This is a genomic window from Enterobacter genomosp. S, from assembly GCF_001631805.1.
Lineage (GTDB): Bacteria > Pseudomonadota > Gammaproteobacteria > Enterobacterales > Enterobacteriaceae > Enterobacter > Enterobacter quasihormaechei.
In genome coordinates this window covers 57,672-113,497 of record NZ_LVVA01000003.1, presented here as the reverse complement: position 1 = coordinate 113,497, position 55,826 = coordinate 57,672, and the positions used below count along the sequence as shown (strand labels likewise).

The 55,826-nt window shown below is 55.0% G+C and carries 61 protein-coding genes and 1 pseudogene (2 of these 62 cut by a window edge); 37 read left to right on the top strand and 25 right to left on the bottom strand.

Going from position 1 to position 55,826, the window contains the following annotated elements; genetic code table 11:
• From A3466_RS04910 to A3466_RS23410, 15 genes are all read left to right on the top strand, one after another.
• Positions 1-314: the 3' portion of a hypothetical protein gene (locus tag A3466_RS04910; RefSeq protein WP_063449649.1), read on the top strand. The gene continues 241 nt to the left of window position 1, outside the view; the window shows 314 of its 555 coding nt (coding positions 242-555); the start codon falls outside the window, past its left edge; the stop codon is at positions 312-314.
• Positions 307-930 carry a phage baseplate assembly protein V gene (locus A3466_RS04905; protein ID WP_063449648.1) on the top strand — a complete coding sequence of 208 codons (624 nt, stop codon included), beginning with the start codon at positions 307-309 and terminating at the stop codon, positions 928-930. The genes A3466_RS04910 and A3466_RS04905 overlap by 8 nt, the downstream gene beginning before the upstream one ends.
• A gap of 38 nt (positions 931-968) precedes the next feature.
• Entirely contained in the window at positions 969-2,438 is a 1,470-nt protein-coding gene (locus A3466_RS04900) for a phage tail sheath family protein (protein ID WP_063449647.1), read from the top strand.
• Positions 2,435-2,941, top strand: coding sequence for a phage major tail tube protein (locus A3466_RS04895; RefSeq protein WP_023299868.1), 507 nt, complete (start codon positions 2,435-2,437; stop codon positions 2,939-2,941). Before A3466_RS04900 ends, A3466_RS04895 begins: the two co-directional genes overlap by 4 nt.
• Before the next feature lie 51 nt (positions 2,942-2,992).
• Positions 2,993-3,280 carry a phage tail assembly protein gene (locus A3466_RS04890; RefSeq protein WP_023299869.1) on the top strand — a complete coding sequence of 96 codons (288 nt, stop codon included), beginning with the start codon at positions 2,993-2,995 and terminating at the stop codon, positions 3,278-3,280.
• A gap of 114 nt (positions 3,281-3,394) precedes the next feature.
• Entirely contained in the window at positions 3,395-5,329 is a 1,935-nt protein-coding gene (locus A3466_RS04885; RefSeq protein WP_063449646.1) for a hypothetical protein, read from the top strand.
• Between the two features lie 5 nt (positions 5,330-5,334).
• Positions 5,335-5,796 (top strand): phage tail protein, encoded by a 462-nt coding sequence (locus A3466_RS04880; RefSeq protein ID WP_432416594.1) that lies wholly within the window; start codon positions 5,335-5,337, stop codon positions 5,794-5,796.
• Positions 5,771-5,986: a tail protein X gene (locus tag A3466_RS04875; protein ID WP_082830912.1), complete on the top strand. Its 216-nt coding sequence runs from the start codon at positions 5,771-5,773 to the stop codon at positions 5,984-5,986. The genes A3466_RS04880 and A3466_RS04875 overlap by 26 nt, the downstream gene beginning before the upstream one ends.
• Positions 5,987-5,988: 2 nt before the next feature.
• Positions 5,989-7,107 (top strand): contractile injection system protein, VgrG/Pvc8 family, encoded by a 1,119-nt coding sequence (locus A3466_RS04870; protein ID WP_063449643.1) that lies wholly within the window; start codon positions 5,989-5,991, stop codon positions 7,105-7,107.
• 38 nt (positions 7,108-7,145) lie between these two features.
• The gene (locus tag A3466_RS04865) at positions 7,146-7,499 is read left to right on the top strand and encodes a GPW/gp25 family protein (RefSeq protein ID WP_063449642.1); all 354 of its coding nucleotides are present in this window, start codon (positions 7,146-7,148) and stop codon (positions 7,497-7,499) included.
• Complete coding sequence (locus tag A3466_RS04860) at positions 7,483-8,397, top strand: baseplate assembly protein (protein WP_063449641.1); 915 nt, start codon at positions 7,483-7,485, stop codon at positions 8,395-8,397. The genes A3466_RS04865 and A3466_RS04860 overlap by 17 nt, the downstream gene beginning before the upstream one ends.
• Positions 8,390-8,941 (top strand): phage tail protein I, encoded by a 552-nt coding sequence (locus A3466_RS04855; RefSeq protein ID WP_063449640.1) that lies wholly within the window; start codon positions 8,390-8,392, stop codon positions 8,939-8,941. Before A3466_RS04860 ends, A3466_RS04855 begins: the two co-directional genes overlap by 8 nt.
• A 2-nt stretch (positions 8,942-8,943) precedes the next feature.
• Positions 8,944-10,695 (top strand): phage tail protein, encoded by a 1,752-nt coding sequence (locus A3466_RS04850; RefSeq protein ID WP_074160935.1) that lies wholly within the window; start codon positions 8,944-8,946, stop codon positions 10,693-10,695.
• Between the two features lies 1 nt (position 10,696).
• Positions 10,697-11,119 carry a tail fiber assembly protein gene (locus A3466_RS04845; protein WP_063449639.1) on the top strand — a complete coding sequence of 141 codons (423 nt, stop codon included), beginning with the start codon at positions 10,697-10,699 and terminating at the stop codon, positions 11,117-11,119.
• Positions 11,120-11,222: 103 nt separating this feature from the next.
• Positions 11,223-11,372, top strand: a complete 150-nt coding sequence (locus A3466_RS23410) for a hypothetical protein (protein WP_165602743.1) — start codon at positions 11,223-11,225, stop codon at positions 11,370-11,372.
• Positions 11,373-11,437: 65 nt separating this feature from the next.
• On the opposite strand, the gene A3466_RS04840 is transcribed toward A3466_RS23410, so the two are convergent.
• The 4 genes from A3466_RS04840 to A3466_RS04825 all read right to left on the bottom strand — a co-directional run bounded on the left by A3466_RS04840 (position 11,438) and on the right by A3466_RS04825 (position 14,561).
• Positions 11,438-11,749 carry a DUF1493 family protein gene (locus A3466_RS04840; RefSeq protein ID WP_063449638.1) on the bottom strand — a complete coding sequence of 104 codons (312 nt, stop codon included), beginning with the start codon at positions 11,747-11,749 and terminating at the stop codon, positions 11,438-11,440.
• Positions 11,749-12,195: an STM2901 family protein gene (locus tag A3466_RS04835; protein WP_063449637.1), complete on the bottom strand. Its 447-nt coding sequence runs from the start codon at positions 12,193-12,195 to the stop codon at positions 11,749-11,751. The genes A3466_RS04840 and A3466_RS04835 overlap by 1 nt, the downstream gene beginning before the upstream one ends.
• Before the next feature lie 215 nt (positions 12,196-12,410).
• Entirely contained in the window at positions 12,411-12,992 is a 582-nt protein-coding gene (locus A3466_RS04830) for an antA/AntB antirepressor family protein (protein WP_063449636.1), read from the bottom strand.
• 588 nt (positions 12,993-13,580) lie between these two features.
• Entirely contained in the window at positions 13,581-14,561 is a 981-nt protein-coding gene (locus tag A3466_RS04825; RefSeq protein WP_063449635.1) for a VirK/YbjX family protein, read from the bottom strand.
• Between the two features lie 159 nt (positions 14,562-14,720).
• On the opposite strand from A3466_RS04825, the gene pphA reads away from it, so the two are divergent.
• A complete protein-coding gene (gene pphA, locus A3466_RS04820; protein ID WP_063449634.1) occupies positions 14,721-15,365 on the top strand; it encodes a protein-serine/threonine phosphatase in 645 nt (214 codons plus the stop codon).
• Between the two features lie 34 nt (positions 15,366-15,399).
• Here pphA and A3466_RS04815 read toward each other — a convergent pair whose 3' ends face one another.
• The 4 genes from A3466_RS04815 to yebS form a co-directional block, all read right to left on the bottom strand.
• Positions 15,400-15,639: a YebV family protein gene (locus A3466_RS04815; RefSeq protein ID WP_063449633.1), complete on the bottom strand. Its 240-nt coding sequence runs from the start codon at positions 15,637-15,639 to the stop codon at positions 15,400-15,402.
• A 105-nt stretch (positions 15,640-15,744) separates the two neighbouring features.
• Entirely contained in the window at positions 15,745-17,187 is a 1,443-nt protein-coding gene (gene rsmF / locus A3466_RS04810) for a 16S rRNA (cytosine(1407)-C(5))-methyltransferase RsmF (protein WP_074160936.1), read from the bottom strand.
• A gap of 77 nt (positions 17,188-17,264) precedes the next feature.
• On the bottom strand, positions 17,265-19,898 hold the full coding sequence (locus tag A3466_RS04805; protein WP_063449631.1) for a PqiB family protein: 2,634 nt from the start codon (positions 19,896-19,898) through the stop codon (positions 17,265-17,267).
• A complete protein-coding gene (gene yebS, locus A3466_RS04800) occupies positions 19,867-21,150 on the bottom strand; it encodes a membrane integrity lipid transport subunit YebS (RefSeq protein WP_063449630.1) in 1,284 nt (427 codons plus the stop codon). Before yebS ends, A3466_RS04805 begins: the two co-directional genes overlap by 32 nt.
• A gap of 132 nt (positions 21,151-21,282) precedes the next feature.
• Here yebS and A3466_RS04795 point away from each other — a divergent pair, with 132 nt between their 5' ends.
• From A3466_RS04795 to htpX, 4 genes are all read left to right on the top strand, one after another.
• Positions 21,283-21,780: a GAF domain-containing protein gene (locus A3466_RS04795; protein ID WP_063449629.1), complete on the top strand. Its 498-nt coding sequence runs from the start codon at positions 21,283-21,285 to the stop codon at positions 21,778-21,780.
• 96 nt (positions 21,781-21,876) lie between these two features.
• On the top strand, positions 21,877-22,563 hold the full coding sequence (proQ, locus tag A3466_RS04790) for an RNA chaperone ProQ (protein ID WP_006811005.1): 687 nt from the start codon (positions 21,877-21,879) through the stop codon (positions 22,561-22,563).
• 19 nt (positions 22,564-22,582) lie between these two features.
• Positions 22,583-24,631, top strand: coding sequence for a carboxy terminal-processing peptidase (gene prc / locus A3466_RS04785; RefSeq protein WP_063449628.1), 2,049 nt, complete (start codon positions 22,583-22,585; stop codon positions 24,629-24,631).
• A gap of 193 nt (positions 24,632-24,824) precedes the next feature.
• Positions 24,825-25,706 carry a protease HtpX gene (htpX, locus tag A3466_RS04780; protein ID WP_063449627.1) on the top strand — a complete coding sequence of 294 codons (882 nt, stop codon included), beginning with the start codon at positions 24,825-24,827 and terminating at the stop codon, positions 25,704-25,706.
• Positions 25,707-25,758: 52 nt separating this feature from the next.
• Here htpX and A3466_RS04775 read toward each other — a convergent pair whose 3' ends face one another.
• On the bottom strand, positions 25,759-27,132 hold the full coding sequence (locus A3466_RS04775) for an MFS transporter (RefSeq protein ID WP_063449626.1): 1,374 nt from the start codon (positions 27,130-27,132) through the stop codon (positions 25,759-25,761).
• A 178-nt stretch (positions 27,133-27,310) separates the two neighbouring features.
• On the opposite strand from A3466_RS04775, the gene kdgR reads away from it, so the two are divergent.
• Entirely contained in the window at positions 27,311-28,102 is a 792-nt protein-coding gene (kdgR, locus tag A3466_RS04770) for a DNA-binding transcriptional regulator KdgR (RefSeq protein ID WP_063449625.1), read from the top strand.
• A gap of 64 nt (positions 28,103-28,166) precedes the next feature.
• Here kdgR and A3466_RS04765 read toward each other — a convergent pair whose 3' ends face one another.
• The gene (locus tag A3466_RS04765) at positions 28,167-28,406 is read right to left on the bottom strand and encodes a YobH family protein (protein WP_063449624.1); all 240 of its coding nucleotides are present in this window, start codon (positions 28,404-28,406) and stop codon (positions 28,167-28,169) included.
• A 160-nt stretch (positions 28,407-28,566) separates the two neighbouring features.
• On the opposite strand from A3466_RS04765, the gene mgrB reads away from it, so the two are divergent.
• From mgrB to rlmA, 6 genes and pseudogenes are all read left to right on the top strand, one after another.
• Entirely contained in the window at positions 28,567-28,710 is a 144-nt protein-coding gene (mgrB, locus tag A3466_RS04760; protein WP_003859906.1) for a PhoP/PhoQ regulator MgrB, read from the top strand.
• Positions 28,711-28,784: 74 nt separating this feature from the next.
• The gene (locus tag A3466_RS04755) at positions 28,785-29,072 is read left to right on the top strand and encodes a YebO family protein (protein ID WP_063449623.1); all 288 of its coding nucleotides are present in this window, start codon (positions 28,785-28,787) and stop codon (positions 29,070-29,072) included.
• Positions 29,073-29,741: 669 nt separating this feature from the next.
• Positions 29,742-29,886, top strand: a pseudogene (locus tag A3466_RS04750) (DUF2627 domain-containing protein).
• A gap of 12 nt (positions 29,887-29,898) precedes the next feature.
• Positions 29,899-30,108: a transcription antiterminator/RNA stability regulator CspE gene (gene cspE / locus A3466_RS04745; protein WP_001062678.1), complete on the top strand. Its 210-nt coding sequence runs from the start codon at positions 29,899-29,901 to the stop codon at positions 30,106-30,108.
• A 216-nt stretch (positions 30,109-30,324) separates the two neighbouring features.
• Entirely contained in the window at positions 30,325-32,070 is a 1,746-nt protein-coding gene (ftsI, locus tag A3466_RS04740) for a peptidoglycan glycosyltransferase FtsI (RefSeq protein ID WP_063449622.1), read from the top strand.
• Positions 32,071-32,109: 39 nt separating this feature from the next.
• A complete protein-coding gene (gene rlmA / locus A3466_RS04735) occupies positions 32,110-32,925 on the top strand; it encodes a 23S rRNA (guanine(745)-N(1))-methyltransferase (protein ID WP_063449621.1) in 816 nt (271 codons plus the stop codon).
• Here rlmA and mntP read toward each other — a convergent pair.
• The 5 genes from mntP to manX all read right to left on the bottom strand — a co-directional run bounded on the left by mntP (position 32,922) and on the right by manX (position 37,072).
• Positions 32,922-33,488 carry a manganese efflux pump MntP gene (gene mntP, locus A3466_RS04730; protein WP_063449661.1) on the bottom strand — a complete coding sequence of 189 codons (567 nt, stop codon included), beginning with the start codon at positions 33,486-33,488 and terminating at the stop codon, positions 32,922-32,924. The two genes, rlmA and mntP, sit on opposite strands and share 4 nt — an antisense overlap.
• Positions 33,489-33,884: 396 nt before the next feature.
• Positions 33,885-34,343 (bottom strand): DUF986 family protein, encoded by a 459-nt coding sequence (locus tag A3466_RS04725; RefSeq protein ID WP_063449620.1) that lies wholly within the window; start codon positions 34,341-34,343, stop codon positions 33,885-33,887.
• Positions 34,344-34,397: 54 nt separating this feature from the next.
• The gene (locus A3466_RS04720; RefSeq protein ID WP_006810994.1) at positions 34,398-35,249 is read right to left on the bottom strand and encodes a PTS mannose transporter subunit IID; all 852 of its coding nucleotides are present in this window, start codon (positions 35,247-35,249) and stop codon (positions 34,398-34,400) included.
• Between the two features lie 12 nt (positions 35,250-35,261).
• Positions 35,262-36,062, bottom strand: a complete 801-nt coding sequence (manY, locus tag A3466_RS04715) for a PTS mannose transporter subunit IIC (RefSeq protein WP_063449619.1) — start codon at positions 36,060-36,062, stop codon at positions 35,262-35,264.
• A 47-nt stretch (positions 36,063-36,109) separates the two neighbouring features.
• Positions 36,110-37,072, bottom strand: coding sequence for a PTS mannose transporter subunit IIAB (manX, locus tag A3466_RS04710; protein ID WP_063449618.1), 963 nt, complete (start codon positions 37,070-37,072; stop codon positions 36,110-36,112).
• 463 nt (positions 37,073-37,535) lie between these two features.
• On the opposite strand from manX, the gene yoaE reads away from it, so the two are divergent.
• Entirely contained in the window at positions 37,536-39,095 is a 1,560-nt protein-coding gene (gene yoaE / locus A3466_RS04705; RefSeq protein ID WP_063449617.1) for a CNNM family cation transport protein YoaE, read from the top strand.
• A 6-nt stretch (positions 39,096-39,101) separates the two neighbouring features.
• Here the strand turns inward: yoaE and A3466_RS04700 are convergent, their stop codons facing one another.
• From A3466_RS04700 to pabB, 4 genes are all read right to left on the bottom strand, one after another.
• On the bottom strand, positions 39,102-40,700 hold the full coding sequence (locus tag A3466_RS04700) for an EAL domain-containing protein (protein ID WP_063449616.1): 1,599 nt from the start codon (positions 40,698-40,700) through the stop codon (positions 39,102-39,104).
• 129 nt (positions 40,701-40,829) lie between these two features.
• Positions 40,830-42,194 (bottom strand): L-serine ammonia-lyase, encoded by a 1,365-nt coding sequence (gene sdaA, locus A3466_RS04695; protein WP_047354210.1) that lies wholly within the window; start codon positions 42,192-42,194, stop codon positions 40,830-40,832.
• Between the two features lie 184 nt (positions 42,195-42,378).
• The gene (locus tag A3466_RS04690) at positions 42,379-42,957 is read right to left on the bottom strand and encodes a CoA pyrophosphatase (RefSeq protein ID WP_063449615.1); all 579 of its coding nucleotides are present in this window, start codon (positions 42,955-42,957) and stop codon (positions 42,379-42,381) included.
• Positions 42,954-44,288, bottom strand: a complete 1,335-nt coding sequence (gene pabB / locus A3466_RS04685; protein WP_063449614.1) for an aminodeoxychorismate synthase component 1 — start codon at positions 44,286-44,288, stop codon at positions 42,954-42,956. Before pabB ends, A3466_RS04690 begins: the two co-directional genes overlap by 4 nt.
• A gap of 61 nt (positions 44,289-44,349) precedes the next feature.
• On the opposite strand from pabB, the gene A3466_RS04680 reads away from it, so the two are divergent.
• A complete protein-coding gene (locus A3466_RS04680) occupies positions 44,350-44,532 on the top strand; it encodes a YoaH family protein (protein ID WP_003859925.1) in 183 nt (60 codons plus the stop codon).
• Between the two features lie 5 nt (positions 44,533-44,537).
• Here the strand turns inward: A3466_RS04680 and A3466_RS04675 are convergent, their stop codons facing one another.
• The gene (locus A3466_RS04675) at positions 44,538-44,882 is read right to left on the bottom strand and encodes a RidA family protein (RefSeq protein ID WP_063449613.1); all 345 of its coding nucleotides are present in this window, start codon (positions 44,880-44,882) and stop codon (positions 44,538-44,540) included.
• A gap of 133 nt (positions 44,883-45,015) precedes the next feature.
• Here A3466_RS04675 and A3466_RS04670 point away from each other — a divergent pair, with 133 nt between their 5' ends.
• The 5 genes from A3466_RS04670 to rnd all read left to right on the top strand — a co-directional run bounded on the left by A3466_RS04670 (position 45,016) and on the right by rnd (position 51,395).
• Positions 45,016-46,926, top strand: coding sequence for an ATP-dependent DNA helicase (locus tag A3466_RS04670; RefSeq protein ID WP_023303884.1), 1,911 nt, complete (start codon positions 45,016-45,018; stop codon positions 46,924-46,926).
• A gap of 66 nt (positions 46,927-46,992) precedes the next feature.
• The gene (tsaB, locus tag A3466_RS04665) at positions 46,993-47,688 is read left to right on the top strand and encodes a tRNA (adenosine(37)-N6)-threonylcarbamoyltransferase complex dimerization subunit type 1 TsaB (protein ID WP_063449612.1); all 696 of its coding nucleotides are present in this window, start codon (positions 46,993-46,995) and stop codon (positions 47,686-47,688) included.
• A gap of 37 nt (positions 47,689-47,725) precedes the next feature.
• The gene (locus A3466_RS04660; RefSeq protein ID WP_063449611.1) at positions 47,726-48,307 is read left to right on the top strand and encodes a Slp family lipoprotein; all 582 of its coding nucleotides are present in this window, start codon (positions 47,726-47,728) and stop codon (positions 48,305-48,307) included.
• A gap of 203 nt (positions 48,308-48,510) precedes the next feature.
• Positions 48,511-50,196 carry a long-chain-fatty-acid--CoA ligase FadD gene (gene fadD / locus A3466_RS04655; RefSeq protein ID WP_074160934.1) on the top strand — a complete coding sequence of 562 codons (1,686 nt, stop codon included), beginning with the start codon at positions 48,511-48,513 and terminating at the stop codon, positions 50,194-50,196.
• An 83-nt stretch (positions 50,197-50,279) separates the two neighbouring features.
• Positions 50,280-51,395 (top strand): ribonuclease D, encoded by a 1,116-nt coding sequence (gene rnd, locus A3466_RS04650; protein WP_131797701.1) that lies wholly within the window; start codon positions 50,280-50,282, stop codon positions 51,393-51,395.
• Between the two features lie 94 nt (positions 51,396-51,489).
• On the opposite strand, the gene minE is transcribed toward rnd, so the two are convergent.
• From minE to minC, 3 genes are read right to left on the bottom strand one after another with little or no spacing between them, the layout of a single operon-like run.
• A complete protein-coding gene (gene minE / locus A3466_RS04645; RefSeq protein WP_003859937.1) occupies positions 51,490-51,756 on the bottom strand; it encodes a cell division topological specificity factor MinE in 267 nt (88 codons plus the stop codon).
• Positions 51,757-51,759: 3 nt separating this feature from the next.
• A complete protein-coding gene (minD, locus tag A3466_RS04640) occupies positions 51,760-52,572 on the bottom strand; it encodes a septum site-determining protein MinD (protein WP_063449608.1) in 813 nt (270 codons plus the stop codon).
• A gap of 22 nt (positions 52,573-52,594) precedes the next feature.
• Positions 52,595-53,302, bottom strand: a complete 708-nt coding sequence (gene minC, locus A3466_RS04635; protein WP_063449607.1) for a septum site-determining protein MinC — start codon at positions 53,300-53,302, stop codon at positions 52,595-52,597.
• A gap of 123 nt (positions 53,303-53,425) precedes the next feature.
• Here minC and A3466_RS04630 point away from each other — a divergent pair, with 123 nt between their 5' ends.
• The 3 genes from A3466_RS04630 (at position 53,426) to A3466_RS04620 (ending at position 54,942) form a co-directional block, all read left to right on the top strand.
• Positions 53,426-53,701 carry a YcgL domain-containing protein gene (locus A3466_RS04630; protein WP_063449606.1) on the top strand — a complete coding sequence of 92 codons (276 nt, stop codon included), beginning with the start codon at positions 53,426-53,428 and terminating at the stop codon, positions 53,699-53,701.
• Between the two features lie 47 nt (positions 53,702-53,748).
• Positions 53,749-54,408, top strand: coding sequence for a fumarylacetoacetate hydrolase family protein (locus A3466_RS04625; RefSeq protein WP_063449605.1), 660 nt, complete (start codon positions 53,749-53,751; stop codon positions 54,406-54,408).
• A gap of 93 nt (positions 54,409-54,501) precedes the next feature.
• Positions 54,502-54,942, top strand: a complete 441-nt coding sequence (locus A3466_RS04620) for a YcgN family cysteine cluster protein (protein WP_063449604.1) — start codon at positions 54,502-54,504, stop codon at positions 54,940-54,942.
• Between the two features lie 116 nt (positions 54,943-55,058).
• Here A3466_RS04620 and dsbB read toward each other — a convergent pair whose 3' ends face one another.
• Positions 55,059-55,589 carry a disulfide bond formation protein DsbB gene (gene dsbB, locus A3466_RS04615; RefSeq protein WP_063449603.1) on the bottom strand — a complete coding sequence of 177 codons (531 nt, stop codon included), beginning with the start codon at positions 55,587-55,589 and terminating at the stop codon, positions 55,059-55,061.
• A gap of 46 nt (positions 55,590-55,635) precedes the next feature.
• Positions 55,636-55,826, bottom strand: partial view of a Na(+)/H(+) antiporter NhaB gene (nhaB, locus tag A3466_RS04610; protein ID WP_063449602.1) — the 3' portion only. 1,348 nt of this gene lie beyond the right edge of the window; the window shows 191 of its 1,539 coding nt (coding positions 1,349-1,539); the start codon falls outside the window, past its right edge; the stop codon is at positions 55,636-55,638.

The window sequence follows — 55,826 nt, the reverse complement described above, 5'->3', positions numbered from 1 at the left end:
GCGTCAGCCGACCCGAAATTTTCCTGCGCACGGCGGCGGCGGATATCACTCAGTGGATTGACGGCCAGCAGTTCGGCCTGGCCAGTCTTGAGCCAGCCGTCTTTATCGATGCGTCACGCGATGAGTTTGATCCGCGTATGGATGATTACCTGGTCTGGCGGATCTCCTTCACACAATCAGCAGCCTTTGGTGCGGATCCGTTTGCGCAGATTAATTCTCCGCTGAACGGCGTCTGGCTTGGTAAGGCTCCGGATATCGGGCGCGCGCATGTGGACGATTATCAGCTGATTTACGAGGCGAAACCCGATGAGTGATATCGAGGGCGATTTACAGCGTCGCCTGGCGAATATTGTGCGGCGCGGGGTTATTCATTCCGTTAAGCATGACGGTATACCGAAGTGCCGGGTGGATCTGGGCGACATCACCACTACCTGGCTGCCGCTTTGCCAGGGCTTTTCCGGGGCAAACCGGGCTGACTCCAATCCGTATGCGGTCGGGGATGCGGTCACGGTGCTGTCGGAGGCGGGCGAGCTGAATAATGGCCGGGTGTTTCCCGGCTGGAATACCGGCGGTCTGCCGGTACCGGAGGGCAGCGACAGCGAACATATCACCCGCTACGGTGACGGTACCGAGATCCGGTATGACCGTGCCGCGCATGCCCTGACCATCACGCTGGCGGAGGGCGGGACCTACAAAATTATCGGAAAGGGAACGCTCGATGGTCCGGTGGAAATCACCGACACCCTCACAGTTCAGGGCGTTACGCAAATCAATTCCGACACGAAAGTGAAGGGAAACATCGATGCAACACAGGAAATTTCGGACGGTACCGGGAAAATGAGCGGGATCCGCGAAACCTACAACGACCATGACCATAAAGAAAATGGTGATGGCGGCGGAACCACGAATCCCTCCAATCAAAAAATGTGACCTGCCGCGGCAGGTTTTTTTATGCCTGGAGAAAATAAATGGCGAATTTACATGGTGTGGAAACGATCGAACTGACATCCGGTACGGTCGCGGTCACGACGATCCAGACGGCCATTATCGGCCTGGTGGGTACTGCGCCTGATGCCTCTGCCGGAACGCCGGCCAGTGCCAGCACAGGAACCCCGATTCTGGATAACGTTGTGGATTTTGCCGCGACAGTTGCAGGCAGGGCAGGAAACGTGGTGGTGGTTGAGGCTGTAGCCAGTATCCCTGATGAAGAAAATCCCGCAGCGATTGAGACTTCTGCCGTCTGGAATGCGGAGGCATTAACGCTGACTATCACGCTTGGCTGCGATGAAACCGGCAAGCTGACGGCAACCCCTTCAGCCGTGGCCACTGCCGTGGGCGCGGTGGATGATGTGAAAGTCACCGCAACGGGAAGCGGGAGTGGCGTGGTCACACCGTTCCGGTTGCAGCTGGCAGGCGGCGAAGATGAACCTTTCCCGCTGAATACCCCTGTCGCGATTGTCGGAACCTCGATGCTTTCCCGGCTCGGTGAAAAAGGCACGCTGAAACAGGCCCTGATGGAAATCAATGACCAGCGAAATGCCCTGACGGTGGTGGTACGCGTGTCTGAAGAAGCCGATGCAGCGAAACAGCGTGCGGCGGTGCTGACAGGGATCGGCGCGCTGTCATCTGCACGATCCGTGACGACGTACCAGCCCCGTATCGTGATTGCGCCGGGGTTCAGTGAGGATGATGCCGTGGGCAAGGCTCTGGAAACCGTTGCCGGCAAGCTGCGGGCGGTGGCGTATGTTGACTGTGCCGCTGGCGCTAAGCTGCAAGAAGTGGTCCAGCGCCGACAGTCCTATGGTACCCGCACCGAGCTGCTGCGCCCGCGCGTACAGGTCAGCAATGCCGACGGCCAGCTGGTCTATCGTCCTTACTCTGCGTTTGCGGCGGGGTTGCGTGCCCGAATCGACTTTGAGAAGGGCTGGTGGTGGAGTAAATCCAACCAGGACATCAATAACATCCTCGGGGTGGAACAGATCGACGAGTTCATTCTCGGCGATGAAAACTGCGACGCAAACCTGCTCAACATGCAGAACGTCTCAACCATCATCCGCCGGGCAGGGTTTAAGCACTGGGGCAACCGTCTGTGCGGTACCGATCCACAGTGGCGCTTCGAATCGGTTCGCCGAACCGCAGACGTCATCGAGGACAGTATTCAGGAAACGATGCTGGAATACGTTGACCGTCCGCTGGACCGGGAGAATGCCGACGACATTATCGGCACCATCAACGCCTATATGCGCCAGCTGGTCGGCCTCGGAGCCATTTTCGGTGGTCGCGCCTGGCTGGATGAAGAACTTAACACCGCTGAGAGCATGGCGGCTGGCGTGCTGTACATCAACTATGACTTTGGTCCGAAATCGCCGACTGAGCTTATCAGCCTGCGCGTCCGGGTGAATAACAACTATGCGCTTGAGGAGATGCTGGCAGCATGAGCGAAAAAAACACATTACGCGTCTGGACCTTCTTCCGGCAGGGGATCCGCATACAGGGGGCGCATGAATTTACTCCGCCGGCATTGTCCATTGTCAAAACGGATTTGCGTACCGGCGCACAGGATGCACCGTCCCCCGTTGATGACGGTATGGAGGCACTCACCTGTCAGCTGAAGTTTTACGGTGTGGACGTGGATATGCTGACCGCTTTCGGTTTTGTCAGCGGCAGCCGGCCGCGCTTTACGGCCTATCAGGGCTATCTGGCTAACGGTACCGCGCTGGGTACGATCGAGGAGATCGAAGGCTTTGTGCAGACCGTCACTCCCGACGCGCGTGGCAAGGACAGCCTGTCCGAAAATGCCGTCACGGTGGAAATCGCCGTGAGCTATTACCGTCAGACCAAGGACGGTCGCGAGCTCTTTGAGATTGATACTGAGCGCTTCTCGCGCCGGGTGAATGGCGTGGATGTTCTGTCCGGTCTGGCGGCAAAAGTACGGCTTTAAACTCAAACAATCTTACAACGGCCTGCGGGCCGTTTTTTTATGGAGATCAACATGTCTTTTCCTGGTGAAACCCGCGTTATCAAACTGTATTCCCCTGTTTCTTTTGAGAACGGTGGCCTGCTCGAACAGGTGACGCTGCGCGAGCCGCTGGTCCGTGACCGCATTGCCTTTTCCAAAGACCGCGGCAGTGAAGAAGAAAAAGAGGCGCGCATGATTGCGCTGCTGTGCAACCTCAGCGAACAGGATATCTGGCAGCTGACTGCGGCAGATTATGCCCAGCTGCTGGACGCGTTTAATGTTTTTATGCTCCCGCCCGAGAAGCGACCGAAAGAGGGCTGATGCGGGCGATACGTTTTCTGGGACGGCGCCTGCATTTTCCCATGACGGAATATCTGGATATGCCGTTCAGTGTGTTTTCTGATTTTCTCACCGACGAAGTGGAGGCGGTTAATCGTGGCCGGATTAAGCCAGAACCTTAAGGCCGTCATTACCTTTGGCGGCAGTATCGACAGCTCCTGGAGCCGTTCAGCGAACAGCCTGCAAAAAAGCCTGAAGGACGTCGGAAAGCAGTCAGAAAAACTGACGAAAGACCAGGCTAAGCTGGCAGCAGAGATTAAGCGTGCGAAGCTGGCCGGGCAAAGTCTTGGCGATCTTAAACGGCGCTACAGCGACGTCTCCCGTGAAATCCGCAAAACGGAGGCCGAACAGCAGAAGCTGAATCAGCAGATGCAGAAGGCACAACGGCTGGCAGCCTTCAAGGGGGCAGGGAAAGGGCTGTTTCGCCGTGGCCTTGGTATGGCCGGACAGCTGGGCGGGATGGTTGCTCCCGGGCTGGCGATCGGCGGCGGTGGCGTGGTGGCTTCCGCCCTGGGTACCCTGATTGCCCCTGCGGCCACCAACGCGGAGACGGCCCGACGGGCCGGCGTGGCGAAAAGTTATGGCGTCGATATCCCGACGTTTGATGCCTGGGACACGCTCGCGAAGCAGTACGACATGAACGGGGAGAACATCGGCGACCTGTTCGAGGAGTATCTTCACAAGGCAGGAGAGTACAAGCAGAACGGCAAGCAGGGTTCCCTTCAGGATGCGTTTGAAACGCTGGGATTTAAGGCGGGGGATTTTGCGGGCCTCAGCGATATGGCGCAGTTCGAAAAAATCGTCGAGCGTGCGCTCAGCATGCAGGACGAGTCGAAAGCGTCGTTTGCACTGGATTCGCTGTTTGGCGGCGAGGCCAGCAAACTGCTGATGTTGCTGAAGCAGTCCGGCAAAAGCTACCGTGACCTGATGGACGAGCAGCGGCGTTATAACCTCGTCACGAAAGAGGGGGCTGAAGGGGCGATGGAGGGCAACCGCGCCATCACCAGCCTGCGCACGGTCTTCTCCTCCGCTGTAGCGGAAATCTCAGGGCAGCTGGGAAACGAGCTGGCACCAGATATCCGCCGGCTGACGGATGATATGGCGGAGTGGTTTAAGGGGGGCGGGATCAAACGCATTGTCAGTTTCCTGCGTAATGATCTTTACCCCGGCGTGCTGACGTTCGGTCAGGGCATTGTGTTCGTCGGGAAAGTGGCCTACGCGCTGGCAAAAAAACTGTCCTGGCTTTTACCGGATGAGAGAAGCGATCAGCAGGACGTGCTCAAATCGCTGGCCATGACCGGCTCGGTTGATATGGCGCGCATGACGGCGCAACGCAATGGTCAGGGCGAATGGTTTGAGCAGCAGCTGAAGGAAAAGCCGGACCTGCCTGATGATGTGAAAAAATCGTACCGGGACACCCGGGGATTTTTCCGCGACGACGATGACACCTTCAACAGTACGCTCGATAAATACGTGACGCCGGAAAGCAGCGGCGCGCCGTTCTCCTGGGATTCAGCACTGAACCAGAACCAGGAGACGTCTGTGCAACCGGGACATGAAACATCCGACAGCACTGCCGGTGCCTGGAATAACTACAGACTTCCTTCATTTCCCACGTTTGAAAAAAGTAGCGTCTGGCCCGCAGCGGAAAAAGCGAAAGGATCCGGAGAGTCGCGTAATCCCTTTTTTGATATTGAACGCCACCGGGATAACAGCGCAGATTTTCTGCTTTATCAGCCTGAAGTTTCCTTGCCCCTGTCTCCGGCCCCGGAGCCTGCCTCGCCAGCAGGCCTGTCAGACGAAGAGGGGGGCAGCTACTGGGAAACATTACTACAGAAGCTGGATAGTGCGGACAAAGCGCCGCCTCCCCGACAACTGACCGACAACCGTCGTTTCGAATTTCATTATGAAATACATGGTGCACCTGGTCAGGACGAAAGGGCGATCGGGGATGAAGTTGTCGCGGTGACTAAAACCAGTCCGGTATTTAATGGTGACAGCAGCATGCTGGACGGAGGACAAATCTGGTGAGTGAAATCATTCCTGTCTTTGAAGACTTCGGGCAGCTTCAGTCAAGCGCTGTTCGGGGGGCTCAGGCCGCCCGGGTGATGATGATGCTGGGCGATTTTGCCTTTTCGATCAACACCACGGCATACAACCAGCTGACCCGAGAGGCCAGCTGGCGATGGAGCGAACAGGAGCGGATCGGGAAGCAGGATTTATTGCAGTATACCGGCAAGCCCGGGCGAACCGTCCGGCTTGAAGGGGAATCGCATGCTTTCTTTCGTAAGGGGGTGGATGCTGTTAACGATCTCTTCGACCTGGCAGACCAGAATAAGCCTCAACAGCTGGTCAGCGGTGAAGGAGATGTCCTGGGTTGGTGGGTGGTGATCGACTTCTCAGATACGACCAGCCGATTCCTGCCTGGCGGCGGCCACCGAAACAAAAACTGGACGATGACGCTGAAACATTATGCCGATGACATATCAAACCCGTGACGGTGATGTGCTGGATGCGATCTGCGCGACGCATTACGGCACGGAGAACCTCTCTTATAGTGTGACGCAGGTTCTTGAAGCGAATCCTGGACTGGCTGACCGTGGGGCCGTTTATCCGTCAGGTCTGTATATCACTTTACCGGATCTGGCTCCGCCGGTTCAGGCTTCCGCTTACAGCCTGTGGGATTAAAAATGGCAGATCAGATTGTTAAACCGGAATATGCTCCCGCTTTCAGCGTCAGCGCTGAAGGAAAAGATATTACCCGTGCGCTGCAACAATGCCTGGCAGAGCTGACGCTGACTGATTACGGCGGCGCTACGGCAAAAGCGGATGAGCTGAAAATCACCCTGCTGTCAGAAACGCTTCCCTTACCGACAAAAGGCGCACGGCTACGTCTGGCGCTGGGCTTTAACGACCAGCTGGTGGATAAGGGCTGGTTCGTGGTGTCCGGGGTTGGCAGCGGCGGCCCGCCCCGTCGTATCGAGATTTATGCCACCGCTGCGCCAATGAACGCACAGAAACAGCCCGGTGATGTGCTTAGCCAGAAAACCCGCAGCTGGGATAATCTGCGACTGGCGGATTTGGTTAAAACGGTAGCGACTGAAAACGGACTGGTACCAAAAGTGGCCGCAGAGCTGGCCGATATCCATATCGACCACGTTGACCAGGTGGCAGAATCGGACGCCAATCTGCTGACGCGCCTGGCCCGAACATGGAATGCTGTCAGTAAACCGTCGGGCGGATACTGGCTGTTTCTGCGTCAGGGAGCCACGGCAAATGCATCCGGCGAACAGTCCGCAGCTCTGATTATCACACCAGAAGAGGTGTCAAACTGGTCTTACAGCGAAGGAGAGCGGGGCAGTTCGACAGGGAAGGCCACCGCCAGCAGTGGTAAGTCCTCAGGCAAAATCGGCGTACGTTATTACGATGAGGCTGACGGGAAGACCAAAACCACCACGGTTGATCATGATGGCCCCTCAATGGCTAACCCGTATACCCAGCCTGTAAAAGCTACTGCCGATCAGCAGGCCAAAGCGAAAAAAACGCAGGCCCGCCGCAATGAACAAAAAATGACAGTAACGGGGCCTTGCCGACCCAGGCACGTTCCCCTCACGGCAGAATCTGGCGTATCCACGTCCGGATTTGGCGAGCGGGAAGACCGCGCCTGGGTTGTTGAGTCACTGGTGTTTTCCCTGACGCCCGCCGGGTTCAGTTACACATACAACCTGGTGGTTGATATTCGCAAGCCTGCGAAATCCTCAAAAAAATCCGGCAGTTCGGATAAAACTGGCCCGAATTACTTCGGCTAACACGCCGCCGCCCGGCGACCCTGATACGGAAAAAAATTATGAACGGTGTAAACAGCCGGACCGGGAAACGCCTGTCCGGTAGCGACCATTTGCGCCAGTCCGTCAGCGATATTCTCTCCACGCCTGTCGGCAGCCGCGTGCTGGTTCGTGATTATGGCAGCGACCTGTTTTCGCTGGTGGACAATCCGCGTGATGACCTGACCAGGCTTCGCATTATCGCCGCGACCGCCTCGGCGCTGGCGCGCTGGGAACCCCGGCTTAAGGTCACTCGCGTTGTCGTTTCTTTCCCGGCTGACGAAACGGGGTGTGTGGTGGATATCGAAGGGATTAACAAAGAGAACAATCTTCCTGTCAGCACCGGAGGCATATCGATTTATGGCAAGCAGCTATGACGTGATTAACCTGTCCGCCCTGGCGGTGCCGGATGCCATCGTGGTACCGGATGCCGCCGACATTTTTACCCGCTGGCTGGCGCGCCTGCGTGAACTGGACCCGGAATTTGATGCGCTGGTGGAATCTGACCCGGCGTATAAACAGGGTGAAATCAACGCCTACCAGCTCACCCTGGCGTTCCAGCGGGTTAACGACGCAGTACGCGCAGTTTTCCTTTCCAGTGCCAGAGGGGCCGATCTCGACCAACTGGGCGCGGCCTTTAACGTTTCCCGTCTGGTAATTAATCCCGGTGATCCGGATGCGGTTCCACCTGTCGATCCTGGTTATGAAGACGACGACGCTTTCCGGGAACGTATACAGCTTTCGTGGGCGCAGCTGAATACGGCCGGCGCGCGTAACGCTTATCGCTTTCATGCCAAATCGGCGGATAACGATGTGCTGGATGCGGACGCCTACGGGCCCGAAACCCATAACCGGCCCGGCGAGGTGGATGTGTACGTGCTCTCGCGAACCGGCAACGGCGAGGCCGGGGGTAACCTTATCGAAAAAGTGATGAATAAACTGAGCGCGGATGAAGTCAGGCCGCTCACCGATTTTGTCAGTGTGAAGAGTGCCAGTATCGCCAGCTATACCGTTAAGGCTGAACTTGAAATACCAGACGGTCCGGATGCACAGACGGTACTGGAAAACGCGATAAATACGCTGACGAGCTACACACAGCTTTCCCATCGCATTAATGCCATCGTACCGCTTTCCGCAATTTACTCAGCACTTCAGCAGCCCGGCGTATCCAGAGTTAAGTTGCTCAGCCCGACGGCTGATCTGGAAGCGGCAGCAGGACAGGCCCCGTGGTGCAGCGCGATAAACGTCACCCGTAAAGGAGGAGTGAGTGGATAAATTTCGATCTCTGCTTCCGCCTTCAGCTATTCACCCGGAACGGGCGCAGGAACAGGCAAGCACAGAGCTGATCACGGCGCTGGATACTGACATGGTACGTAAGGTGAAAAATCCTGATTCCTGTCCCGCACATTTGCTGCCATGGCTGGCCTGGGAATTCGCGGTGGATTCATGGGAGGAGGCCTGGACCGAGGAAGAAAAAAGGCAGGTGATCAGGGATGCCGCTTATGTCCATCAGCACCGGGGCACCGCTGGTGCTGTCAGACGATCGCTGAGCGCCGTTAGCCTGCCTACTACGGTGGTGGAGTGGTGGGAGGATACACCGCGCAAGGATCCTTATACCTTCAGGGTGGAAGTTTACAGCATTCAGCCCATCGGCGAGGCGCTTTACCAGCGCATACGGCGCCAGGTCGATAAAGCCAAAAACCTTCGCAGCCTGCTGACAACCATCGATGTGATCGCCGATCTGGGTGCGAAGGGAACTTATTATGCCGGCGGTGCTGTTACCGCCTGGATTGACGTTGTTATTGAGGCAGGAGTTTAACCATGGCTGAGAAGTATTACAGCATTCTGACAAACCGGGGCAAGGAGCTGGAGACGCAATCCTCTGCAACCGGGAAACCCGTCATCATCAAAGAGTTTGTTGTGGGTGACGGGAACGGGCAGGCCGTTAAACCGGATCCTGCGCAGACGAAGCTGGTGCGTGAGGTCTATCGCAGCGCAATTTCTGCACTACAAGTTTCGCCGGATCAGGCGAACCAGTTTATTGCTCAGCTGGTCCTTCCGGTTAACGTTGGTGGATTCGTAGTCAGGGAAGTTGGCCTGCTGACAGATGCTGGCGAACTGTATTCTGTTGCGAACTGTGCCGCTATTGAAAAGCCTGAAAACGGTGTCAGCGTTAATCTGCAATACCGACTTGCGGTATCAGAGACGGCGGCAGTTGAATTAAAAGTGGCTACGGGCGATGGTCTTTTTCTGCGGCTCGACCGAAATCTCGGGGAGATCGCTGAGAATGGCCCAGGTGCACAAAAAAGCGCACGAGAAGCGATAGACGTCGTTGATGCGACCACATCTCGTAAGGGGCTGGTGCAGCTCAGTAATGCGACCGACAGTAAGTCGGAGGGGCTGGCGGCCACACCAAAGGCAGTTAAGGATGCCTATGATCTTGCAAAAGGAAAATATACTGCCCAGAACGCCACCACGGCGCAGGAGGGGATTGTCCAGCTCAGTAGCGCAACTGACAGTGACAGTGAATTGCTGGCGGCTACGCCGAAAGCTGTCAAAGCAGCTAATGATAATGCTAATGGGCGTGTACCGACAGGACGTAAGATAAATGGTCACGCACTGACAGAAGATACCAGCGTAACTTCGCAGGATATCTTCAACGACCAGGCTATCGGGCTTTCTACCGAGGATCTGGATACATTAAAAACGCCGGGCATTTATTATCAACCACTGAATGCCAATACCTCAGCCGCGAGACATTATCCAGAAAACAACGCAGGAACACTGCTGGTTTACAAAAATGCGGGCGTGACACAGGTCTATCGGGTTTACAACAGTTCGCGTACTTACACTCGTAGTCAGTATTCCACTGGAGCATGGACAGCCTGGGCCAAACAATATGACACTGCTAATAAACCAACATCGAGTGACGTTGGGGCTCTATCATCTACGGGAGGGACTCTAACTGGAGGCCTGACCGTACAAGGAACAACTCAGATAGGCTCCGTAGGATCTGCTGTTTTAAACATTGGTGATAATGACTCAGGGCTTCGCAGTTCAAAGGATGGTCAGGTTGACCTTTGGTCTAATAGCAAGAATGTAGGTTACTGGAATGGTACTACCCTTTATTTCAGCGGTCAGATAGTACCAAACAATTTTACTAACTTTGATGCACGTTATTACACCAAAACTGATAGTGATGCCCGTTTCCAGCCGAAAGGAAGTTATACCCCTGCGGGTCAGGCTTATACGAAGGCGGAAAGCGATTCGCGGTATAACCTAAAAAATACCGCAACCAAATCAGCCAATTCCATGACGCATAAAGATGCTTCAACAGGTGTTATGGAAGTCGTTATGAGTAATATCACCGTTGGACCCAATGCTAACGTTAGTGTCACATTTAGTACCGCGTTTCCGTCAGTCTGTGTCGGTGTTGTAATAACTTATGACGGGTCTGGTCATGGCTCTGATGATGACTCTTCAATAGCCTGCGTGTCATATTCGCGCACAGGCTGCGTGCTGCGCGCAAATAACGCTCAGGGCAAATTCATGCTTATTGCAAAGGGGTATTAAGATGACGGTCTACTTTAGCGCTTCTGAAAATGGCTTTTATGATGACGCTTATAGGGCTGACTACATAGCCGCTGGCACGTGGCCTGACGATGCCGCAGCAATATCAGATCAATGGTATCAGCATCTTCTCAACGGGCAAGCTCTCGGTCGGGTTGTGACGGTTAATGAATACGGTCAGCCTGTGCTTGCTGACCCGCCAGCCCCTACCAGAGAGCAACTTATTGCCGAAGCTGATGCACGTAAAGCTGCTCTCATAACTGCTGCAAGCGAAACAATTTCCATCCTGAATGATGCTGTTGATTTAGGTAAGGCAACAAAGGAAGAGGAGGCCCGCCTGCTGGCATGGCGAGAGTATCGTATTCGGTTAATGCGGGTCGATACGTCGCTTGCACCAGATATCGAGTGGCCTGCTGCGCCTGATTGATCGTTGTTAACGATCGATATCAGACAATTGATCTATAATACCTATTTGAAAGGTATGGGTATTAGCAGAACACTATACCCCTGGCTTTATAAGGGGTGTAGCAGTGGAATTAACAGAGCGTGAACGCGAAGTTTTAACCTGGTTTATCGGTGAAAACTGGCAGGAATTTGCCGAACAGGCAGAAGAGTTTTTAGGGGCGAACGGCCTGCATCGGCTTGCAGAAAAGCTAAAGCTCGATTCTAAGGCAGCATGACGAATTTTCCCCGGTTTAGTGCCGGGGTAATTTTTTGTACTGGTTACTTCAAGAACTCTGTTAGTTTAATACAACCAGCGTCCAGCCTCGGCAGAAGTAATCAACATACTAATGGTGAGGGGGGCTGGCTGATGGTGGTCGGTTTTGAGGTATTTGGGGAGAATTGCGTTAGGAAGAAAGCGAATCCCTTCATTCGGGAAATAGCGACGAAAATCAAATGTAGCCATATCGACTGACAGTTGATCCGCATACACTTCGAGAAAGTCACTGGCTTCCTCGGGTAATACACTTTTTTTTCCAGTGCTCAGTGATGCCTCGTCAGGCATAACCCAAAAATACTTTCTAACCAGCGCTCTAACATCGTCAGCTTTGCTCATTACTGCTCCCCCGCTGAAAGTATCAATTTATAACGGTGTATTACATTTCGGGTTACCATTGCCAGATCGTATGCGGTTAACGTCGCACCCAGCCACGGCACCCAGCGGCCAATATATGCACCTATGCTGGTTGTATATGCCCATTCCCCACGCAGCATTTTTGCCCAGGTTATTGTTTTATGCGGTGTCTTGAATCTCTGGCGGATGAGGCTTCGGCTTGCAAGTGATAATGGGCTGGTGCCTCTTGTTGCCATATTGGCGTTCAGTTTGCCTCTAACTGGTATAACTGGCAGGCTAACAAGCATTGATGCAATAGCCATAATGTCGGTAATGTCGCTAAACTGCTTCTGAAACTCGTCAAGAATTAACCACAGTAGCAGCTCATCCCTGTCAACACTCATCCCATCAAAAAAGAACTTCCCGCCCAGTTGCTCTGTTGTGTCCATAGTTAGCTCCAGCACTTCCGTTTTGTACAGATGATGATTTTATCGTCAAGTTTCGTGCTTGTCTCACGTTGATTTCACGTCCGCATAAAATGCTGGAAAGTCGACAGTTGCATTTGAAGCTGTTACAAAATGATTTCACGTTTTGTGTGGTGACCTTAAATAGTCAGGGATAAAATCGCAGCCCGCCGTATGCAAGAACGGGCTGCCCTGTGTGGTTAAGGTTGCAGCCAGCGATCACGTGCTTGTCGCGCGATAGTGATCATTTTCTGTATCTCACCGAGAGAGAATTTTTCAGCTTCATCGCATGGCATTACTACATAGCCGGAACGGATCACATGCTCCAGGCATGAATCGGGGTTCATAACAACTTCGCCAGGCATAAGAGGGTGGCACGCCACTGGCAGGCCGTTTTCAAAGTAGGTGATTACCGAGTAATTACCCTGACGAGTGGGGCTGGAGGCTTGCTGTTTTAACTTTCTTTCGCACTCGATGAAGTAGCGGCGAATCTGTCTGCCTTTATCGTTTCGCTCTACCATAGCCAGTTCTTTGGCGGTGTCGAGTGTAAGGTGGTAATCCTTACGATTGTGTCCTCCCCGACCTGAATTTTGCTTTCCAGTATTGGAAAGCAAAATGTAATCTTGATTTTCAATGAAGCCATAATCGGTAATGCGATCTTTTATCCAAGCTGCAAAAATCTTACCAACCGATAGAAACGCGTGTAAATCACGCGCGTCACAGAGAATGTTTGTTTCATTGCAAATCTTGCCGCTAAAGAGAGGGATAAGTTGAGTGGTCATAGTGACGTTCTCATGTGGTTTCAGGAATAACCACCACCTCTGATGCCAATCAGTTGGATGGTGAACTGTGCAGGGTTGGCGTAACCGGAGAAACCAACCGGCGCGGATTGCTCTGCCCCCACACAGCCCACCATAATGCGAAGATGTGACTATGCAAACGACAATAAAAAACACGCTCGCGGCGTGTTGTAGTCGCGGTCTCTATCCGGGACGCCAATCCCGACACCAGAATTTGCTGGTGCAGGGCGAGTAGGGGAAAAATCATTTTTAAGTCAATGTAAGCGAAAAAAATGTGTCCGAACCTCGTCCGAACATGTCCGAAATTTTGTGTAACTATATGATTTTTAGTGCCTGAAAACGCACCATCAAATGTGTATATTTTAATCTGATTGGTGCGTATCGGTTTGATTATGAAGAAAATATTAATTCGCGGGTATAAACAGGAATCGTATTCGGTCTCTTTTTATCTGCTTCATAGTAAACGCTAAAATCCGGTTTTCGTCTCAGCAGAAGGTTCACTTCCTGTGCGCCTGCTTAAAACATACCACAACCCGGCAGGCGTAAGTCCAGTCCTTTTTGGCTGTTTTGTTAAATTTCTGTTTGTTTTTCGCCTGAGGTCGACAAGGGCTCAATCCGCGCATTGACGGAAGCCGCAATATTATCAAGAAGCGCAAAGCGGCGGCGGTATTCTGCGCGTTTCTTGCTGGCGATCTCATCCAGCGATTTGCGCTCCATCCGCAGCGGCAGCTGCCAGCAAAGAGGTGAGAGCTGTTTTCCGTTCAGGCTTTCCCAGAACTCGTCGTAGCTGGCGTGGAAATGTCGGCCTTTGCTCAGCCGGTAGCGCAGGGCGCGAAATACGTGTCCCTCATCGCTGACGGCAAAGATAGCGCTGAGGTTCGAGTGTGAGGCGAGCTGGAAGATCACCTCCATCAGCACGCGCTTCGGGAACAGCCCGTGGCAGGCACGTGTGGCCTGCTTGATAACGTCCCGCGAGACGCTGCGGCGCGGCCCCTGAAGGCCGCCAATCACCAGCACCGGGCGCCCGTTGCTGCGCGCAACGCAAAACGTCAGGCTGGCGAGGAGGGTATCTTCATGGTCGTGCAGCCACAGCGTGCTTTCGCCCTCGCGTTCGGCCTTGCCTGCGGAGGAAGCTGTAACGGTATAGATTACCCCGTTTTTTGCCTCAAACTGCGCCACGGGCAGCTCCTGGGGGCTCGCGAGGGCGTGAGCGAGCACCCGGTCTTTCAGGCTGTCAATCCAGTGGTAGTGGCTGACGATGGCGTCGGCTCTGTCATTGGCGTTGAGGCCGCGCATCAGGTACTGACGGTGGGTTTTGCTCGGCAGCGTAATTTGCGCCGCCAGTAATCTGTCAAAATCATCGCGTCCGGATAGCGCCTCCAGCATACGATGGGTGGAAGACCAGAATAAAAGCGAGCGCAAAAGAAACTTCAGACGGTATTCACGTTTTTGCCAGATAGGCCCTGGAACGCGCTTTCCCTTAATCAGTTCCGAAATAATATTTGTGCGATGCGGATAAAAAACATCATTTTGCAGGTGTAAGTTCGACACGTAAAAATCCCTCGTTTTATTGCGCTCTATTTTAGGGGGCCGGTAATAAAGGATTAATAGCGCGGCGGGGTTTATTTCTGGCTGGTTGAGGGTTTGTTGGGGTTTGTAATATCTGACGAGACATTTTCTGCTGCGGCTATACTTCAGAATGGAGGGCTTATGTATCAGAAAATAGAGGGTAAAGACTGGCGCCATGTCTGGGTTGTCAGCGATATTCATGGTTGCTATCAGCAGCTTTTGGATGTGCTGAAACGTCGGCATTTTAATCCTGATACGGATCTGCTGATCTCCGTGGGAGATATTATCGATCGCGGGCCTGACAGCGTAAAATGTTTACAGCTGATGCAGGAAAACTGGTTTTATGCAGTGCGCGGCAATCACGAGCAAATGGCATTAGATGCGCTGGAAAATAATGATTTTAGCCTGTGGTCGATAAATGGCGGTATTTGGTTTAGCGCGCTTGAGGATGAGCAACAAAAACAGGCGCGAACGTTACTTAACGCCTGCCGGACCTTACCGCACGTCATTGAAATAACCTGTACAAATGGCCTGAACGTTGTGGCTCATGCGGATTATCCCTTCGCCGAATATGTCAGGCATAAGCCGGTTGATGCCAGGCGCGTGCTGTGGGATCGCGAACGTTTAATGGGCTTTATGGTGGGTAAAGGGCAGGGCATTAATGGCGCGGATCACTTCTGGTTCGGACATACGCCTGTGGACAAACGCTACGATTTTAACAATCTGCACTACATCGATACGGGGGCGGTGTTTGGGGGCTTCCTGACGCTGGTGCAGCTTCAGTAATAAATAACCCGCCTTCGGGCGGGTTCTCTTTGGGTCAGGCAAGACGCAGGACCCAGGCATCGGTTTTACTGTCGTAATGCTCACGGTACAGAACGGAATGTTCCCCATCAAGGATCGCCGGGACGCTGATGTCTGCATCCCAGGCGTCCAGTTGCATGCACAAATCCGGATCGGATTTGCAGGGAATACTTAACGTTCGATCGCCTTGTGCTTCGCCGCGCAGTTCAGCGTCGTCGATTTCAAAAGCGCCAATGCGTACGCTGGTTTTCGTCATAATGCTCTCCGGTTTGTTGCCCAAAATCTGGTATGACCAGTGCGGTCACCCATTTTTGATCCTAGACAAGGAGAGCGAAATCGCCAGTTAAAAAATGCGTTTTTTTCAGGCGGTGCGGCTGTTACCGGTAAACAGACGGCCATCGCGAACCAGTTCGCGCGGATAACTGTTTTTCAGCCGCGAGCCGACTTTTTTCGCCAGACCCAGCGGAAAGCCCTGATACGTCACGATCGTTTCATCCTGCGCCGGACCGTTTTCCGGATAAACGTCACGACCGCGATACCACTCTTCCGCTTCCTGATGCGTCAGGGCGAAGGTGTTTTCATGACCCGCCAGCGCAATGACCGCTTCATGCTGCCAGCGATAGCCCTTGTTGTGGATCTCCGCCAGGCGAATACCGAGGCGGGAGAAACGCACTTTACCCATCAGCGGTTCGATATGGGTCGGGAACAGCCACAGTTCTTTGTCACGCATCCAGAGGTGCAGGCTCTCATCCCAGCGCAGACCCACTTTGTTTGCCGCCGCCTCCACCTGTGCCGCTTCACGGCCTTTAACCGGCGTGAAAGGGAATTTACCAACCTTAAACGTCGGCGCGGGCAGGGGCTCCACGGCGCCAGTTTTACGCAGGCGCGCGACAAAGAAACCTTCGCAATCGTAAATCTGCGGGAAGACATGCAGGAAGCCTTCAGGCGTGGCGGCTTCACTGGCCGAGTCAAACAGCGTATCCAGCGGTAAAAACTCGACGGCGTCCGGATAGCGCGCCTTCAGCCACAGGCAGACGTCCTCGTTTTCATCGCGGTTCAGCGTGCAGGTGGAGTAAACCAGCGTCCCGCCGGGGCGCAGGGCATGGAACGCGCTGTCGATCAGTTCACGCTGCGTGGCGGCGATCTCAAGGTTGCTTTCAACGGACCAGTTTTTTAATGCATCAGGATCTTTTCGCACCACGCCTTCGCCGGAGCAGGGCGCATCAAGCAGGATGGCATCAAAGGCTTCCGGCAGGGCAGCCCCAAAAACGCGACCGTCAAAGTGCGTTAACGCGACGTTGTGGATCCCGCAGCGGCTGATATTGGCGTGGAGAACCTTCACGCGGCTGGCGGAAAATTCATTGGCGAGGATCGCGCCGCGGTTGTTCATCCGGGCGGCAATCTGCGTGGTTTTAGAGCCCGGCGCCGCGGCGACATCCATCACCCGTTCAGGCTGGTTATCATCGGCAAACAGCGCGGCAACCGGCAGCATGGAGCTGGCTTCCTGAATATAAAACAGCCCGCTCAGGTGCTCGGCGGTGCTGCCGAGGGGCAAACTTTCCTCGTCATCCCGCTCGATCCAGAACCCTTCTTCACACCACGGCACCGGCGTCAGCTGCCAGCCGTAGGGGGAGACGAGATCCAGAAATGCTCCGACGCTGATTTTCAGCGTATTGACGCGAATACTCCGGCGCAAAGGGCGCTGGCAGGCGGAGACAAAATCGTCGAAAGAGAGATGAGCAGGAAGCGCCTCGCGCATCTGCGCGAGGAATTGTTCGGGAAGAAATACGGAGTTTTGAGCCACGGGCACACCACAGGGAAACATTCAGGTGCGCAGTGTAACATAAAGGCTCCGGCGCGTTGACACCGGAGCCTGCGAGATTAACGCGGCAGCGCCGTGCCCCATTCGCGCCACTCTTTCGGTTCACTTTCCAGCAGCAGGAAGTGTTTACCTGCCTGCGCTTTAGGTGCCAGAGGCGTGCCCGGCGGGGTCGCGAAGGCAATGCCGCCGCGAATGAACTGGTTAAAGGTACCGGTTTTCACCACGCCGCCGGTCAGGCCGAAGTCGAGGGAGTATCCTGAAGCCAGCCAGAACACCGAATTGTTGCGGACCAGATGCTGATATCGCTGGCTGATGCGCAGGCCGACCATCACGCGATCGGACAGATTACCCAGCGTCAGGCTGGTTACCGTGCCTACCTCAATGCCGCGGAACAGCACCGGCGTGCCGATGCCCAGTGAACCGGCTTCCGGCACTTCAACCACGATGCTCAGACCGTCCAGATAGCGGGAATCGGTGATGGTCGCCTCCTGCAACTCAAACTCACGACGCGCGTTGCCGCGACCCGGTTCAACGTTAATGTACGGCTGAAGTATAGTGTCGAGGTGCTCAACCCCTGCGGCAGAAATTTGCGGCGTAACTACCGAGAAGCGCGAGCCAGCGCGGGCAAACGTCTGCACATATTCCGGATAAAGCACGGCGGTGGCCTGGACTTCATTGCGCGCGGTAATGAGCTTCAGCTTCTGGACCTGCCCGATATCAATGCCGAGATAGCGGATAGGCATCCCTTCCGCCAGTTTACCGGCGTCAAAGGTGTGTAGCGTAATCTGCCCCCCGACGGCGCGCGCTGCGGTTTCAGACGGGAAGAGGATCCGCTTGTCACCTTTACGCATGTTGCCGCCCGCGCCGCTCAGGTTGTCAAAGCTGATCGCACCGCGCAGGGCACGGGAGAGGGGAGACGCCTGTACGGTCAGGCCACTGCCGTTAAGCTGGACCTTCGCGCCGCCTTCCGCCCAGAACACGCTGTTTGGCGTGAGCAGCTTGCGGTACTCCGGCTTGATGTGCAGTTCGATATCAAACGCGTCCGCGCGAGGACGAACGGTGATCACTTCCCCGACCTCAAACTTGCGGTAGAGCACCACGGAGCCCGCCTGGACATCCGGCAGCGTTTCAGCACTTAAGGTCAGCGTGGTGGTCGGCAGGTCGCCCATGCTGTTTTCAATGGCTTTGTCCAGGTTTGCGAATAGCGGATAGCTCTCGCGCAGCGCACCTTTGCTGCCCGGCAGAATGCGGATCCCGCCGTTAACCCACTCGCTGGCGCTGGCGCCGAGGAACTCAACGCCGTCCAGGCCCACCTTCACGTCGACCCGGCTGTTGACCACAAATTTACTGTCGCCGTGGACCAGATTGCTGTACTGCGGATCGATGGCGGCGGAGAAGGAGACCCCTTTTTCTGTCAGCTTACGTTCGAGAACCTGGCCTACCTGCACACCGTGCAGGATCAGCGGCTGTCCGGCTTCGATGCCATAGCTCTCCGGTGCGTTCAGGGTAATCGTCTGCACGCCCGGCTTTTGCAGCAGCGCTTTATCCGCCGGGGCGATAACAAAGGTTTTATTCGGCTGGCCTTCTCCCGGGATCAGTTCGAAGGTACTGCCGGTCAGCAGCGAGCTGATGCTGGCGTCGCTGAGCGACAGCTTCGGATTACGCAGCTCAATACGCGTCTTCTCACGCAGGAGATCGACCACGCTTGGATCCACGGTCATCTCGCCGGTGACGGAGCCGCCCGCATTGAGGGTTAATTTCGTCAGCTGGCCGACCTCTAATCCCTGGTACATCAGCGGGGTCGAGCCGGCTTTCAGTCCTTTAGCATCGGGCAGGGTCAGCTTGACGATGACGCCGCGCTGGCTGTGCGCCAGGTCAGCATACAGGCCAAACGTATCTTCAGCGGCGGCAGGGCTTGAGCCTTCCGGGGAATCGAAGGCGATAGCGCCATTCACCAGCGCCGCCAGGCTCTCAAGCTTCACTTTCGCACCGCTTAAGCTCAGATCGGCATCGACGCCGGAGACGTTCCAGAAACGGCTACCTTTTTTCACCAGGTTGGTAAAGCGCCGTTCGATCAGCACGTCGATGGTCACGCCATCTTTGTTCGGGTTAATGGCGTAATCGTATACGCGGCCAACCGGAATTTTGCGGAAATAGACCAGAGAACCGCTGTTCAGCGATCCTAAATCCGGCGCGCGGAGATGGATCATCAAATCGCCGTTATTCAGCCGGTATTTAGGCTGCGTATCCAGCGCAACGAAGTGATCCTGCGGCTCACCTTTACCGGGCATCATGCCGATATAGTTACCGCCCACGAGCGCATCCAGCCCGGAAACGCCGGCCAGCGAGGCTTTTGGCGTTACCAGCCAGAACTGCGTTTCGGCGCGCAGCGCGTCCTGCATATCGGACTTAATGCTCGCCCGCACCTGGATTTTGTTCAGCCCTTTGCCGAGAGAGATATCCTGCACTGTCCCCACTTCCACCCCCTGGAAGCGAACGGGGGTACGTCCGGCGACAATGCCGTCCGCAGACTGGAAATCAATCGTGATGGTACTTCCGCGATCTTCATAGCTCGTCCAGATAAGCCAGCCTGCGATCATCAGCGCGATGACAGGCAGCAGCCAGAATGGCGAAATGCGGCGTTTAGTTTTAATTCTCGCTTCAGTCGGCGAAGCGGGCGTTTCCTGACTCATGTGCGTCCCAAAGTAAGCGGCTGTCCAGCCATTCCACTGCAAGAATAGTCAATATCACCGCAGAGCCGAAATAAAAAGCTGCGGGTCCCATGGTAAAAGCAAGTAACTGATCGCGATTGATGAGCGACATCATCAGCGAAATCACGAACAGATCCAACATCGACCAGCGACCGATCCAGGTCACGAATCGCAGAAGCAGGATGCGGGTGCGGAGTCCTTGTTCGCATTTAAAGTGAATGCTGATAAGTAGCGTAAACATCACCACCACTTTGGTAAAGGGCACCAGAATACTGGCGATAAAAACAATCGCGGCGACCCCCACGTTACTGTGCGCCAGAGAAATGATCCCGGAGAGGATCGTATCTTCCTGGCGGGCGCCGTTCACGTAAATCACCGAGATGGGCAGCATGTTGGCCGGGAACAAAAATACCAGCGAGGCGATGAGCGCCGCCCAGCATTTTTGCAGGCTATTGTTGCGCCGCAATCTTAGCGGAATATGGCAGCGCGGGCACCTGCCGCGTTTATCCGGAAAACCGGTGTAGTGACATCCAAGGCAGACGCGCAGGTTTTCATCGGGCCGTGTCGCGGGGCGCTGAGGGTAAAAGCGCTCCCAGAGCTGTTCAACGTTCAGATGGATCATGGTCAAAATACTCAGCAGGACCAGCGATATGAACGCAAAAAGGCCAATACCGGGCTGTAAAAACGCGTAGTCCTGCACCTTGATGGAGGCCACGCCGACGCCCACCAGATAGATATCCAGCATGACCCACTCTTTGAGCTTATCCAGCATAAGCAGCACCGGGCGCAGGTTCATCCCCAGAATATTGCCAAACCACAGGTAGGCAATCGCCGCGACCAGCACCAGCGGCGCGCCGACGACGCAGAAGAGCACCATCGCGCCGGTGAGCGGATCGCCCTCGCGCGTCATCTGCCAGATCCCCTGAAATACGTTGGCGTCGATGCGCACGCCCAGAAGATAGAGCTTCAGCAGCGGTTCGGTCCAGGCAAACGGCATCAGCAGCAGCATGGTGACCGCCATTGCGGCCAGACGCGTAAGCGACCAGTCTCGTCCATCGCGAATTTTGGCATCGCAGCGAGGACAAAAGGCGCTTTGGTGCGATTTCATCTTCGGCAACATAAAAAGCGTATCGCACTGGGGGCAACGCTGATAATGTGCACGAGGCAAAGCTTCGCTTACCGTATGGATAACGATCTTTCCTGTCGGCGTAATTTTGGGTGTTTTTATGGCCATGAGTCGCGCGCGGTTTAGTATTGTTGAAAGTTATAATAACTCATGTACGGATTCATCTTGAGCATGAGCGCATTTAATGCTTATTTTAATAGGCTATGCGGTAAATTTGTAAGTTAACTAAGTGATTGAAGAATGAACAAAACAGAATTCTACGCGGATCTGAATCGCGATCTTAAAGCATTAATGGCAGGGGAAACCAGTTTCTTAGCCACTCTGGCAAATACCAGCGCGTTACTCTTCGAGCGCCTCTCTGACGTGAACTGGGCCGGCTTTTATCTGCTGGAAGACGACACGCTGGTGCTTGGGCCGTTTCAAGGCAAGCTGGCCTGCGTTCGCATTCCGGTAGGGCGTGGCGTGTGCGGTACCGCCGTGGCAACGCGTGAGGTTCAGCGCGTTGAAGACGTCCACGCGTTTGACGGCCATATTGCCTGCGACGCCGCAAGCAACGCTGAAATCGTACTGCCTCTGGTGGTAAAAAATCAGATTATTGGCGTTCTGGATATCGACAGCACGGTCTTCAGCCGCTTCACTGCCGAGGACGAACAGGGGCTGCGCACGCTTGCGGTGAACCTGGAAAATGTTCTTGCAGAGACCGATTATCATAAATTCTTTGCGAGCGTCGCAGGATAATCAACGGATAACGTAGCATTTACTGATAGCGTCATTATAATGTCGCCTGTTCATGCCTGCGCTTGTTGGCAACGTCCGTTGTAATCAGGAAATTTCATGGAAAATCAACCTAAGTTGAATAGCAGTAAAGAAGTTATCGCATTTCTGGCCGAGCGTTTCCCGCAGTGCTTCAGCGCTGAAGGTGAAGCGCGTCCTCTGAAAGTCGGTATCTTTCAGGATCTGGTCGCGCGCGTTGAGGGGGAGATGAACCTCAGCAAAACGCAGCTTCGCTCTGCATTACGCCTTTATACCTCGAGCTGGCGTTACCTGTACGGTATCAAGCCGGGTGCGACCCGTGTCGACCTTGACGGCAACCCGTGCGGTGAGCTGGACGAACAGCACGTAGAACATGCGCGTAAGCAGCTTGAAGAAGCCAAAGCTCGCGTGCAGGCACAGCGTGCGGAACAGCAGGCGAAAAAACGCGAAGCCGCAGCGGCAAACGGTCAGGAAGACGCCCCTCGTCGCGAGCGTAAACCGCGCCCGGCACCGCGTCGTGCAGAAAATAACGATCGCAAACCGCGTGCTGACAAACCAGCAGCTAAAGCCCCACGTGCGCCGCGCGAAGAGCCGCGCCACACCCCGGTTTCTGACATCAATGCGCTGAGCGTAGGTCAGTCTCTGAAGGTGAAAGCGGGTAACAACGCGATGGACGCCACCGTACTGGAAATCACCAAAGATGGCGTTCGTGTACAGCTGACTTCTGGTATGTCAATGATTGTACGCGCAGAACACTTGTTGTTCTGAAACGGAGGCCGAGCCTGGCATGAACACTTTTTTTAAGCTCACCGCGCTGGCTGGCCTGTTTGCTATAACAGGTCACGCTTTCGCTGTGGACGATATTACGCGTGTCGATCAAATTCCGGTTCTCAAGGAAGAGACTCAGCACGCGACGGTGAGTGAGCGCGTGACGTCGCGCTTTACTCGTTCGCACTATCGTCAGTTCGATCTCGATCAGGCCTTTTCGGCCAAAATCTTTGACCGTTATCTGAACTTGCTGGATTACAGCCATAACGTACTGCTGGCCAGCGATGTCGAACAGTTCGCGAAACGCAAATCCGAAGTGGGTGATGAGCTGCGCTCCGGAAAGCTGGATCTGTTTTACGATCTCTACAACTTATCGCAAAAGCGCCGTTTTGAACGTTATCAATACGCGCTCAAAGTGCTGGAACGTCCAATGGACTTCACCGGCAACGACACCTTTAATCTGGACCGCAGCAAAGCGCCATGGCCGAAAGACGAGGCTGAGCTGAATGCGCTGTGGGACGGAAAAGTCAAATATGACGAACTGAGCCTCAAGCTCACCGGCAAAGACGAGAAAGAGATCCGTGAGACGTTAAACCGTCGCTACAAGTTCGCTATTCGTCGTCTGGCGCAGACCAACAGTGAAGACGTTTTTTCACTGGCGATGACCGCGTTTGCGCATGAAATTGACCCGCACACCAACTATCTCTCTCCACGTAACACCGAACAGTTCAACACCGAAATGAGCCTGTCTCTGGAAGGTATTGGTGCGGTGCTTCAGATGGACGATGACTACACCGTTATCAACTCCATGGTGGCCGGTGGCCCTGCGTCTAAAAGCAAAGCGATCAGCGTAGGCGACCGCATTGTGGGTGTTGGTCAGACCGGAAAGAGCATGGTGGACGTAATTGGCTGGCGTCTTGATGACGTTGTTGCGCTGATCAAAGGGCCGAAGGGCAGCAAAGTGCGCCTGGAGATCCTGCCAGCCGGTAAGGGCACCAAAACCCGCATCATTACCCTGACCCGTGAGCGTATCCGTCTGGAAGATCGCGCGGTGAAAATGTCGGTGAAAACCGTGGGTAAAGAGAAGGTTGGCGTACTGGATATCCCGGGCTTCTACGTTGGCCTGACCGATGACGTGAAAGTGCAGCTACAGAAGCTTGAGAAGCAGAATGTCAGCAGCGTGATCATTGACCTGCGCAGCAACGGCGGCGGGGCACTGACCGAAGCCGTCTCGCTGTCCGGGCTGTTTATCCCGTCTGGCCCGGTGGTGCAGGTGCGCGATAACAACGGTAAAGTGCGTGAAGATGCCGATACCGATGGCGTGGTCTACTATAAGGGGCCGCTGGTGGTCCTGGTCGATCGCTTCAGTGCCTCTGCATCGGAAATCTTTGCTGCCGCCATGCAGGATTATGGCCGGGCGTTAATTGTCGGCGAACCGACGTTTGGCAAGGGCACCGTTCAGCAGTATCGCTCTCTGAACCGTATTTATGACCAGATGCTGCGCCCTGAATGGCCGGCGTTGGGTTCAGTACAGTACACCATTCAGAAGTTTTACCGCGTCAACGGCGGCAGTACGCAGCGTAAGGGCGTCACGCCGGACATCATGATGCCGACAGGTACTGAAGAGACGGAAACCGGCGAGAAGTTTGAAGATAACGCGTTGCCGTGGGATAGCATCGATGCCGCGACATTCGTGAAATCGGGTGATATGAAGCAGTTCGGACCGGAACTGTTGAAAAATCACAACGATCGCATCGGGAAGGATCCTGAATTCCAGTACATCATGAAGGACATTGCGCGTTTCAACGCGCTGAAAGCGAAACGGAACATTGTGTCTCTGAACTACGCCCAGCGTGAGAAAGAGAACAATGAAGATGACGCGACGCGTCTGGCGCGTATCAACGATCGCTTCAAGCGCGAAGGTAAGCCTCTGCTCAAAAACCTGGACGATCTGCCTAAGGATTACCAGGAGCCCGATCCGTACCTGGACGAGACGGTGCATATCGCGCTTGATCTCGCGAAGCTGGAAAAAGATAAACCTGCCGTGCAACCTGCTCCGGCAAAATAACTCCCCAACAGGCACAAGAGATTGTGCCTGTTTCTTTTTGTTCTACATCCTTCCGTCAGGCAGATTTCCAATTGTGTAAAGTTGTGTCTTTCTGGTGACTTACGCCGTCTGGATGCTTGAAAATACCCGCAATACCCATACGATGTGGGTAATCGCATAGTGCGTTTTGTTAAACTGAGGTTAAAAGAATATTATGATGCGAATCGCGCTCTTCCTGCTCACCAACCTGGCGGTTATGGTGGTATTCGGGCTGGTGCTAAGCCTGACGGGAATTCAGTCGAGCAGCGTTCAGGGTCTGTTGATTATGGCGCTGCTGTTTGGTTTCGGTGGCTCTTTCATTTCACTGCTGATGTCGAAGTGGATGGCACTGAAATCCGTGGGCGGTGAAGTTATCGAGCAGCCGCGTAACGATATGGAACAGTGGCTGATGAGCACGGTTGCTCAGCAGTCAAAGCAGGCGGGCATTGCCATGCCGCAGGTGGCGATTTACCACGCGCCGGATATTAACGCATTTGCTACCGGTGCGCGTCGTGATGCGTCCCTGGTGGCCGTCAGTACCGGTCTGCTGCAAAACATGAGCCGTGACGAAGCGGAAGCGGTTATTGCCCACGAGATCAGCCACATCGCCAACGGCGATATGGTCACCATGACCCTGATTCAGGGCGTGGTGAACACCTTCGTTATCTTTATTTCCCGTATTCTTGCGCAAATCGCTGCCGGGTTTATGGGCGGCAACCGTGATGAGGGTGAAGAGAGCAACGGCAACCCGCTGATCTATTTTGCTGTTTCGATGGTGCTGGAGCTGGTGTTCGGTATCCTGGCAAGCATCATTACCATGTGGTTCTCCCGTCACCGTGAGTTCCATGCGGATGCCGGTTCAGCGAAACTGGTGGGTCGTGAGAAGATGATTGCAGCGCTGCAACGTCTGAAAACCAGCTACGAGCCGCAGGAAGCGAACAGCATGATGGCCTTCTGCATCAACGGTAAATCTAAGTCGCTGAGCGAGCTGTTTATGTCTCACCCACCGCTGGATAAACGTATTGAAGCGCTGCGTAACGGCGAATACCTGAAGTAATACCAGCCGCATGAATAAAAACCGGGCAGGAGACCCTCTCCGCCCGGTTTTTTTATGCCTGCGCCTTCGGCTGGGTGATACGTAGCCCGCTGACGACAGCCGCGAGGGTTGCCAGCGTCCCAGCGGCGATCAGCGCAACGTGTGTCGCATTCTGCCCGGCAAGGTTAAACATCAACGCCACCAGTGCGGCCCCGGTACTTTGCCCTAATAGCCGTGCCGTCCCCAGCATTCCGCTGGCGCCACCGCTGCGATGGCGTGGGGCAGAGGTGATAATTGTGTGGTTGTTCGGTGACTGGAACAGACCAAAACCCGCACCGCAGAGGATCATACGCCAGATAATATCCAGGTCCCCCGGCGAGGAGGGCAGTAGCGCCAGCGCAAACAGTCCCACTGCCATGACTACCAGCCCGATAGCCCCCAGCAGTCCGGCGTGAACTCGCTCAATAAGATACCCGGCCAGCGGGGCCATCACCATGGTTGCCAGAGGCCAGGGCGTGAGCAGCAAGCCCGTTTCCACTTCTGAACGACCGATCACGCTCTGTAAAAAGAACGGCAGCGCAACCAGCGCCAGCATCTGGGCGCAAAACGAGCAAATTGAGGTGCAAATGGAGAGCGAAAACAGCGGTATACGCAGCAAATCTACCGGCAGTAACGGCACGGGGAGCGCCAGCTGGCGTCGTACAAAGAAAAAGCCGATAACAAGCAGGGCAACGATTTCTGCGGCTATGAGCGTTAGCGACTGCCCCTGCGCAAATCCGCTCAGCGCGGTAATCAGCAGGCCAAAGGTCAGCGCGTTCATCACGGCGCTGGGCAGGTCGAAGCGTGGCGTGGTGTTTTTCGGACCATTTTCCGGTAGATAGCGCAGGGCGAAGAAGATAGCCACGATGCCAAGGGGCACGTTGATGGCAAACAGCCACTGCCACGAGGCGACAGACAGAATGGCAGCGGCAATCGTCGGCCCGGCGGCAGACGACACGGCCACAATAAAGGAGTTAATGCCCATGCCGCGTCCAAGGTGGCGATGAGGATAGATGAGCCGAATCAGGGCCGTATTCACGCTCATCAGCGCCGCGCCCCCAAAGCCCTGAGCGATACGCGCCAGGGTGAGGGTGTGCAGTGAATCGGAAAGGGCACAGAAGAGCGAGGTGAGGGTAAAGACCACCAGCCCGCACTGGTAAACCCGGCGATAGCCAAACATATCGCCCAGGAAAGAGAGTGACAGGAGGGAAATCACAATCGCGATTTGGTACGCATTCACAATCCAGATGGAGCTTGCAGGAGACGCATTGAGATCTGTTGCAATGGTAGGAAGAGCAACGTTGGCAATCGCACCGTCAAGGACGGCCATCGAAATGCCGATGACAATAGTGGCAATTGCCCCGTACCGCTGCGGTAAGGGCAGGCCATCAGAAACGTTTTTTTGCATGGGAAAAGAATGACTCAGCGTGAAATTATTTTCAGGGTAACTATTTTAGCACCGTTATTTCGGTTTTATGTCGCAGATTTGTAACGAAGTAAAGCCAGATAGATTGCAGCACGCATCACACGAATTTATAATAAAAACCGGTTCTGATTTTTATAAAACACTCTCCATGAGGTGATAAATGGCAATCGCAGATTTGGATAAACAGCCAGATTCTGTTTCTTCCGTGCTGAAGGTGTTTGGCATCTTGCAGGCGCTCGGAGAAGAGCGTGAAATTGGTATTACAGAGTTGTCTCAGCGTGTGATGATGTCGAAAAGCACCGTTTATCGCTTTTTGCAGACGATGAAATCATTGGGTTATGTCGCGCAGGAAGGAGAATCAGAAAAATATTCTCTGACCCTGAAGCTGTTTGAACTGGGCGCTCGTGCCTTGCAAAACGTGGATCTGATCCGCAGCGCGGACATTCAGATGCGTGAACTTTCACGGCTGACGAAAGAGACAATTCACCTCGGCGCACTGGATGAAGACAGCATTGTTTACATCCACAAAATCGATTCCATGTACAACCTGCGCATGTATTCACGCATCGGTCGCCGTAACCCGCTCTACAGTACCGCAATTGGTAAAGTGCTGCTGGCCTGGCGCGATCGCGAAGAGGTGAAGCAAATCCTTGACGGCGTGGAATACAAGCGTAGTACCGACCGCACTATCACCAGTACGGATGAACTGCTGAGCGTGCTGGATAGCGTACGCGAGCAGGGCTACGGGGAAGATAACGAAGAGCAGGAAGAAGGGCTGCGCTGCATCGGTGTGCCGGTGTTTGACCGCTTCGGCGTTGTCATTGCGGGCCTGAGCATCTCGTTCCCGACGCTGCGTTTTTCCGAAGAGCGTCTTCATGAGTATGTGGCAATTCTGCATACCGCAGCGCGCAAAATTTCAGAGCAGATGGGCTATAACGACTACCCGTTCTGATCGATGCCGCCAGTAAAAAACGCCGCATTTTTGCGGCGTTTTTGCAGAGTGAGTTCAGCGCTGATTAGCCGTTATCAACCACGACAGAGGACTTACGCAGTACGGGACAGTTGCTTAGCCCGATGATCCCGCTGTCTGAATGGATGTACTGCGCCGTGCTTACCCCCTGGGCGGTGAGATATTTACACTGAATACCCAAACCCGCGGCATTTTCTTTGCTTCCCATTAATACGCCATACCCACTTAACAGCAGGCCGATCCACACAAGTGCCAGTACAATTACCGTACGAACGAGTAAACGCATCGATGCCTCTTTTTTCTTTGTTGTCATGGAGTAAGCGTAACGGGTTTACGCAGTGAAACAAGTGCACGATTCCGAAAAGAGTCAGTTGAAGGTACAGTTAGCCCCTGTTTAAGATAGCCGTGATAACCTGGCTACATCAGGTCATAAGACGGAGTGTGGAGTGAAAAAAATACGCTGGGTAATTCTGATTATAGTGTTGATAGCATGCGTGGTGCTGTGGACGCAGACTATCAATGTGATGTGCGATCAGGATGTACAGTTCTTTAGCGGCATTTGTTCAATCAATAAGTTTATCCCCTGGTAGACGTCATTTTTACGCTGAGCGATGTTCTTACGTGGCGGCAGTGGTAAAATAGCGGTTTTTACTGAGGTGGTGAAATGGGTGAGTTACTGAATTCGGGGCTGCTGAGCATTGCATCCCTGGTAATGGCGTTGGTTGTGCTGGCTGTTGGCCTGGTGCTGTGGTTCTTCGTTAACCGCGCCAGTTCCCGCACAAACGAGCAAATTGAGCTGCTGGAAGCGTTGCTTGATCAGCAGAAACGGCAGAATGCGTTGCTGCGTCGTTTGTGTGAAGCCAACGAACCGGAAGAGAAAGCGATACCGAAGGACGCTACTGCTTCGCAACAAGATGAGGAAGACTTCATTCGCCTGGTAGCCGAAAGATAGTCTGCCCAGATCGGGGAGGTGGCCTGAGCGTACGGCGTAAATCTCCTCCCTTATCACGTTTTTCCCGCAACATCCCCGCAAAGAATTAAGCAGTAGTTAACTTTTGTTTCAGTACACTGAAAACTGGCGAATATTTATCCTTATTTAACAAATACCGTTTCGTTGAATAAATAGTCTGCTTTAACTCGCCAAAAGTGTTTTATTTTTATCGAAACGTTTTGCTTGCCTTCTTTTGAGGCAGAGTCATAAAAATTTCATTATTTTGGTGCATAATAACACTTATTAAACGGTGGATTTTAATACAGTTAGCAATAGCTGATTAACTTTTTTATTTACTGTCACACGTTGGTGCTTTGCAATGTTTTCAGCATAACTTTTCACAAAAAGTTCTAACTCAGTCATTCCTTTAAAGAAAAGTAGGGTTTGGGATGGACGCTTTGAAATGATTGAGCTATGTTTAAAAAGTCTTTGATTACAGGGCGCGTCAAGGCGCTCTGTAGGCCGGTAGATCAGGTGGCGCTTCATTTGACAATACGCATAACCGCGCAGATTGTTCTGGAGTAACACGTGAATTTGTGCGGCGGATCGAGACACGTTTAAAAATGGCTTGCCATATTAAACGTTGTGTGTGATAACACGTTTTGGGTCAAACGAGGTACAGTTCTGTTTATGTGTGGCATTTTCAGTAAAGAAGTCCTGAGTAAACACGTTGTCGTTGAATACCGCTTCTCTGCCGAACCTTATATTAGTGCCTCAAGCAGTAATGTCTCAGTTTTATCTATGTCAAAGCCTGCGGGCTAAGAAAACACTCTAAGGAATTTTGCAAATGGCAAAGATTAAAGGTCAAGTTAAGTGGTTCAACGAATCTAAAGGTTTTGGTTTCATTACTCCTGCTGACGGCAGCAAAGACGTGTTCGTACACTTCTCTGCAATCCAGGGTAACGGCTTCAAAACTCTGGCTGAAGGCCAGAACGTTGAGTTCGAAATTCAGGACGGCCAGAAAGGCCCAGCTGCGGTTAACGTAACTGCTATCTGATCGAATCACTGCTGACTGAAGCGCCAGGCGCTTCGCTCTCAGACATAAGCCTCGCCGATGCGGGGCTTTTTTATTCGCTTATTTTTCAAAATATTACGTAATCCCCCTCTGTTAGTATCTTGTTGCAAACCCGTGAGGTTATTAGCATTCTTTTCCCGACTTATTATCCGTTTTTCTCGTTAAATCAGGGCGTTGATCAGTAGCCCTGGGGTTAAGGTGAAAAAAAAGACAATAACGACCACCGGAAACTTTACGCCGGCACGTTTTGCACTTCTGTGTCTCGCCATCTTTTGTAGTCTCGCGTTTCTGCTGGGCCGCGTGGCGTGGCTACAAATTATCAAACCGGATAATCTGGTGAAGCAGGAGGATATGCGCTCCCTGCGCGAAGTGGCGATAGACGCCCCGCGTGGGATGATTGTTGATCGTGAAGGGCGTCCCCTTGCGGTAAGCGTACCCGTCCAGGCCGTCTGGGCCGATCCCAAAACCGTGCTGGAAAAAGGGGGCGTCGGGTTTGATTCGCGCTGGCAGGCTCTGGCAAATGCCTTACACCTTTCTCTGAGCACGCTCGCATCCCGGATAAACAGCAACCCGCACGGGCGATTCATTTATCTTGCCCGTCAGGTTGATCCCTCCCAGGCAAAGTGGATCGACAAGCTGCGTCTTCCCGGTATTAACCTTCGCGATGAGTCCCGCCGCTTTTATCCCGCCGGACACGTGGCGGCGAACCTGATTGGCTTCACGAACATTGATGATCAGGGTATTGAGGGCGTCGAGAAAAGTTTCAACACGCAGCTTACCGGGAAGGCAGGCGTGCGGCTGGTCAGGAAAGATCGCTATGGACATGTGGTGGAGAACCTCACTGAGGTGGCCCCCGTTCCTGCACACAATATCCAGCTTAGTATCGATGAACGCCTGCAAACCATCACCGAAGACGCGCTGGATAATGCCGTGGCGTGGAACAAAGCCGAGTCAGGCGCGTCGGTACTGATTAATATCCAGACGGGCGAAATACTGGCGATGGCCAGCTTCCCGGACTTCAACCCCAACAATCGGGAAGGGGCAACGCTGGATGATTTTCGCAATCGCGCGATCAGTGACACCTTTGAACCTGGCTCGACCGTTAAGCCTCTGGTGTTGATGACGGCGCTACAGCAGGGGCTGGTTCAGCCTGACAGCGTGATTGACACGCATCCCTACATTATAGATGGGCATCGTATTCGCGACGTAGGCTACTATCCGGAACTGACGATGACCGGGATACTGCAAAAGTCCAGCGACACGGGCGTATCCCGTCTTTCGCTGGCGATGCCCGTGCAACGGTTACTCGATACCTATAAGCACTTTGGTTTTGGCGAGAGTACCGGGCTTGGCTTAACGGGGGAAAGCTCAGGCTTACTGCCACAGCGAAAATTCTGGAGCCAGTTAGACCGGGCGACCTTTGCATTCGGCTATGGCCTGATGGTCACCCCCCTCCAGCTGGCGCATGTGTATGCCACCATCGGCAGCTATGGCATTGAACGGCCTCTGTCCATTACCCGTATCGATCCGCCGGTGATTGGCAAACGGGTGATGCCCGAGGAAATTGTTCACGAGGTGGAACACATGATGGAGAGCGTCGCGTTACCCGGCGGGGGCGGGATCAAAGCAGCGGTGCGTAACTATCGCGTGGCGATTAAAACCGGTACGGCCAAAAAAATCGATGAACACGGTAAGTATGTGGATAAATACGTCGCCTACACTGCGGGCGTTGCGCCCGCCAGCGATCCCCGTTTTGCACTGGTGGTGGTGATCAACGACCCTAAAAACGGCGCCTACTACGGCGGGGCCGTTTCTGCGCCCGTTTTCAGCGAAATTATGGGGAACGTTCTGCGTCTGGAAAACGTAAAGCCTGACGGGCTGCCGGCAGATTCTGACCATCTGATTGTGATGCGTCACCCAGCCGTTTATAACCCTGGCGAATAGCGGTACACTTCGCCTTTTGGTTTACGCCCTGGAGTTGTCATGTCTTTCAGCTGTCCCCTTTGCCACGCGCCGCTGATGCGCGCGGAGAAAACGTTTATCTGTCCACAGGGACATCAGTTTGACAGGGCGAAAGAGGGCTATGTGAATCTTCTGCCTGTACAGCACAAGCGCTCCCGGGATCCGGGTGACAGCGCGGAGATGATGCAGGCCCGCCGGGCGTTTCTCGATGCCGGGCACTATCAACCGCTCAGGGATTCTGTCGTCGACTTACTCGGTAACTGTCTGACAGAAGGCGCATCCGCCATGCTGGATATCGGCTGTGGCGAAGGCTACTACACCGCAACGTTTGCAGACGTGGCGGCTGAGAAGGGCGCCGAAACGTACGGCCTGGACGTATCGAAAGTGGCAATCCGTGCGGCAGCAAAACGCTATTCCGCGGTGACGTTCTGCGTGGCCTCCAGCCACCGTTTGCCGTTTGAGGAGGCGAGCATGGACGCCGTGGTGCGTATCTACGCGCCGTGCAAGGCAGAGGAGCTGGCGCGCGTGGTTAAGCCCGGCGGGTGGGTTATCACCGTTACGCCAGGGCCCCGTCATCTGCTGGAGCTGAAAGGGCTGATCTATGATGAAGTGCACCTGCATGCGCCTCACTCAGAACAGCTGGCGGGCTTTGCGTTAAAGCAGGAGCTGTCGGTGGCGTATGAAATGACGTTACAGGGAAGTGAAGCCGTGGCGTTACTGCAAATGACGCCGTTTGCGTGGCGGGCAAAACCCGCGGTGTGGGAAACGCTGGCAGCGCAGACAGAATTTCGCTGCCAGACGGATTTCAGCATCCATTGCTGGCAGCGCGAAGATTAACCCGCAAAGTGTGCCCAGAGGATTTGGGCACCAATCCCGATCAACACGATACCGCCCAAAATTTCGGCTCGTTTACCCAGCAGCGGGCCAATGAACCGGCCAACCATCATCCCCAGCGTTGACATGATAAGCGTCGCGCAGCCAATCGCCAGCGCGGTGGCGATAATATTGACCTGCAAAAACGCCAGACCGACACCGACGGCCATGGCGTCCAGGCTGGTTGCGATAGCGGTGGTCACAAGAAGCCAGAAGCCGTGGCGGTGCAGCGGCGCGTCATCTTCATCGCTGTTGCCCCGCAGACCTTCAATCACCATCCGGCCGCCGAGAAAGACCAGCAGCACGAAGGCAATCCAGTGGTTCCACTCCAGCACAAACTGGCTGGCGAGCATCCCCAGACCCCACCCGATAAGCGGCGTCAGCGTTTCGATAGCGCCAAAGATAAGACCGGTACGCAGGGCTTCGGAAAATTTAGGTTTATGGAGGGTGGCACCTTTACCGATAGAGGCGGCAAATGCGTCCATTGACATGCCAAAGGCCAGGAGGATCGTAGCGGAGATATTCATAAGCGCGTCCAGACCGGGGATATCCATATGACACATCACTGCCCCCAGTAAACAGCAGTTGATGTATCTATGGTCTCGCCTGATCCCTTTGGCACAGTAAGTGCTGAAAGCGATCCGTACGCGCCACGTTTTTCAACGAGTATGTTGACACGTACATTTCCTGAAGGCAGGAAATCGGCTACTCCCCAACGACGGGCGCAACCTTAACATATTTTGAGAATATAAAACAACACTCAGAAAGGCTTAATTCAGGCACTGCGTTGATAACGATTTTCATTTAGATTTATGCGTGAAAATATCGTTAAGAAATATAAGTTAATTAACAGGGAAGATATAGCATCGGCTATATTGCGAACAAAAAATTACGCAATATATAGCCGAAGCTATAATTTTAACTCATTGAGTTTTAACAAGTAATCTGTAGATCTTTTCCAGGTCATCAATATTTTTAACCCGGATGAGCAGGCGGCGTTGTTCTAATTGCATCACCAGCACCCCGTCCTCGGATAAATTCATCTCTTTAATACGGTTATATTCTATCCAGACATTGGCGAAGAAGAATCCCTGTTTTTTAAAAATGAGTTTTGGCGAGCGGATCCAGAACAGGTAAATCGCCATTAATGCCAGCGCACATAATAACCATGTGGTTAATATTGCACCGTGGCTGGTCACGTTATTGTAAATCAGAATGACCACCAGCCCGGCGAAGATGAATGCATCAATGCGTCCACGGCGTAAGAGGGGAAGGGTTAGCAGCGTCTCGCCGTGGCGGCGAGGCATAATGAACTCGTCATAGATCGCGTAAGCCAGAAGGGCAACAATAAATAAAACCAGTACGGTGTCCGTGACAGTCATTCATCCTCCAGATAAAAAGACCGGGGGCAAGCCCCCGGTCGGTAACGCGTTTTATTACAGACCCAGCAGGCCGACGGCGTAGCCCGCGATACCGATGACGAAGAAGCCAACGATGATCCACAGCGGGTTTACTTTCTTACGCAGCAGCCACATGCAGGCGAAGGTTAACAGCAGCGGTACCAGGCCCGGCATCAGCTGGTCCAGAATGGTCTGCACGGTGGTAACGCGCGTCTGACCATCCTGACCGGTGATGGTCGATACCACCAGCGGGATGTTCACGTGCGTCCACTTGTTTACCAGCGCCCCCATCACAAACAGGCCGAGGATTGACGCCCCCTCAGTCAGTTTTTGCAGGAAGCCGCCGCCCATATCCTTAACGATATCCACCCCTTTACGGTAGCCGTACGCTACGCCGTAGTAACGGGTCAGCAGACGCACCGCGTTAAACAGGATGAAAAACAGCAGCGGACCGAGCAGGCTGCCGCTCATGGCAATACCGGCACCCAGCGCCGCAAACACCGGACGCACGGTTCCCCAGAAGATAGGGTCGCCCACGCCTGCCAGCGGTCCCATCAGACCGACTTTGATACCGTTGATGGCACCATCGTCAATCTCAGCCCCGTTCGCACGCTGCTCTTCCATCGCCAGCGTTACGCCCAGAACAGGCGCCGCGACGTAGGGATGGGTGTTGAAGAATTCCAGGTGACGCTTAATTGCCTGACGGCGCGCTTCGTTGTTTTCCGGATACAGGCGTTTGATTGCCGGCACCATGGAGAAGCAGAAGCCGAGCGCCTGCATACGTTCGAAGTTCCATGAACCCTGAAACAGATTAGAACGGATGAACACGCCACGAATATCACCCGGAGTGAGTTTTTTCTCAGTGGTAGTTTTTGTCATATCAACCATTTCGCTCACCTGTTAGTCCAGTTCGTTATCGAGATCGTTGTTACCAGCAGCCTGCGCAGGGGCACCCGCGACGCGGTTGTATTTCGGGCTGAGCTGGATATAAAGAATCGCCATCACCGCGCCAATCACGCCCAGCGCAACCAGGTTGAAGTTGGTGAACGCAGCGGTAACGAAGCCGAGGTAGAAGAATGGCATCAGGTAGCCCGCACGCATCATGTTGATAACCATCGCGTAACCGACCACCACGATCATGCCGCCGGCGATGTTAAGACCGCTGGTGACCACTTCAGGGATGGCATTCAGCATGTTCTGAACTTCGCTGGTCCCCACGGAGATCGCCACGATAACCGCTGGGATCGCGATACGCATCGCTTGCAGAAACAGGGAGGAAACGTGGATCCAGGAGAGCGCCGTAAGGTTGCCGTTTTCGGCTGCCTTATCCGCCGCGTGCTGGAAGGCCACGGTGATAGTACGAACGATGATGGTCAGTACCTGGCCCGCAGCGGCCAGTGGAATAGCCAGCGCGATACCGGCACCAATACTCTGGTGACCGGCGATAACCAGAACGGTTGAGATAATGGACGCCAGGGCGGCATCTGGCGCAACGGCTGCACCAATGTTCATCCAGCCGAGGGCGATCATTTCCAGCGTACCACCGATAATGATACCGGTTTTCATGTCACCGAGAACGGCGCCAATCAGCGTACAGGCCACCAGAGGACGGTGGAACTGAAATTCATCAAGTACGGATTCCATACCCGCAATACATGCGACGATGAACACCAGTACAATTTGAAGAGTAGTAATCTCCATTGCACTTCTCCTATTACATAAGCTTTATATGAAAAACCGGCCCGGGCTTATTTCCCCACTTTGCCGATCAAATCCATCATTTTCAGTTTCTGATCCGTGGAAACCTTACGGGCTTCCAGTTCGATACCGCGGGCATTCAGCTTGTTGAAGGCCTCAATATCTTTCGCATCCACTGAAATCGCGTTATTGACCTGCGTTTTGCCCTGGCGGAATGCCATACCGCCAATGTTAACGGAGGTGATTTTCACGCCGCCTTCAACAAGGCGTTCGACGTCTGTCGGGTTGGTGAAGAGAAGCATCACGCGTTCGCCCGCATATTTCGGGTTGTTGTAAACGCGGATCATTTTGGCGACATCCACGACGTGCGCGGTAACGCCCGGCGGTGCAACCTGGGTAAGAAGTGTTTTGCGTACAGTGTCAGCGGCCACTTCGTCACTGACCACGATAATGCGTTGTACGTTTGTCTCTTTGGTCCAGCGTGTCGCCACCTGGCCGTGGATCAGACGGTCATCTATACGCGCAAGGCCGATAACCATGTAATCGTTCGGACCCATTGGCTTCGCCGGTGCAGCGGCCTTTGGTGCAGCAGGGGCAGAAGCGGGTTTTACAACCGGCTGTGCTTTCAGCGCTTTAACGCCTTCGCGACCGGTTTCCACCGCCAACGCCACCAGCTCGTCAAAGCCTGGGTTGTCGTCACGCGCCATCAAGGTTTCAACCAGCATCGGGATATTCACCCCGGCGACGACTTCATAATGCTCTTTATCGACGACAATGCGGCTGGCAGCGTTGAACGGGCTGCCGCCCCAGGTATCTACGAGAAACAGCACGCCTTTGCTGGTATCCAGCTTCTCAAGCTGAGCAGTGTATTTTTCAATCAGCGTCTCGGCGTTTTCACCGGGAACGAAATCGATCCAGCCGACGTTTTCCTGCTCGCCCAACAGCATCTCTGCCGTTTTGAGTAACTGCTCCGCAGCCCAACCATGTGTGCCTATGACAATAGCAATGGTCACTTGCTACCTCCTATTATTATCATTTATACGTCTGCCAGGCAGGCGTACTGAGAATCGTATTGGCGAACCGAATCGATTCAGATAAGGGTTAGAGTTCTAAAAAACCAAGACTTCCGCGAATTATTTTAGATAGTGAAAAAATAATTTATGTGATGAAGATCCGTAATTTAGCTACGCATTACAGATTTATCTAAAAGATAAACCGCGTGTGTTACAGAAGTTTGCAAAGGAACGTAAATCTTTGCTAAATACCAATTGTCTCTGATATGTTTAGCCTCCGTTTAATTATTCAGGAGTATAGGGCTACAGCCCACTATATGGACCGTCACCGACGTCAGTCATCTTCCAGGCCATCCCGCGCCTTATTCATCGGCGATCTTCGCCACGCATCGACTCTCATTTCCTTTGAACTGCCCGAAATCAGCGGGGCACCGTTTTATCATACCTTTAGCAGGAGCGTGTCATGGAATTCTTAATGGACCCGTCAATCTGGGTAGGACTGCTTACGCTGGTTGTGCTGGAGATCGTTCTCGGTATTGATAACCTGGTGTTTATCGCCATTCTGGCGGACAAGCTGCCGCCGAAACAGCGTGACAAAGCCCGTCTTATCGGCCTCTCGCTGGCGCTGATCATGCGACTGGGCCTGCTCTCCGTGATCTCGTGGATGGTTACCCTGACGAAGCCGCTGTTCACCGTGATGGATTTCACCTTCTCCGGTCGCGATTTGATCATGCTGGTGGGGGGGCTTTTCCTGCTGTTCAAAGCCACAACGGAGCTGCATGAACGGCTGGAAAACCGGCAGCACGACGGTGGACACGGTAAAGGCTATGCCAGCTTCTGGGTCGTTGTTCTTCAGATCGTGGTGCTTGATGCGGTCTTCTCGCTGGATGCGGTGATTACGGCGGTCGGCATGGTGAACCATCTGCCGGTGATGATGGCGGCGGTTGTGATTGCGATGGCGGTAATGCTGCTGGCCTCGAAGCCGCTGACGCGTTTCGTCAACCAGCATCCGACGGTAGTAGTGCTGTGTCTGAGCTTCCTGCTGATGATTGGTCTGAGCCTGGTGGCAGAAGGTTTTGGCTTCCATATTCCGAAAGGCTACCTGTACGCCGCGATTGGCTTCTCGATCCTGATCGAGCTGTTTAACCAGATTGCGCGCCGTAACTTTATTAAGCAGCAGTCGAATCAGCCGCTGCGCGCCCGTACCGCCGATGCGATCCTGCGCCTGATGGGCGGCCGTCGCCAGGTGAATGTGCAGGCGGATAGCGAGAACCGCAACCCGGTTCCGGTGCCGGAAGGCGCGTTTGTGGAAGAAGAACGCTACATGATCAACGGCGTGCTTTCGCTGGCCTCCCGCTCCCTGCGCGGCATTATGACGCCGCGCGGAGAAATCAGCTGGGTGGATGCCAACCTGAGCGTCGACGAAATTCGTCAGCAGCTGCTCTCCTCGCCGCACAGCCTGTTCCCGGTCTGTCGGGGCGAGCTGGATGAGATCATCGGCGTGGTGCGCGCGAAAGAGATGCTCGTGGCGCTGGAAGAGGGCGTCAACGTCGAGGCCGTTGCGGCTGCGTCGCCTGCCATCGTGGTACCGGAGACGCTGGATCCGATTAACCTGCTGGGCGTGCTGCGTCGTGCCCGCGGCAGTTTTGTTATCGTTACCAACGAGTTTGGTGTAGTACAGGGTCTGGTCACGCCGCTTGACGTGCTGGAAGCGATCGCGGGTGAATTCCCCGATGCGGATGAAACGCCGGAAATCGTCGCCGACGGTGACGGCTGGCTGGTGAAAGGTACCACCGATCTGCACGCGCTTTCGCACACGCTGGGCGTTGAAAACGTGGTCAATGACGATGAAGACATCGCCACCGTGGCAGGGCTGGTGATTGCCGTTAACGGACAGATCCCGCGTGTCGGTGATGTGCTGGAGCTGCCGCCGCTGCAAATTACCATCGTTGAAGCCAACGACTATCGCGTTGATATGGTGCGTATTGTTAAAGAGCAGTCCGCACACGACGAAGAAGAGTAACGCTTGCTAGCGTAACGGCAATAACGGCACGATGTGTCCATTGTGACGGGCTGGCGGAGAGGCACTTTCCGCCAGCCATGTCGGAAACTCCCGCAGCGGCATTGGCCGCGCATACAAGAACCCCTGCAAAATGTGTACGCTGTGACGGCGCAAATAGCGTGACTGCTCCTCGGTTTCAACCCCTTCCGCAACCAGTTCTATATTCAGCCTCTGGCCCAGCGCAATAATGATATCCGTGACCGTTGAGTTCACGGCGTCGGTGCCGATCGCAGTGGTGAAGGATTTATCAATTTTCAGCACGTCCGGACGCAGCTTTTCAAGCCACGAAAGTGAGCTATTGCCGGTACCAAAATCATCAATCGCAAGTTTCACTCCTTTACGGTGCAGCTCGCGCACGATGCGGTAATCCACATCAAGCAACGCATCGCGTTCAGTTAACTCCACAATCAGCTGCTGAACCGGATTGGCGTTAAACCAAATGCGGTTGAGATCCCGGATCAGCGCAGCGCGGCGAAAATGGCTGGCGGCCACGTTAATGCCGATATGAAAATCGCGCGAGGCCGGGAAATAGCCTATCTGCCGCACCGTTTCGCTGATGACGTAGCGGGTAAGCGGAACAATCAGGTTATGTTCTTCGGCCAGAGGGATAAAGACATCGGGTGAGATCCATCCCTGACGTGGGTTATTCCAGCGCAGAAGGATCTCGACGCCGACGCACTCCCGCGTGCGGGCATTCACCAGCGGCTGGCAGAAGAGTTCAAACTCCCGGGCAGCAATCCCCATATTGATTTCCCAGGTGAAACTGATGCGCCGCGCCGTGGCGAGCCAGACGATATAGCCCATCAGTAAGCTAAGCATCAGCGCCAGCGGCAGCTGAGTGGGCAGATTCCTCAACGCCATTTCGCCTGGCCCCGGGCCGCTGACCGTGACGCTGAAGGGGTACCGCTGTGACGATTGTTCCAGCAGGGAGGCACGTTCATCGAAGGTCAGCGTATTCGTGACCTGTTGCCCGTCGCGGAGAAAATTATCGCCCACCTTGAGGACAACGTCGGTAATCAGCGGCCGCTGCGGCTCAAGGATCATTTTGGTGATGAGATCGATATTCACCACCTCCATCACCCCATCCTTGCTCCCGCCCGCCACGGGGGACCACTGGATCAGCACCGGGCTGCCTTTTAACAGCCACCGGTCGGTCAATAACAGCAGCCTGGGATCGCTCGCCGGCAGGATCGGGTGAAATTCGCTGACGGGAACATTACGAATGCCGAACACGCTTGAGCAATACAGCGTGCCGTCTTTTACAAGGGCGATTGAGCGTACGGTTTGCAGAATCGCCGCCTGTTTTCGCAGGACAAGATTCACCTCGGAACAGGGTTCACCCACCAGCGCGATGAGGGTTTCACGGTGGGTTTCCAGGGACATCAGCACCTTGTCCAGCGCGCGGACGGTGCTCTGAGCGAAGTCCTGGATCCGATCCTGATTTATGTTGCGCTGTGAAATAAAGCGAATGCCCAACGTCAGGACGAGCGTCATGAGCGCAACCGTGACGCAGACGATAACGCGTTTTCGGCGATAGTCTTTAATGATCGTTTGTGCAGTTTGCATGAACGGTCGCCTGATAAGCTCCGGCCGGAAGAGCCAGACGCAACAGTGACAGTGTAGTGGGGATTACGTGAAGCGACGAGACGAGAGGGGAAAATTCGCCCATCCGTTGTGGATGGGCGAAAGGAAGGCTTAGTCGCACTGCACCTTAATGGCCAGACCACCGCGGGAGGTCTCACGGTACTTCGCATTCATGTCCTTGCCGGTTTCGTACATGGTTTCGATAACCTTATCCAGCGACACGCGGGGCTCGCTGGTGCGGCGCATCGCCATGCGCGAGGCGTTGATGGCCTTAACGGAGGCGATGGCGTTACGCTCAATGCACGGCACCTGCACCTGGCCGGCAACCGGGTCACAGGTCAGACCGAGGTTATGCTCCATGCCGATTTCCGCCGCCACGCAAACCTGCTCAGGGCTTGCGCCCAGCAGCTCCGCCAGTCCCGCAGCCGCCATGGAGCAGGCAACGCCCACTTCACCCTGACAGCCCACTTCCGCACCGGAGATGGAGGCGTTCATTTTGTACAGCGCGCCGATGGCGCCTGCCGCGAGGAAATAACGGATGTAGATATCCGGCGTGACGGGCTCGATAAAGTGATCGTAGTAGGCCAGCACCGCCGGAACGATACCGCACGCGCCGTTGGTCGGCGCGGTCACCACGCGGCCCCCTGCGGCGTTCTCTTCGTTCACCGCCAGAGCAAACATGTTCACCCAGTCAACCACGTTCATCGGGTCGTTGGAGAATTTGTCCGTGGTGACCAGCATACGGCGCAGCGCGGATGCACGACGCGGCACGCGCAACGGGCCCGGCAGAACGCCTTCGGTGTTCATACCGCGATCGATACAGGCGCGCATGGTTTGCCATACGTTAGCAAAATAGTCTTCGATCTCTTTCTTGCTGTGCAGCGCCAGCTCGTTCTTCATCACCATGCCGGAGAGGGACAGGCCGGTCTCTTTGCAGTAGCCCAGCATTTCGGTGGCGGATTTGAACGGATAGGGCACATTGACGTCGCCCGCGCTCTCTTTACCAAAGTGTTCTTCGTCAACGATGAAGCCACCGCCGATGGAGTAGTAGGTTTTGCTGTAGATCTCTTTTTCGCCGCTCCAGGCGTGGATGGTCATGCCGTTTTCGTGCAGCGGCAGGTTGTCGCTGCGAAAACGCATACCATCATCCTGCGGGAAGTCCACTTCATGCTGACCGTTAGCCAGCAGCAGGCGTCCGCGCGTTTCCACGTCGCGGATAAATGCCGGAATGGCATCAATATCAACAGTGTCCGGCATGTTGCCCGCCAGACCCATAATAATGGCGATATCGGTGTGGTGGCCTTTACCCGTTAATGACAGTGAACCGTAAACGTCTACGGCGACACGGGTAACGCTTTCCAGTAATCCTTTTTCGACCAGATCATCGACGAACTGTTTACCGGCCTTCATCGGCCCTACAGTGTGGGAAGAGGACGGGCCAATCCCCACTTTGAACATGTCGAATATACTAATCACTTTCACACTCCTGACAGGGTTACTGGGGTTCCAGTAACGATGTTATAACTGCGCATAGTGTAAGAGGGAACACCAACCTCGGCTTAACTATTCACATGAATTAAACTAATGGTTAACGATGGTTTTGCTAATAGCGCGACGCCGATCGCAAACCTGCCAGAAAAGGGTGGAATGTAAAGTATAGTCAAGGCTTCAGGCCGATTTGCAGCGCCAGTTCACGAATAATGCCTGCCGTCATGCCCCAGACAAAATAATGCTGATACCACGACAGCCAGACCCGATGATCTTGCCCGCGACGGTGAATATCCAGCGGGTGATAGCGACCCAGACGAAGGGCCTCTTCGAGCGGCATTTCGAACACGGCTGAAACTTCATCGACGCTGGCGTGATATTGAAGATCGGGCGGAATAATGCCGACCACCGGCGTGACCTGAAAACCGGTGACGCTGTCAACCGGCGGCAGGACGCCGATCACCTCCACCGCTTCCGGGGGGATCGCCACTTCCTCGTGCGCCTCGCGCAGCGCGGCGGCAATCAGGGAAGCATCGGTGCTGTCCACCGCGCCGCCGGGAAACGCAACCTGACCGGCGTGTTTTCGCATATGCGGTGCGCGCTGGGTAAGCAACAGACCCGGCTGTTCACGACGCACTACCGGGATCAGCACCGCCGCCTGACGTTGATTCAGCGTGGCGCGGGTAACCTGGGGCCGCAGAAGCTGAAAGCGCGACAAAAAATCATCCAGCGTCAGGTTTTCTTTCTTCACCGTGAGTTCTCCAGTTGTTTCAGGATACGATTCACTTTATCAAACGTTTCCTGATATTCAGCCCCGGCCTGGCTGTCGGCCACTATGCCACCGCCTGCGGAGCAGTAAAGATTCCCGTCGCAGGCGGTGAGCGTGCGAATGGTGATGCTGGTGTCCATGGTTCCGCACAGGCTCACATAGCCGATGCTGCCGCACCAGGCGTTGCGTCGATGCGGTTCCAGTTCGTCGATAATCTCCATCGCGCGCACCTTTGGCGCGCCTGTGATGGACCCCCCCGGAAACGCGGCGCGGAGCAGATCGCAGGCGGTGTGCGAGGACGGCAGACGGGCGGTAATGGTGCTGACCAGATGATGCACCGCCGGGAAAGGCTCCACGATAAACAGCTCCGGTACGCGCACGCTGCCCGGCTCGGCGACGCGGCCAATGTCATTGCGCATCAGATCGACAATCATCAGGTTTTCGGCACGGTCTTTGGGCGAGGCAGCCAGCTTCTGCGCCTGCTGACGGTCTGCATCCGTATCGGCAAGGCGCGGCAGGGTGCCCTTGATCGGGCGGGTCTGAATCGTCCCTTCCGCCAGATGGATAAAACGCTCGGGCGAAAGGCTGAGGATCGCACCGCGCTCCAGGCGTATAAACGCGCTGAACGGCGCCTTGTTGCTGGCATTGAGGCGGATAAACGCCTGCCATTCATCCCCCCGGTATGCTGCCTGGAAGCGCTGGGCCAGGTTCACCTGATAGCAGTCGCCACTTTGCAGATACGCCTGCACGCGGGAGAATTTTTCCGCGTATTCCTTCGCGCTCATGTTTGAGCGCCAGCCGGAGGTCAGCGTAAACTGATCCGTTACGGCGGGCCGTTGTGCCTCAAGCCAGGCCAGACGCGCCTGCACGTCATGGTGGCTCAGCAGGGATACCGTCTGTTTACGGTGATCCACGATCAGCGCCCAGTCATACAGGCCCACCGCCATATCCGGCAGGGCAATATCCGCCTGCGCAAACTCGGGCAGCTTTTCGAAACGGCGGCCCAGATCATAACCAAACAGCCCCAGCGCGCCTCCCTGAAAAGGAAGGTCCGGGTTCGGCGTGGCGGATAAGCCCAGCGCGTTGATCTCCTGCTGAAGCCGCAGCAGCGGATCGTCCGTTGGCGACAGCTCATCGGTCGTCAGCGTTTTCACCGGATCGGCCACCAGAATATCAAAACGGCTGTAAGGGTGATCCGCATGGCCTGAGTGCAGCAGCATGGCAAAAGGAAGATGGCTCAGACGGGCAAACCAGAACTCGGCGGCGTCCGTACGCCAGGGCAAGGTAATAACAGTGGGGAAGCGCATGTTCATGTATGGCATACTACCGGGCAGCGTGAAATAATTAGCGCGAATAATTTAGCAGGAGTTAACGATGTTTGCAGGTTTACCTTCTCTCAGCCATGACCAACAGCAGAAAGCCGTTGAACGTATTCAGGAGCTGATGTCCCAGGGGATGAGCAGCGGACAGGCGATTTCCCAGGTCGCGGAAGAACTTCGCGCCACCCATACCGGTGAGCGTATCGTGGCGCGTTTTGAGGATGAAGATGAAGAATAACCGGCTTACACTGCCGCGATAATCTTGATCTCAACTTTGTATTCCGGTTTCATCAGCGTGGCCTGTACGGTGCAGCGTACAGGCGCGTGACCCGCCACGACCCACGCATCCCAGGCTTTGTTCATCGCTGCGAAATCGTCTTTATTCGCCAGAAAAATGGTCGCATCCAGAATGCGGGATTTATCGCTGCCCTGTTTTTCCAGCACAGCATCAATTTGCGCCAGGGTGTTCGCCGTCTGCTCGAACGCATCCGCGTCCAGATTTGACGGTACACCGGTGTAGTACAGCGTCTGGTTATGGATCACCACATCAGACCAGCGGGCTTCGGCATCAATGCGCGTAATTGTCATATACGTATCCTCGTTATCTTTCGTCGTCAGGCGGCAAGACTGCCATAATGTTCCGCCGTCGTCACTATTTGGGGTGGCACCGGAGAGAAGGGGCTGACATAATCCCTGTGCAAAAATACAGTGAGAGAACACCGTGGCAGACGATTTTTCCCCAGAAGGTCAGTTAGCACAGGCTATTCCCGGTTTTAAACCGCGTGAACCCCAGCGTCAGATGGCGCATGCCGTCGCGCACGCTATCGACAAGGCGCAGCCGCTGGTCGTGGAGGCCGGAACCGGTACGGGGAAAACCTATGCTTACCTCGCCCCTGCGCTGCGGGCGAAAAAGAAGGTGATCATCTCTACGGGGTCGAAAGCGCTCCAGGATCAGCTCTACAGCCGCGACTTGCCCACGGTGGCGAAAGCGCTGAAATACAAAGGGCGTCTTGCCCTGCTGAAAGGGCGCTCAAACTACCTGTGCCTGGAGCGTCTTGAACAGCAGGCGCTGGCCGGCGGTGACCTGCCTGTACAAACCCTGAGTGATGTGATCGTCCTGCGCGCCTGGGCCAACCAGACGGAGGAGGGGGACATCAGCACCTGCGCGAGTGTGCCGGAAGACTCTCCGGCCTGGCCGCTGGTGACCAGCACCAACGACAACTGCCTTGGCAGCGACTGCCCGCTGTACAAAGACTGTTTTGTGGTGAAAGCCCGTAAAACGGCGATGGATGCCGACGTGGTGGTGGTGAACCATCACCTGTTTCTTGCGGATATGGTGGTCAAGGACAGTGGATTTGGCGAGCTGATCCCGGAGGCAGAGGTGATGATCTTCGATGAAGCCCATCAGCTTCCGGACATCGCCAGCCAGTATTTTGGCCAGTCGCTCTCCAGCCGTCAGCTTCAGGATCTGGCGAAAGATATCACCATTGCCTATCGCACCGAACTCAAAGATACCCAGCAGTTGCAGAAGTGCGCGGACCGCCTGGCACAATGCGCGCAGGATTTCCGCTTACAGCTTGGCGAGCCGGGCTATCGCGGCAACCTGCGTGAACTGCTGGCAGACAAAAATATCCAGCGCGCGCTGCTGCTGCTCGATGATGCCCTTGAGCTCTGCTACGACGTGGCGAAGCTGTCACTGGGCCGTTCCGCCCTGTTAGACGCTGCCTTTGAACGCGCCACGCTCTATCGCGGGCGGCTGAAACGGCTGAAAGAGATCAACCAGCCGGGGTACAGCTACTGGTACGAATGTACCTCCCGCCACTTCACCCTGGCGCTGACGCCGCTGACCGTTGCCGATAAATTCAAAGAGGTGATGGCGCAAAAGCCCGGCACCTGGGTCTTTACCTCGGCCACGCTGTCGGTGAATGACGATCTGCATCACTTTACCGAGCGCCTCGGCATTGAGCAGGCTGAATCTCTGCTTCTGCCGAGCCCGTTCGACTACGAAAAACAGGCGCTGCTGTGCGTGCCGCGCAATCTGCCGCTGCCTAACCAGCCGGGGGCCGCGCGTCATCTGGCGGCCATGCTGAAGCCGATGATTGAGGCCAACAACGGGCGTTGTTTCATGCTGTGTACATCCCACGCCATGATGCGCGATTTGGCCGAGCAGTTCCGCGCCACCATGACGCTGCCGGTGCTGTTACAGGGAGAAACCAGTAAAGGCCAGCTGCTCCAGCAGTTTGTCAGCGCCGGTAATGCCCTGCTGGTGGCGACCAGCAGCTTCTGGGAAGGGGTGGACGTGCGCGGCGATACGCTCTCACTGGTGATTATCGATAAGCTGCCGTTCACATCCCCGGACGATCCGCTCCTGAAAGCGCGCATGGAGGATTGCCGTCTGCGCGGAGGCGATCCGTTCGACGACGTCCAGCTGCCGGATGCGGTCATTACGCTTAAGCAGGGAGTAGGGCGACTGATCCGCGACGTCACCGACCGCGGCGTGCTGGTGATCTGCGATAACCGCCTGGTTATGCGCCCCTACGGCGCAACCTTCCTCGCCAGCCTGCCGCCCGCGCCGCGCACGCGGGATATTAAACGCGCGGTCCGCTTCCTGGCGAACCCAACGGCGGAGTAATTCTCGCCGGAGTGTGTTAAGATGCGCGCCATTTTGTGACTGACCCTTGCGAGAGCGCGACGACCAATGCGAATTCTGGCTATTGATACCGCAACAGAGGCGTGTTCCGTTGCCCTGTGGAACGACGGTAAGACCTTTGCCCATTTCGAAGAGTGCCCCCGGGAGCATACCCAGCGTATTCTTCCCCTGGTAAAAACCATTTTGACCGAGGGCAACGCCGCCCTGACCGACCTCGACGCGCTGGCCTATGGCCGTGGCCCGGGCAGCTTTACGGGCGTGCGTATCGGGATTGGCATTGCGCAGGGGCTGGCGCTGGGCGCTGACCTGCCGATGATCGGCGTCTCCACGCTTGCCACGATGGCGCAGGGCGCCTGGCGTATGACCGGCGCTACCCGCGTGCTGGCTGCCATCGACGCCCGTATGGGAGAAGTGTACTGGGCGGAATATACCCGTGATGAAAACGGCGTCTGGCACGGCGAAGATACCGAGGCGGTGCTCAAGCCCGAAGCCGTGACTGAGCGCCTGAAGCAGCTCTCCGGCGAGTGGGCGACGGTGGGAACCGGCTGGCCGGCATGGCCTGAGATGGCGAAGGAAATCGGTATTACGCTGGTGGACGGCAACATGCTCCTGCCCGCCGCAGAAGATATGCTGCCGATTGCCCGTCAGCTGCTTGACGCAGGTAAAACCGTGGCGGTTGAGCACGCTGAACCCGTTTATTTACGAAACACCGTCGCGTGGAAGAAACTTCCAGGCCGCGAATGAATCTCAGTAACAGGAACTGAGAAAAAGGAGTCGCATCATGGCGGTTCAGACTAAAGTTGTACGCCTTCTTATGGCAGGCGTTGTTGCCATAGCACTGAGCGGTTGCGTCACCGTTCCTGATGCGATCAAGGGCACCAGCCCGACGCCACAGCAGGATCTGGTACGCGTGATGAACGCCCCGGAGCTCTATGTCGGGCAGGAAGCGCGGTTTGGCGGCAAGGTGGTTGAGGTCGTTAACCAGCAGGGTAAAACCCGTCTGGAAATCGCCACCGTTCCGCTGGACGACGGCGCGCGACCGATTCTGGGTGAAGCCTCGCGCGGGCGGATCTACGCTGACGTCAGCGGCTTCCTCGATCCGGTTGATTTCCGCGGACAACTGGTGACCGTCGTCGGGCCGATTACCGGTTCGGTAGCAGGTAAAATCGGCAATACGCCGTACAAATTCATGACCATGCAGGTCAACGGCTACAAGCGCTGGCGTATCGCCCAGCAGGTGGTGATGCCGCCACAGCCTATCGATCCGTGGATGTGGGGCCCTCATCCGTACCGTTACGGCTACGGTGGCTGGGGCTGGTATAACCCCGGTCCTGCACAGGTACAAACCATCGTAACTGAGTAACTTCCTGTTATTTATAGTAAAGAGACAGCGGCTCAGCCGCTGTCTCTGTTTTTTTACGCTTAAAACGAAAAAAAAGAGTGACGCGCTTCGCAACCTGTAATCTGAACAATTAATAAACTGGTACGCTGAGTTAATATAATGTTAACAAACTGTTTATTATCGGGGCTGTGATGACGACGAATACTCATTTCAGAGGTGATGCATTGAAAAAGGTTTGGCTTAACCGTTATCCCGCGGATGTCCCTGCGGAGATCAATCCTGACCGTTATCAATCCCTGATTGAATTATTTGAACACTCGGTACGGCGCTACGCCGACCAGCCCGCATTTGTGAACATGGGCGAAGTGATGACCTTCCGTAAGCTGGAGGAGCGCAGCCGGGCGTTTGCGGCCTATTTGCAGGAGGGGCTTGGGTTGCAGAAAGGGGATCGCGTTGCGCTGATGATGCCAAACCTGCTGCAATATCCGGTGGCGCTGTTCGGGATCCTCAGGGCAGGGATGATCGTTGTTAACGTCAACCCGCTTTATACCCCGCGCGAGCTGGAACATCAGCTGAATGACAGCGGTGCGGTGGCGATTGTGATTGTCTCCAACTTTGCCCACACGCTGGAAAAAGTCGTTGAAAGAACCCAGGTTAAGCACGTCATTCTGACGCGCATGGGCGACCAGCTCTCTACCGCGAAAGGTACGCTGGTCAACTTTGTCGTTAAATACGTTAAGCGCCTGGTGCCGAAATACCATCTGCCGGATGCCATCTCCTTCCGCCGCGCGCTGCATGCGGGCTACCGAATGCAGTACGTGAAGCCGGAGATCGTGTCGGAAGATTTGGCGTTTCTGCAATACACCGGTGGTACCACGGGCGTGGCCAAAGGGGCGATGCTGACCCATCGTAACATGCTGGCGAACCTGGAACAGGTTAACGCCACCTACGGGCCGCTGCTGCACCCGGGCAAAGAACTGGTGATCACCGCGCTTCCGCTGTATCACATTTTTGCGCTGACCATGAACTGCCTGCTGTTCATCGAGCTGGGCGGCCAGAACGTTCTGATTACTAACCCGCGCGACATTCCGGGGCTGGTCAAAGAGCTGGCGAAATACCCGTTCACCGCCATGACCGGCGTGAATACGCTGTTTAACGCTCTGCTCAACAATAAAGAGTTTCAGCAGCTGGATTTCTCCACGCTGCACCTCTCTGCGGGCGGCGGGATGCCGGTTCAGCAGGCGGTTGCCGAGCGTTGGGTGAAACTCACCGGGCAGTATCTGCTGGAAGGCTATGGCCTGACGGAGTGCGCCCCGCTGGTCAGCGTTAACCCGCATGACATCGATTACCACAGCGGCAGTATCGGCCTGCCGGTGCCGTCAACGGAAGCCAAACTGGTGGACGATGAGGGTAACGAAGTGCCTCACGGCGAGCCAGGCGAGCTGTGCGTAAGAGGGCCGCAGGTGATGCTGGGCTACTGGCAGCGCCCGGATGCCACGGACGAGATCATCAAAGACGGCTGGCTGTACACCGGCGACATCGCGGTAATGGATGACGAGGGCTTCCTGCGCATCGTCGATCGCAAGAAAGACATGATCCTCGTTTCCGGTTTCAACGTCTATCCGAACGAAATCGAAGACGTGGTGATGCAGCACAGCGGCGTGCTGGAAGTGGCAGCGGTGGGCGTTCCTTCCGGCAGCAGCGGGGAAGCGGTGAAGATATTTGTGGTCAGAAAAGATCCTTCTCTTACCGAGGAAGCGCTGATAACGTTTTGTCGCCGGCAGCTGACGGGCTATAAAGTGCCGAAGCTGGTGGAATTTCGCGATGAGCTGCCGAAATCCAACGTCGGGAAGATATTACGACGAGAATTACGTGACGAAGCCCGTGCCAAAGTGGACAATAAGGCCTGAGCTTCACGTTAATCGCCCAGACGCCGGTTAAGCCGGCGTTTTTTATGGGCGCAAACAAAAGAGAGTCCGATTTGAATTACCAGATGATCACTACCAACGACGAGCTGGCTTCGCTGTGCGAGGTGACGCGTGATTTCCCCGCTATCGCCCTGGATACGGAATTTGTCCGCACCCGCACATACTACCCGCAGCTGGGCCTGATCCAGATGTATGACGGCAAGCACGTGTCGTTGATTGACCCCCTTGGCATCACCGACTGGGCGCCGATGCGCGCGCTGTTGCTGGATACCGCCGTGACCAAATATCTGCACGCCGGCAGTGAAGATCTGGAAGTGTTCCTCAATACCTTTGGCATCATGCCGGAACCGCTGATTGATACCCAGATCCTCGCGGCGTTCAGCGGTCGCCCGCTATCCTGGGGCTTCGCCGCGATGGTGGAAGAGTACACCGGCCTGACGCTGGATAAGAGCGAATCGCGCACGGACTGGCTCGCGCGCCCGCTGACCGCGCGTCAGCTTGAATATGCCGCGGCGGACGTCTTCTACCTGCTACCGATTGCCGGCCAGCTGATGAAAGAGGCGGAGGCGTCCGGCTGGCTGGCTGCCGCGCTGGACGAGTGTCGCATGACGCAGCAGCGTCGCCAGGAAGTGGTCGACCCGAAAGACGCCTGGCGTGATATCTCCAACGCCTGGCAGCTGCGCACGCGTCAGCTGGCCTGCCTGCAACTGCTGGCGGACTGGCGCCTGCGTAAAGCGCGCGAGCGCGACCTGGCGGTTAACTTTGTGGTGCGCGAAGAGCACCTGTGGGCGGTGGCGCGCTATATGCCGGGCAGCCTTGGCGAGCTGGACAGCATTGGCCTTTCCGGGAGCGAGATCCGCTTCCACGGTAAAACGCTGCTGGCGCTGGTGGAGAAAGCCCAGCAAGTGCCGGACGACGCGCTGCCAGAGCCGCTGCTTAACCTGATGGATATGCCGGGCTACCGCAAGGCGTTCAAAGATATCAAAGCGCTGGTGCAGACGGTGGCGAGCGAAAGCAAGCTGAGCGCGGAGCTGCTGGCTTCACGTCGTCAGATTAACCAGCTGCTGAACTGGCACTGGAAGTTGAAACCGCAAAATGGTTTACCGGAACTGGTCGCTGGTTGGCGGGGCGAACTGATGGCAGAACGACTGAACACCTTGCTGGAAGGGTATCCGCGCTAAAGAAGTGCAGCCCCGGGAAGCGCAGCGCCACCGGGGAAATTGCCGGGCGGCGCAACGCTTGCCCGGCCTACGATACGACGAAGCGCAAACGGTTTTAACGCGACTCTTCCGCTTCCGGAAGCGTCACGTTCAGCTCCAGAATCGAAATATCCCCGTCTTTTTGCTCCAGCTGAACGGTGACCATTTCCGGGTCAATCTGCACGTACTTGCAGATCACTTCCAGAATGTCTTTGCGCAGCTGCGGCAGGTAGTGCGGTTCGGCGTCGCTACGACGACGCTCCGCAACGATAATTTGCAGACGTTCTTTTGCGATGTTTGCGGTGCTTTTTTTCCGCGAGAGAAAAAAGTCCAGTAATGCCATAACTTATCCTCCGAACAGGCGTTTGAGGAAACCTTTCTTCTCTTCTTCAATGAAGCGGAAAGGACGTTCTTCTCCCAGCAGACGGTCAACGGTATCCGCATACGCTTTACCCGCGTCTGCCTGTGTATCCAGAATCACCGGCTCGCCCTGGTTAGAGGCGCGCAGTACGGACTGATCTTCCGGGATCACGCCAACCAGTTTGATGCGCAGGATTTCCAGCACGTCTTCCATGCTCAGCATATCACCTTTATTTACGCGGCCCGGATTGTAGCGGGTCAGCAGAAGGTGCTCTTTAATCGGCTCCTGGCCATTTTCCGCACGACGAGATTTCGACGCCAGAATGCCGAGAATACGGTCGGAGTCGCGTACTGACGAGACTTCCGGGTTGGTGGTGATGATGGCTTCATCCGCGAAGTAGAGCGCCATCAGCGCGCCGGTTTCGATACCGGCAGGGGAGTCGCAGACCACGAAGTCGAACTCCATCTTTTTCAGCTCGTCGAGCACCTTTTCCACGCCTTCACGGGTCAGCGCGTCTTTGTCACGGGTCTGGGACGCCGGGAGGATGTAGAGGTTCTCGGTGCGCTTGTCTTTAATCAGCGCCTGGTTAAGCGTGGCATCGCCCTGAATGACGTTGACGAAGTCATACACCACGCGACGCTCGCAGCCCATGATCAGGTCCAGGTTACGCAGACCGATATCAAAGTCGATTACGACGGTTTTCTTTCCCTTCTGGGCCAAACCAGTAGCGATGGCCGCGCTGGAGGTGGTCTTGCCAACGCCTCCTTTACCCGAAGTCACAACAATAATGCGTGCCATAGAAATTCCTTGTTAAAAGGGATCAATTTAACGGTTGAACGGTCAAAGCGTTGTCTGCCAGTTGCAGACGGGCCGCTTTGCCATAAAATTCGGCTGGGATTTTGTCGCTCAGCCAATATTCACCTGCGATAGACACCAGTTCTGCTGTCAGGTGAGTACAAAAAATTTGTGCTTCTCGATCGCCGCTGGCGCCCGCAAGCGCACGCCCTCGCATCATACCGTAAACGTGAATATTGCCATCCGCAATCAGTTCCGCGCCTGCGCTGACGTGGCTTGTAACAATCAGATCACAGTTTGGCGCATAAATACGCTGACCGGAACGAACCGGCAGATCAATCAATCGCGTTTTTGTGACTGGGGTTACATTTTGCGCCGGAGACGGGGGAGCGGGAACGGGTGCAGGCGCAGCACGTGGGGCCTTTTCTTTGCCTTCGTTCAGCAAAGGCAAACCCGCACGGTCAATTTCGGCTTTCAGTTCAGCGTCTTTGCAGCCGCTAATGCCCACAATGCGTAAGCCCGTAGAGGTGACGGCCTGCTGGAGTCGCTTCCAGTTAACCGGACCCTCAAGGTCGCTTACGTTGACGACGACAGGAGCATGCTTAAGAAAAGCGGGAGCCTGCGCGATTTTGTCTTCTAACGCCTGACGAATAACCTCGGGTTTTGCATCATGCAAATGAACCACTGATAAGGTGAAGCTACTGCCTTTAAGCTCGATGGGCGTATTTGACATCCTGGCCTTACTCAATTTGCTATTAACCGCAACACATCGCCGCGATATTCCGAAGAGTATCAGGCATGTTATAGTCAGGAGTATATTGAGGCAAGCAACCACCCGTTAATTCAGAGTAAAAACATGTTTTGTGTGATCTACAGAAGTACGAGCCGCGACCAGACCTACCTTTATGTCGAAAAGAAAGACGATTTTTCCCGCGTGCCTGAGGAATTAATGAAAAGTTTTGGCCGACCGCAGCTGGCAATGCTGCTGCCGCTGGACGGCCGCAAGAAGCTGGTGAACGCCGATCTGGAAAAAGTCAAAAAGGCGTTGACCGAACAGGGCTATTATTTACAGCTTCCGCCACCGCCGGAGAATTTATTAAAACAGCATCTTGAGATGAGCGGAAAGAAATAAGCCCGGGTCACGCCGGGAACAACCCATCAACCGATTAGGGGTCGAGCATGTATCAACATCATAACTGGCAAGGTGCATTACTGGATTATCCCGTCAGCAAAGTGGTCTGCGTAGGCAGCAACTATGCAAAACACATTCAGGAGATGGGGAGCGCCGTGCCGGAAGAGCCGGTTCTGTTTATCAAGCCAGAAACTGCACTGTGCGATATTCGCCAGCCGCTGGCTCTGCCGCAGGGACTGGGCTCGGTGCATCATGAAGTGGAGCTGGCGGTGCTGATCGGCGCCACGCTGCGTCAGGCCACCGAAGAGCACGTAGAGAAAGCGATTGCGGGTTACGGTGTTGCGCTTGACCTGACGCTACGCGACGTTCAGGGCAAAATGAAGAAAGCAGGGCAGCCGTGGGAAAAAGCCAAGGGTTTTGATAATTCATGCCCGATTTCCGGTTTCGTTCCGGTGAGTGAATTTACCGACGACCCGCAGAATACGCCGCTCAGCCTGAAGGTCAACGGCGAGATCCGCCAGCAGGGTTCGACCGCCGATATGATCCATAAGATCGTTCCGCTGATTGCCTACATGAGCCGCTTCTTCACCCTGAAACCCGGCGATGTGATCCTGACTGGCACCCCGGAAGGTGTGGGCCCGCTGCACGCTGGCGACGAGCTGGACGTCAGTTTTAACGGCCTGTCGCTAAAAACCCGCGTGCTGTAAAAGCACCTTGCCGCCTGAAAAGGGCGGCAAAACTTGCATCAACGTGCCAGACTCGTTATAAGGTGCGCTCTATTTTGACGTGTGGACATCCCGATGAACGATATTCCTTTCTGGCAAAGCAAAACGCTCGACGACATGACCGACGCGGAGTGGGAATCGTTGTGTGACGGCTGCGGGCAGTGCTGCCTGCATAAGCTCATGGATGAAGATTCGGACGAAATCTATTTCACCAACGTAGCGTGCAAGCAGTTAAACATCAAAACCTGCCAGTGCCGCAACTATGAGCGCCGTTTCGAATATGAGCCGGACTGCATCAAGTTAACCCGTGAAAACCTGCCGACCTTTGAGTGGCTGCCGCATACCTGCGCGTATCGCCTGCTGGCGGAAGGAAAGGACCTGCCTGCGTGGCATCCCCTGCTGACGGGGTCGAAAGCGGCGATGCACGGCGAACGTATTTCCGTGCGCCATATTGCGGTGAAAGAGTCAGAGGTGCGGGACTGGGAAGACCACATCATGAATCATCCCAACCGCTGATAATAAAAAACCCGCCGAGGCGGGTTTTTTTATTATGCGCTGTTGTGGCGGGTAGCGCTGCACTTACCCGACCTACAAAACCGTAGGCCCGCGCAAGCGAAGCGCCGCCGGGCACATTAACGCCCAAAAAGATCGCGTTTTTTCGGTTTGAACGGCTGGGCAATCAGCACCAGCAGCGCCACCACGAAGTAGGCGACAAAAATGCCCACCAGCCATTGCGGCATCTCCAGCGTAAGAAACTCCCACTGACGTACGGAGCAGTCACCGGAGGCAACAAACACCTGCGGCAGCCACTTATCCAGCGGCAGCCAGCCCGGGAAGCGGGCCGCAAAATCGCAGGTCATAAACGGTGACGGGTGAAGCTGCATCTGGGTGTGCTCCCAGGCAAGCGCAATCCCTTTCCAGGCGCTGTACAGCCAGATGGCAATCGCCGCATAGCGTAACGGTGTTTTAGGTGCAATTGCACCGACCAGACCCGCGCCCATAATGCCAAACAGCGCACAACGCTCATAAATACACAGTACGCAAGGTTTCAGCCCCATCACATGCTGAAACCACAGCGCGACCATTTCCAGCGCAAAGGCGGTCAGGGCCATCAACAACCACGCTCCGCGACCGCGTGAGCACTGGTTCAAAAATCGCAACATAATCATTTCCCTGGAACATGCTTAGACAGCGCAGTGTAAACGAATTTTAATGCGCCGCAAGTATACCTGCTTGTAACAACCATTGCGTACAGGGAACGAGAGTAATTTTGATGCACAGCAAACCAACCAGGGTAAGCACCAGCGTATACGGCAGCGCCATCCAGACCATTCTTCCATAAGAAAGCCGTATGAGCGGCGCCAGCGCCGAGGTCAGCAGGAAGAGGAATGCCGCCTGAC

Excerpts from the sequence above, each read along its gene's own strand:
- A3466_RS04905 (WP_063449648.1), top strand. The coding sequence starts at position 307 with ATGAGTGATATCGAGGGCGATTTACAGCGTCGCCTGGCGAATATTGTG.
- A3466_RS04900 (WP_063449647.1), top strand. The coding sequence starts at position 969 with ATGGCGAATTTACATGGTGTGGAAACGATCGAACTGACATCCGGTACG.
- A3466_RS04895 (WP_023299868.1), top strand. The coding sequence starts at position 2,435 with ATGAGCGAAAAAAACACATTACGCGTCTGGACCTTCTTCCGGCAGGGG.
- A3466_RS04890 (WP_023299869.1), top strand. The coding sequence starts at position 2,993 with ATGTCTTTTCCTGGTGAAACCCGCGTTATCAAACTGTATTCCCCTGTT.
- A3466_RS04875 (WP_082830912.1), top strand. The coding sequence starts at position 5,771 with ATGCCGATGACATATCAAACCCGTGACGGTGATGTGCTGGATGCGATC.
- A3466_RS04870 (WP_063449643.1), top strand. The coding sequence starts at position 5,989 with ATGGCAGATCAGATTGTTAAACCGGAATATGCTCCCGCTTTCAGCGTC.
- A3466_RS04865 (WP_063449642.1), top strand. The coding sequence starts at position 7,146 with ATGAACGGTGTAAACAGCCGGACCGGGAAACGCCTGTCCGGTAGCGAC.
- A3466_RS04860 (WP_063449641.1), top strand. The coding sequence starts at position 7,483 with ATGGCAAGCAGCTATGACGTGATTAACCTGTCCGCCCTGGCGGTGCCG.
- A3466_RS04850 (WP_074160935.1), top strand. The coding sequence starts at position 8,944 with ATGGCTGAGAAGTATTACAGCATTCTGACAAACCGGGGCAAGGAGCTG.
- A3466_RS04845 (WP_063449639.1), top strand. The coding sequence starts at position 10,697 with ATGACGGTCTACTTTAGCGCTTCTGAAAATGGCTTTTATGATGACGCT.
- A3466_RS04840 (WP_063449638.1), bottom strand. The coding sequence starts at position 11,749 with ATGAGCAAAGCTGACGATGTTAGAGCGCTGGTTAGAAAGTATTTTTGG.
- A3466_RS04835 (WP_063449637.1), bottom strand. The coding sequence starts at position 12,195 with ATGGACACAACAGAGCAACTGGGCGGGAAGTTCTTTTTTGATGGGATG.
- A3466_RS04830 (WP_063449636.1), bottom strand. The coding sequence starts at position 12,992 with ATGACCACTCAACTTATCCCTCTCTTTAGCGGCAAGATTTGCAATGAA.
- pphA (WP_063449634.1), top strand. The coding sequence starts at position 14,721 with ATGTATCAGAAAATAGAGGGTAAAGACTGGCGCCATGTCTGGGTTGTC.
- A3466_RS04815 (WP_063449633.1), bottom strand. The coding sequence starts at position 15,639 with ATGACGAAAACCAGCGTACGCATTGGCGCTTTTGAAATCGACGACGCT.
- A3466_RS04805 (WP_063449631.1), bottom strand. The coding sequence starts at position 19,898 with ATGAGTCAGGAAACGCCCGCTTCGCCGACTGAAGCGAGAATTAAAACT.
- yebS (WP_063449630.1), bottom strand. The coding sequence starts at position 21,150 with ATGGCCATAAAAACACCCAAAATTACGCCGACAGGAAAGATCGTTATC.
- A3466_RS04795 (WP_063449629.1), top strand. The coding sequence starts at position 21,283 with ATGAACAAAACAGAATTCTACGCGGATCTGAATCGCGATCTTAAAGCA.
- proQ (WP_006811005.1), top strand. The coding sequence starts at position 21,877 with ATGGAAAATCAACCTAAGTTGAATAGCAGTAAAGAAGTTATCGCATTT.
- prc (WP_063449628.1), top strand. The coding sequence starts at position 22,583 with ATGAACACTTTTTTTAAGCTCACCGCGCTGGCTGGCCTGTTTGCTATA.
- htpX (WP_063449627.1), top strand. The coding sequence starts at position 24,825 with ATGATGCGAATCGCGCTCTTCCTGCTCACCAACCTGGCGGTTATGGTG.
- A3466_RS04775 (WP_063449626.1), bottom strand. The coding sequence starts at position 27,132 with ATGCAAAAAAACGTTTCTGATGGCCTGCCCTTACCGCAGCGGTACGGG.
- kdgR (WP_063449625.1), top strand. The coding sequence starts at position 27,311 with ATGGCAATCGCAGATTTGGATAAACAGCCAGATTCTGTTTCTTCCGTG.
- A3466_RS04765 (WP_063449624.1), bottom strand. The coding sequence starts at position 28,406 with ATGCGTTTACTCGTTCGTACGGTAATTGTACTGGCACTTGTGTGGATC.
- A3466_RS04755 (WP_063449623.1), top strand. The coding sequence starts at position 28,785 with ATGGGTGAGTTACTGAATTCGGGGCTGCTGAGCATTGCATCCCTGGTA.
- cspE (WP_001062678.1), top strand. The coding sequence starts at position 29,899 with ATGGCAAAGATTAAAGGTCAAGTTAAGTGGTTCAACGAATCTAAAGGT.
- rlmA (WP_063449621.1), top strand. The coding sequence starts at position 32,110 with ATGTCTTTCAGCTGTCCCCTTTGCCACGCGCCGCTGATGCGCGCGGAG.
- mntP (WP_063449661.1), bottom strand. The coding sequence starts at position 33,488 with ATGAATATCTCCGCTACGATCCTCCTGGCCTTTGGCATGTCAATGGAC.
- A3466_RS04725 (WP_063449620.1), bottom strand. The coding sequence starts at position 34,343 with ATGACTGTCACGGACACCGTACTGGTTTTATTTATTGTTGCCCTTCTG.
- A3466_RS04720 (WP_006810994.1), bottom strand. The coding sequence starts at position 35,249 with ATGGTTGATATGACAAAAACTACCACTGAGAAAAAACTCACTCCGGGT.
- manY (WP_063449619.1), bottom strand. The coding sequence starts at position 36,062 with ATGGAGATTACTACTCTTCAAATTGTACTGGTGTTCATCGTCGCATGT.
- yoaE (WP_063449617.1), top strand. The coding sequence starts at position 37,536 with ATGGAATTCTTAATGGACCCGTCAATCTGGGTAGGACTGCTTACGCTG.
- A3466_RS04700 (WP_063449616.1), bottom strand. The coding sequence starts at position 40,700 with ATGCAAACTGCACAAACGATCATTAAAGACTATCGCCGAAAACGCGTT.
- pabB (WP_063449614.1), bottom strand. The coding sequence starts at position 44,288 with ATGAACATGCGCTTCCCCACTGTTATTACCTTGCCCTGGCGTACGGAC.
- A3466_RS04680 (WP_003859925.1), top strand. The coding sequence starts at position 44,350 with ATGTTTGCAGGTTTACCTTCTCTCAGCCATGACCAACAGCAGAAAGCC.
- A3466_RS04675 (WP_063449613.1), bottom strand. The coding sequence starts at position 44,882 with ATGACAATTACGCGCATTGATGCCGAAGCCCGCTGGTCTGATGTGGTG.
- tsaB (WP_063449612.1), top strand. The coding sequence starts at position 46,993 with ATGCGAATTCTGGCTATTGATACCGCAACAGAGGCGTGTTCCGTTGCC.
- A3466_RS04660 (WP_063449611.1), top strand. The coding sequence starts at position 47,726 with ATGGCGGTTCAGACTAAAGTTGTACGCCTTCTTATGGCAGGCGTTGTT.
- rnd (WP_131797701.1), top strand. The coding sequence starts at position 50,280 with ATGATCACTACCAACGACGAGCTGGCTTCGCTGTGCGAGGTGACGCGT.
- minE (WP_003859937.1), bottom strand. The coding sequence starts at position 51,756 with ATGGCATTACTGGACTTTTTTCTCTCGCGGAAAAAAAGCACCGCAAAC.
- minD (WP_063449608.1), bottom strand. The coding sequence starts at position 52,572 with ATGGCACGCATTATTGTTGTGACTTCGGGTAAAGGAGGCGTTGGCAAG.
- minC (WP_063449607.1), bottom strand. The coding sequence starts at position 53,302 with ATGTCAAATACGCCCATCGAGCTTAAAGGCAGTAGCTTCACCTTATCA.
- A3466_RS04630 (WP_063449606.1), top strand. The coding sequence starts at position 53,426 with ATGTTTTGTGTGATCTACAGAAGTACGAGCCGCGACCAGACCTACCTT.
- A3466_RS04625 (WP_063449605.1), top strand. The coding sequence starts at position 53,749 with ATGTATCAACATCATAACTGGCAAGGTGCATTACTGGATTATCCCGTC.
- A3466_RS04620 (WP_063449604.1), top strand. The coding sequence starts at position 54,502 with ATGAACGATATTCCTTTCTGGCAAAGCAAAACGCTCGACGACATGACC.
- dsbB (WP_063449603.1), bottom strand. The coding sequence starts at position 55,589 with ATGTTGCGATTTTTGAACCAGTGCTCACGCGGTCGCGGAGCGTGGTTG.